A 54,995-nucleotide genomic window follows, 5' to 3' on the forward strand; every position below is an offset into this window, starting at 1 on the left:
ACTACGCCCCTTGTGGACTTTCACCACAGTCAGACGGCATGCCCGTCATACTTAAGAAGCGCCTGAGCAATGCCCAGTCTCTGTTTCATTCCCCTTGAGTAGGACCTGATCTTCTTCCTGTTTCCTTCAAGGCCTACAAGTTTAAGCAGTTCCTGGCTTCTTTCTCTGATTCTCGCCTTAGGCATATCGGTGATTTCACCGCATAAAGCCAGATACTCCTCTGCACTCATATATCCATAGAACTCAGGAACATCGGGCAGATACCCGGCATTCCTGTTTGTTTTTGTTTCTCCGAAATGCACTTTTTCTCCACAGACTTCGATTTCTCCCTGATCCGTTTTAAGCAGTCCCAGAATCATCTTCATGGTGGTGGTTTTACCTGCTCCATTCTGCCCGATGAAACCGAAGATGCATCCCTCTTTAACAGATAAGCTGATTCCTCTTAAGACTTCATGGGTTCCGAATTTCTTTGTCACATTGTCTAATTTCAGGACTTCCACTAATCCTCACCTCTTCCGAAGATAAAATACACAAGGGGTCCTATGGTCTGAATGAAGGAAACAAGAATCCACATGGGTCTGTTTCCGAATTTATAGTTGTCATGTCTCAGGATATGGATAATCGCAGCGATGGTCAGCGTGAGCTGCAGGATAACGATCGGGATGATGAAGGGCAGGTATTCTCTGATATTTTCAGGCATTTTAATTTCCTCCTATGAACTCATTCAGTTCACTGATTATATTTTTGTAGCCCACTTCATTTTGAAGTGGAGTAAATACGGGGTTCATGGTAACGGCCTGCAGCATACCTTCTTTCACGACTTTTTCGCTTCTTGGCGGTCCGCTGCCAAGATCAAGCTCTTTGAACCATTCACCGATCCGATTAAAGAATTCATCTCCATGAAGTTCGAAGGGATAGATGAGCTTCTTGCATGCTCTGACATATGCCTTGAGCATCACAAGACTTCTATCGTATTTCCCATGCATAGCCAGTCCGTTCGCTGCAGTGTAATAGACCTGGGCCATGACGTTGGGGTTAAGCTCTATGAGTTTCATGGATTCTGCTACAGGCAGCAGCCGCTCAAGCCCTCTACTGAAGGTTTCTTCATCCGCCGCTTCCAGCATAAGATAGGATGCGCCTGTAGAGATGAAACTGAGGACATGCTGATACATGCTGATCTGCAGAACCGATTTCGCTTTGTCCAATTCTCCGATACTCTGATATGCACCAGCAAGAGTCACCTCATCACCCACAACAGGTTTTATGGTACCTTCCAGAAGATCCAGCACTTCTATGGAATCACCAAGCACCATCTGAGTCATAGCTTCAAAGGAATTTGCCTGACCTGCAAGCCACACGTCATCACCTTCCGCTTTGACTCGTCTGCACAAGGTGATGATTTTCTCAAGCACCTCTTTCTTCTTCTCCTCACTTGTCGCAAGCATATGGTGATTGAGGAGAAGAAGCGCCATCTGTAACAGCAGCGGGAAACAGGAGTAGTACTTCTCAATGATAGCGTCGACTTTTTCCATCACCTCATCAAAGGGCTTCTCTCCGAAATCATCAGCCAGTTTATGATAGATTCTACCGATTTCTTCCTTATCCAGCTGCGGCAGATACCCTAAAAGCTCATCTATGGTGATGTTGAAATAAGTAGCAAGTTTTGGGAGAATGGTGATGTCCGGATAACTCTGTCCGGTTTCCCACTTTGAAACTGAAGCCTTCGTCACACCGATATAATCCGCTAAAGCATCCTGGGTGATTCTCTTCTCTTTTCTATTCATGACGATGATCTTTGCGATATTGATTTCCTTCATTCATGCACCTCTTATCCTTTCAGTTCTTCAGAACATTTTTTCTATCTATGTCTACATTATGGGATATGGTGAATCAATAAACAATGGATTCATACGCAATTCTGGTTAATTTAATCAACTAATGCGATACTTTCTGACGTGAATACGCTACAAGCAAAAAACCACTATGAAGGTAACGGGTACGGAAATCATGAATCCCTTGAACCTCTTCTCCTTCTAGATACAGCCATTCTAAAGAACAGCTGCTTCAGATGAAGCGGATCACATTCTATAACCAGATGATATATTGTTTGTTCAGATTGTGATATGCTTACATAGACATACCAAAACACAATCATCAACCCGCAAGTTGTCCACAGAATTGAAGAAAAAACGGGGAGGCAGAATTACAGTAAATTTACGCTTTAAGGAATTTATAGATGAAATTGATACCCTTATAGAATTTCTGACCTCAGATAGCTGGTCATTTTATGGAACCCCGAATCCGGATCCGGAAAGGATCCGATCAAGATATGAAAATCAGTTTTATACCGGGGGAAACTGCAGAACCTTCTGGATCCTCATCGATGAAGAAACAAATGCAGGCATCATCAGAATATATGATCTGGAAGACGGAGACCCGCTGTTTGACATCATGATTCTCAAAAAATTTAAGGGCATAGGCATCGGAACAGCTGCAGTCAGATGGCTTTCGGAGTTTATTTTTACCGAGTATCCCGAGAAGCTGAGAATTGAAGCCAATACCCGGCAGGATAACTATGCCATGAGATGCGTATTCCATAAATGCGGTTATGTTAAGGAATCCCATCACAGAAATGCCTGGGTCGGTCTGGACGGTGTCCCTTATGATTCAGTCGGTTACGGCATGACAAGTGAAGACTGGCAGAGCGGAAAGTCTTCACCGGTCAACTGGAATGATTTCAATTGCTAGGTCAAAAGGGCAACCGCCCTTTTTTATTGCTCTTATTTCATGAAACTGAAAGGACCGCCGAAATGGCGGTCCGCATAAACTGTACTCGGTTCTTCAAAACTCAGTCAGCACTCTACCCTCTTCTCTGATCGCATCAGCGATTTCTGCCATCATCTGATTTTTATAGACTTCATCCTTCATCATCTTCTTTACTGTACATTCCCAGATGATGATCACTTTGATGTTCTGTTTCTTGAGTGCCTCATAGACTCTGATATCACGCTCGGTATTTCTTACGAACTTCTGAGTCCAGAATTCTGTATTGGATTTTGGCATTGTGGCGTATCTGCATTCCTCATGCCTGTGCGATTCCATACGAAGAGAGTACCACAAAGCTTTCCACCGACCAAAAACAGTTATCAGAGATATATCATGAATTACGTTGACATACCCTTGAACTTGACACAATATAAAGATAATAGATTGAATAAAGAACAGTCATAATGATTAGGAGGAAAAAACATGATTTTAGGCGCAATAGAAGCAGGTGGCACAAAATTTGTCCTGGCTGTAGGCAATGAAAAAGGTGAGATTACCGAAAAAATTTCCATCCCCACAAGAAATCCGGAGGAAACCATGAAGGAGATCCATGACTTCTTTAAGGGAAAGAACATCGAAGCGCTAGGCATCGGCTGCTTCGGCCCGTTGGAGCTCAATAAAGATAAGGAAAAGTACGGCTTCATCACTTCAACACCGAAGCTTGCCTGGGCAGACTACGACATTTTAGGCAATCTCAGAAAGAATCTGGGTGTCCCCGTTGAAATTTCTACCGATGTCAGCGGAGCCGCCCTTGGAGAAATCACCTTCGGTGACTACAAAGACGAGCATACTCTCCTCTACATCACAATAGGCACCGGTATCGGTGGAGGTTATGTTATAGATGGAAAGATTCATAACGGCATGCTTCATCCTGAAATGGGTCATATCCTGATGAGCAGACATCCTGAAGACACCTTCGAAGGTTCATGCCCCTACCACGGAAACTGCTTTGAAGGAATGGCATCAGGTCCTGCCAATGAAAAAAGAACAGGAATGAAAGGAACAGAAATCCCCGATGATCATAAGTCCTTCGACTATATCGCATCCTACATTGCAGAAGCGCTCATGTCCTATATCCTTGTTCTTTCTCCAACGAAGATTGTTCTTGGCGGTGGCGTCATGGGCAGAACCCGTATGTTTCCGGAAATCAGGCGCATCCTTTCGGAAAAGCTGAATGGATACGTGAAGACTGACCAGCTCGGCGATCTTCTGCATTATATCACTGAACCGTCTCTGGGCACCGAATCCGGTATAAAAGGCGCACTGGCGCTTGCACTCATGGCAGAGTAGCATACAGTCACATCACCCCTAAAAAACAGTAGAGAAGACCGGAATCATCCCCTTTTATGAGGCGGAGGATTCCGGTCTTCACTGTCTTATGAGCATTTCGCATGGCACTCTGATTTTCCGTAAATCAGAGCAGCTTAATGTCCTTGATCAGCTTACTGAAATCCTGATCGATATTCTCCCTGAGGCTGTAGAAGAAGCAGAAGATTAGGCATATAATGAAGGCAATAAAGACGATTCAGACTTCTATCGGAGGTGATTCCATGTCAAAATACGAGACTGCGCCCTATAAAGTTATTCAGAAAGAAGGCCGTTTCGAAATCCGTCAGTATGATGCTTTCTATACTGCAGGTGTTCTTGAGCAGAGCCTTGAAAGTTCCAGCGGATTTCGTCAGATCTTCGACTATATCAGCGGGAATAATAAGGAAGAACAGAAAATCTCCATGACAACCCCTGTTTTCAATGAACTGGGAAAAGATAATGTCTCAACAGAATTTGTCATGCCGAAAAAATATACGGAGGAAAACCCTCCCGAGCCCTCCAACCCAAGGATTACCATCAGGAAGACCGAAAAGAAGAAGGCAGCTTCCGTGACCTTTTCCGGCAGTGCAGATCCAAGTAAAATCAGAGAATATGAAAGCCTGCTGCTCAAGTGGATAGAAAAGATCAATATGAAGCCCTCTGGAAACTTCAGGCTGGCCAGATATAATCCGCCGTTCATTCCGCCTTTTCTAAGAAGGAATGAGATTCTCATCGATGTTTCCTAAATAATCGGTACAACATAGACACTTAAAATATCGGAGGAGAGAGAGTATGTTCGAAGTTAAAGAGATTCCACCTGAGATGACCTATCCTATACGGCATAAAGTGCTGCGGCCTCATCAGGACCTTAATGAGTGCGTCTATGACACCGATTTTATGGATGGGACATTTCATGCAGGTGTATTTCATGATGAAGAGCTGATCTGTATCGCATCATTTAATCCTGAAAACCACCCTTCCTTCAGCAGCGGCAGACAGTATCATCTACGGGCAATGGCTACCTTACCCTCTTTCAGAAATATGGGCGTAGGTCGCACTTTGATCAGCTATGCTGAAGAGAGACTGAAATCGGACGGAACTGAAATCATCTGGTGTAATGGAAGAACAGAGGTGAAGGGCTATTACGAAAAGTCAGGATTCAAATCATACGGCGAAGTATTTGATTACCCGGGTCTTGGGCCACATATCGTCATGTATAAGGAATTGAAATGACACTTAAATCGCTCCATAAGACAGATTTCTTTGAAACATAGAATCGAAGACTTGTATTCGCTTTACGCATGTTTATCCCCTCATCTTAAGCAGCGATAATCCTCATGTTTCTCCACACCCTATTCCTTTTATTCTAAAAATGCAGAAAGCACTAAGCCGTCCGCATGAAATGATCATAGCGGGCATATCAGTGCTTTTACGTTCTTTTTCGTGTCTCTTCTTCGTTATAATTCAGAGGCTAAATTCTGAAGAAGCCTATTCTCTTCTCCATTTCCTCAGCACTTCTGCTGCTCTTCTCTGAAAGACTTACGATATCGGTTGTCTGAATGGCAATATCGGAGATTTTCTGGGCGATCTGAGATGAGCCTTCAGCGCCTTCTGATGCAGCTTTCGAGATGTCCATGATCGCACTTCTGATCTGCTCCATGGAGCCATATAACGTGTCTGACATCTCATCGATCTCACCCACAAGGCCTCTAACCTGATCTGCATCCTCATTGTACCGCTTACTGGTTGTCACCAGCATTTCGTAGTCGTGAATAACCTTGTCGTCCATGAAGCTTAGGAGCTTCTCCGCGTCCTTGACCACTCCATTAACCGCTTCGGAAACATTGACGGTAATGTCATTGATTTTCGATACCGCTTCTTTTGAGCTGTCCGCAAGGACTCTGATTTCTTCAGCCACAACAGCAAATCCTCTTCCTGCCTCTCCTGCTCTTGCCGCTTCTATGGAAGCGTTAAGCGCCAGAAGATTAGTCTGGGAAGTGATGGCAAGGATCGCCTGAGACAGTTCCTTGATGTCGTTTATCGCACTGGTCTTCTTTATGGACTCACGAAGGTTCATGTTGGTTTCTTCATAGATCACCTTCGCATCCTTTTCCGATTTCGCCGCATCATCCTTAAGATGCTCCGCACGGGTCTTGATGTCCTTGGACAGTGTGCTGCCATGATCTGTCTTGTCTTTGATGCTCTCCACAAGATTCATGACTTCATCTGCTGATGCGGTCATTTCCTCAGATGCTGCGGAGGTTTCCTGCATACTGGCAGACAGTTCCTCTGTGGTTGCAGAGATCTCCTGGATATGGTCATGAATCATTTCGATATTCTTTGCAGACTGTTCTCCGACATCTTTAAGAACCTTCGATTCTTCCTGTACATGCCTTATGATGTCCGCTATGGTTTCCCTCATATGGTTAGAGGATCTGGCGATATCCCCGATCTCGTCTTTTCTGTAGGCATGGGTATCATGCTCATCCGCGGTGAAGTTACCTTCTTCAAGCGCCTTAAGCTCCTGCCTGCTTCTATTGATTCCTTTGGCTATACTTCTTCCAAGGAAATAGGAAAGAAGAATACCCAGAATCAGGTTGAAGAATGCAAGACCTACGATGAATATCAGTATTTCTTTCATACCTGCATTTTTGACATCGGTATATACGCCGACAAACCACATGCCGACAACTTCACCTTCATCATTTCGAAGAGGAACATAAGAGGTCTGTGCTGACTTCCCTAGTATATCCGCTTTACCGGCAAAGGCTTCTCCTTCAGAAATAACCCTCTTCAAAACTTCATCTGAAGCCCTGGAGCCAACGATTCTCTTTCCGGTTTCATCCTTGATGCTTGAGGATATTCTTGTATCCCCGGCAAAAAGTGTTGCCAGGATTTCAGTGCCGCCAGTCAGGTCATCAACAAATTCAAAGTGCTCATTGAAGCTGTAGTCTCCCTTATAGAGAACACCATTTTCCACTGACCATTCTCCCGGATAATGTTTCTCCAGCTGAGTGAGACCGATGCTTGAATAGTGACTGAGCTCTTTCTGGGTTTCCCTGTAAAAAAGACCGCTTACACGGGTCTGCGTTGCCCATAAAATCGATGTGGTCAGAATGACGATGATGACCGTTGAGGTCAGTGCAATTTTCCATTTGATTTTCATTTCTACTTTCTCCTATCTTTTGTAACCTGGACTGACCATTTTCAGTCTTCATTTGTTATGGTGATAATATCCTATGTGTTAGTGATATCGTCAAATTCATGTGGATGTTAAGTCATGCAAATATAAAAATATAACGTACCAGACGCAGGTGCAGTCAGATCCTCAAATGTCACAAACTGCAATAAAAAAGGGATTATGACAATCCCTTAAAACTTATCTCTAATCTCTTATCTCTACAATGATCATCATAACAAAGAAGAATCAACTTACATCCTGCTCCCTATATAGGGAATCAGAAAGAAGTACCCGATGATCAGCATGGCAATAAGCCCTGCAAATCTCTGAAACATGAAGTAGCTTTTCGAAGGCACTTCGGTTGCTTTCCATTTCTGAAAAGTCCTCCACAGAAATCTTGGATTGATGAAATTGATCAGTCCAAGAAGAAAGGAAAATCCGAAAAATACCGTAACGGCAATTGTGATTCCATCATTCATCGCTTTTCTCTCCTTTTTTTGCTGCCAGGAGCAGCCTGCTGACATAAGCCCATTAAGATATCCGCTCTAATAGATCCGCCTTACTTATTCATCAGCCTTTAGAGGGAACATAGGGAATGATCTTAGACGCAAGAGTGCTGATCGGCATGGTCTGAAGCCTGACCATGCCAGGTCCTGTCAGTCTCACAAGAAACAGTCCCTCCCCACCAAAAACAACCTTTTTAAGACCTTTAACGGTTTCGATGCTGTAGGATACGCTCTCATCAAACATGAAGACATGTCCCTGATCCACAAGTATGGACTCTCCGCTCTTAAGGTCATATTCGATGAGCGAACCATCCGCTTCCAGAAACAGATCCCCAGTTCCGGAGAATTTCTGAAGGATGAACCCCTCCCCACCAAGAAGACCTGCCGTGAACCTCTTGGTAAAACACACTTCGAAGCTGACCTGATCTGTAGAGGCTAGATAGGCATTCTTCTGCACGATGATGCTCTGACCTTCCATTCTGACATGGAGGATTTCCCCCGGAAGTGAGGAGGCAAATGCAATTTCCTGATTGTCGCTCATAGCGGTATAGGTATTCTGAAACATGCTTTCACCTGAAAAAGATCTTCCCAGTCCTTTCAGAAAGCCTCCTCTTGTTGAGGTTTCAAGTTCCAGCCTGTCCGTCATCCAGGACATATTTCCTGAACTTGCAACGATGCTTTCTCCACGGTCAAGCATACATCGTAAAACCGGATATTCTCCCTGTATTTCAAATTTCATTCTTATCCGCTCCTTCTGCATCAAATTTATTATCTTTCGAAGAGTCAGGTCCGATCGTGAATATCATGAAAAGATAAGGTGCCAGCATGACGGGTATAGCCATAAGCCTTGAGTAATTCTCTGTGCCGATAGTCCTCAGCAGTGCATAGGTGATCCAGCTGAAGATTTCACCGGGCAGATAGAGATAATAAAGAAGAGGCATATATCCGCTTCTATAGAAGCTGCTCTGCTCCAGAAGATATACTCCAGCAAGAATCAGTGCAAACAGTGTAGATGCTTTCATCATCGTTCTTCTATCATAGGTTTTTTTCAGCATAAGACCGATTCCGATAAACAGAGCGAAACTCATGATCATACGCATAGCGAAGATGATGTTGTTTGATTTATCTGTCCATTCAGCTTCACCGCTCATCATGAAGCTCAGGATGAGCTGGGTGAAAAATCGCAGGACAATTCCACCAGCTGCTGCCCATAAGGTCAGTTTCCATACATTCTTACTCATTCCTACCCCTCCTAAAGTAAATTTCCGTCTTCTTATTCTGCTTGGTATTGAGATCATACGGTATAGCACATCTCTTTAACTTCTTGGAAATCTTATCTGTATCCTCTCAATTTCTCATCGATCACGCCGCTAAGTTCCTGAAGATCCAGCTTGAAGATATCAATAAGGAGATGTCCATCCATCTGCCTTTCCTGCCGGACTACCTGCCCATGAAGTTTATGATAGAAGGCATTACTCGGGGCCAGGTGATGATTATACACAACCATAGATTCTCTTCCCATGCTCATATACGCATCTGTAAGCTCTTTAAGAAGCAGAAGAGCAATTCCCTGTCCACGGAACGATTCTTCTATCCAGAGCCCGTTAAGCTCCATGGCGTTCACGCCATCATATTCTTCTGCAAAGCTTCCGAAGGCGGCTCCTTCAAGTTTATCTCCTGAGAAAGCCCAAGAAGAATTCTTCTATCCGCATTCTCTTTTTCGCTCCTTGCCCATGAAGTAAAGAAATTCAGTTCCTCATGAGAATCCAGTGTATTCTCGAAAACACCTGCAAACTCCTCCGTCCAGCACTTCACCTTGAGATCGATGGCATCCTTCAGTTCATTCATATTCAGCGGTCTTATTTCAATCATATTCCCTCACCTTCTTCTGCTTTCGCGTAGAGATTTCCTAGTCTAGGATCATCTTCCTGATGTACCCGGCAGATCGATAACAGTCTTTCCATCATGATCCAGAAGAGGCGTGATTCCTGTAGGATTGACCCCACCCACAGCAACATAGTTCACTCCTGTGACCGTATCGACGATGATCTGGATTGCACCGAATCCCAACCCTTCTTCTTCTTTGACCTTAAATCTCTTCTCTTTTTTCGCCATATCAATGCTCCTTTTTCATACATAATTATAGTGATTGCTATACTCATCATATCCTATTTATGTTCTGTGAACCAGTATCCGGAAGTAAATATAGAGGAGAGACCCTAGAAATGTGTAAAAACATCATTTCATTACACGCCGATCCGGATAATTGAAAACGGGTCTCTTACTAAAATGCAATCCCCTGCAATCCGTCTTTCAGCTTACCTACTGAAACCCTGTAACAATCGAGTTTTGGTTCCGGTTCCCGCATACCCTGTTACTCAAGGATTTTAGCGTACTCGTGAAAAAGAATTAAATATATTTTGTAAAATTAGTTGAAAAGTAGACTAAATTGTATTATGATGAATTCAAGTTAGTTGAAAAGTGGACTAATAAAAATAATAAAATAGATTTATGCGGAGGAAATATCATGAAAATAGGAATTATAGTAGGTAGCGTCAGACAAGGAAGAAACGGAGAAGCAGTGGGCAGATGGATCCATGACTTTGCCGTCAAGAGAAATGATGAAGGTGTGGAATATGAACTGGTGGATCTTAAAGACTACAACCTGCCCTTCTTAGGTGCAGAAGCCACAGAGGATCAGATGGCAGCCATCGGTGCATGGCTAGGTAAGATCGCGTCCTTTGACGGATATGTTTTTGTCACTCCTGAGTACAACCGATCAGTGGGAGGAGCATTCAAGAACGCACTGGACTATCTGGATGCTGAGATCAGAAACAAGGCAGTAGGATATGTAGGATACGGCGGACTGGGCGGAGCTTTCGCCATTCAGTCTCTTAGAGGTATAAACGCAGAGCGTTCACTCGCTTCTGTTAAAACCATGGTCTCTTTCTCTCTCATGACAGACTTTGAAAACTTCTCAGTGTTCACACCAGCGCCTTATCATGCAGTGAACGCAAACACCATGCTGGATGAAGTGATTCTCTGGACCAGAGCTTTTGAAACCATCAGGAAGGTGAGCTGATTGAAAACTGTACCCTATACCACAGGCAGCCCCAAGCTGTCACAAAAAACCCGTTTAGGCGTTGTTCATCTGAAAGTGAAGCATCTCAAAGAACAGATTGCTTTCTATCAGGAGGTTCTGAAGATGACGCTTCATGAAGAAAGCGAAGACCATGCCGTTCTCGGAGACACAAGTAAGCCTCTTCTTCATCTGAGAAAAGTGGACGATCTGAAACGATACAGCAATACCACAGGAATGTACCATTTCGCCCTTCTCTATCCCAGTGAAAAGGAGCTGGCAAAGGCCATATCCTGGCTCTATTCCCTCAGCTATCCGAACTACCCCACAGATCACGGTATGTCCAAAACCACCTACCTCAAAGATCTGGAAGGTAATGACATTGAGCTTTATATCCGTACAGGAGATCGTGGAAATTATGTATCCGAAGATGGAGAACTAAAATTTCTCTACAATGACGGCACACTGACAGAGGGAAGAGATCCCCTTGATCTTGAAGAGCTGTACAGGACACTTAAGGAGAATGAAAATCCCGGGACCCCACTGGAGAACATGGAAATGGGCCATATCCATCTTTACGCATCCAGTCTTTCAGGCATGCTTACCTTCTACAGAGATGTCATCGGTTTTTCCGAAGGACTCATGATGCCAGGTTTCAGAATGGGTGATGTGGGACTTGAAGAAGCAAAGTATCATGTCGTCGCATTCAACACCTGGAAAGGGACAGACCTTCCCGCTCCAAAGGATGCGGCAGGCCTTGACTACTATACCCTTATCCTTGACGGCAAAGAGGAATATCTTGCTCTTAAAGAGAGGCTGAAAGAGGCTGATGTTGAAACATTCATGGAAGATGATGGAGAATACCTGTATGACCCCGCACACATCAGAATCAGACTGAAAACGGATCATGAATAGTCCATAAGCCTTAACCTCTATAGATCAGAGCCTGAAGGTTTAGTTGAAAAGTAGACAGATTGACGATATAATGATCCTATAAACAGAAGCAGGCTTTGATACCTTCGGGTATTCAAAGCTTGTTTCTTAAGAATCCGGACTTTTCCGGATTTTCCTGCCCTACCTCATAAGCAAAGGAGGATGCATTCATGAATTTTGAAATTATGGACGCTCTATATACAAAGGTTCTGAAAATCAGCCATCTGATGAACTCAAGTCTTTCCGAAATCGCAAAAGAAGAAGACCTGAACCCTTCAGAACTGATGATCGTGCTCGACGTCAAGAACAATCCCCACACCGATCTTCAGAGTGTCTGCGACAGACTCGGCATGAAGAAAAGCGCTGCATCCAAAGCCATCCGGAAGCTCATTGAGGTCGGCTATATCGAACACCATATCTGCGAAAGCGATCAGAGAAAAGTATCCCTCATCGGAGTTGACTCTTCCTGCAATAAGCTGTGTAAAGAAAACACGCTGATGAGCACCTTCAAGGGCATCGACAATCCAAAGTATGACGTGGATGTCATCCTCAGATCACTGGATGATCTTCTGGAGATTCTATCTCAAGGAAGCAGGAAAGATCCTGAAACAGAATAGATACGATGCACTCTGATCTTATTACGAATTGAAATACAAAAAGCTGAAAAACGTTCATTTGAAGAACGTTTTTCAGCTTTTTCACTGTTATTGTCTGAATTTTTTATGGGTTTTCTTATTCTATGCAGTCAGGCTATCCATCTCTTCCATGCAGTTTCTATACGATGGTATTGATGACTTCAAGCATCTCATCCGCCGTGGTCACACTCTTGGCATTGACCTGATAGGCTCTCTGGGTGATGATCATATCGGTCATGCTCTGAACGATATCCGCATTGGATTTTTCAAGGGCTCTCTGCCTGACATTACCATAGGCTCTGCCCGGATCATCTGCGGAGTTATAGAGCGGAATGTTGTTTCCTGCCATATACTTTCCTTCACCAAGGCTTACAAGCTGATCCTGACTTTCCACCTGATAGAGCATGACTCTCCCCAGGTTCTGAACCTGCCCTTCAGCAGTTCTTCCTGAAATGAGACCCTCTGAGCTTATGGAGATGAACTGGCTGTCACCCCATTGGGTCTGAGGAATATAGGTCTCCATGCTGAGAAGATTTCCTTCCTCATCGGTTATGGACTGATCTCCATTTTTCTGGAAAGCGCCGTTTCTTGCGAGCATAAGGTTACCCTGGGGGTCAGTTACTCCGAAATATCCGTTTCCTTCAATGGCCATATGATAAACGCCTTCAGATTCCGTAATCATGCCCTGGTTGAAATTCGTCTTGGAGATAACCGCTCTTGAACCTGCTCCGATGGCTGCGTTTTCCGCATTCTGGGAGAGCTCCACCTGATTGGAGCCGATCTCGTTTCGAAGAAGCTCGCTGAAGTTCACTTCCTTCTTTTTGTATCCGTTTGTCTCTGAATTTGCGATCTGATCCGCGACATTATCCATGACCCTTTGGGCTGTCTTCATTCCTGTGGTTCCGATTCTTAAACCGTTAAACATCTATATCCCACTCCTAATTTCGTCCGATTTCGTTCACTGTCTTCTGCAGGGTCTCATTAAGGACCGAAAGCACTCTCTGATTGGACTGGAACTCCCTCGAGACTTCCATCATCTTGATCATCTCATCCATGATGTCGACGTTTGCGCTTTCAAGATACCCCTGGCTGATTTCGGCATCACTTAGTCCCAGGGTCTGTGTGCCTGTCATATAGATGTTCTCGCCTCTCATCTCAAAGGCGGTGTTCTCCGGAAAGGCTGTGACCATAAGTCTCACATCAGAGCCGTTTACATATCCCCTCTGATCCACACTGAAAGTGTCACCCATGACATAGATTTCTGTAGGATTTCCTGCACCGTTCATCCCAAGAACAGGATAGCCTTCCTGAGATACCAGTCGGTTATCCTCAGCAATTCTGAAGCTTCCGTTTCTTGTGAATCCCGTCTCTCCGTTTTCCGTTGCTAGAGTAAAGAATCCGGGACCGTTTATGGCGATGTCTGTGGCACTTCCCGTCTCCTTCAGAATACCTTGAGAAAAGTTCGTATAGGCACCGTCTATTTCCGTACCCAGATTGATTGTCCCAAGACTCTGTCTCATGTTGCTGTCTCTGCCTCCGGCATGGTTATAGACCTCATATTCCTGCATGGATCTCTGAATGAGGTCCTGCATCTTGTAACCCGGTGTATTCACATTGGCCGCATTAGCTGAGTTGTTCTCCTGCTTTTTCTGAAGGACATTCATCTGCCTTGTGACGTTATAAAGACTTCTTATAATCATCTTACTTGTTCTCCTCTTCCAGATTCACTCTGATTTCTTCAGGATAGACCATGCCAAGATCTCTTGCCTTCTCTTCGATCTTTCCGTTTACACTCATAATACCCGAAAGGTTCATGAGTACTGCTCCGATGAGGATTCCGCTGCCAAGGGCGATCAGCACCTCTGATTTTACTTTCTGTAGTGTTTCGATAAGTTTTTTAATAGTAAAACCTCCCCTTTCTTCATGCGGGTGATCTTCGCGATCTCCTCTACACTCAGTCCCTCGTCCTCATAGTCCATGACGGATCTGATGTTGTCCGGCACAGGTTTCTTCTCGAGGCTGACTTCTTCACTTGAAGTCGGCTCCACCAATAAGTCACTCTTTGTTTCCGGATCAGTCTTCTGAGGCTCGATCTGTTCTCTTTCATTTTCCTTCATATCTATCACAGGTATTATATCATCAGGAACGGAGGTGCTCATATCCTGTAGCGTCTCCGTATCCTGCACTTCCAGTTTCTGGATGAGTTCTTCCTTTTCCAGCTGCCATTTCATCAGCTGCTCGAAAAGGGTCTTTTCCAGTTCTTCCATCCGGTCATTAAGATCTGCTGCCAGTTCCGTATTTTCATAATCCATACCTCTTCTGGCATATACATCACTTAAGGCTTCGGTCAGTGCACGTTCTTCCGCGTCCACCGGCATCTGTCTTTTTCTTTGCTGCAGGCCAATAATAATGAGTCCTGAGCCGAGGATCAGTAAAAAATAAAACATATGATTCCTTCCCATGGCTTTATGCCATCAGTTCTCTTAATTTAAGGATGATCTTTCCATGAATCTGGGAGACTCTTGGAATGGAGATGTCCATGGCATAGGCGATTTCCTTGAGGGTGAGCTCCTGCACATAGTAAAGGTCAAGGATGATCTGTTCTCTCTCATTGAGATGCCTGACCGCCTCCCTCAGCTGACTTCTTCTTTCTTTTTTCAGAAATTCCTCTTCCGGTGTATCGGTCTCTTCATCCCTGATGAGATCCGACAGCTGAATTTCGTTTCCGTCCTTATGGAAAAGGGTGGTTTCAAAAGACACCTTGGAGAGATAGTGCACGGTCTCATGGAGCTTTGAGAGCTCTTTTTCGCTGATGCCCAGCTCCTCGCAGATCTGGTACTCTTCCGGACTTCTTTTCAGCTGCTGCTCGAGTTTCTCCTTTGCTCCGTAATATTCGTTGAGCTTGGAGATTCTGTCCCTTGACACTCTTCCGGTCTTTCTCATCTCATCGATGATGTTCCCCTTTATTCTCAGGGTGGCGTAGGCTTCAAAAGGCACCGCCTTGGACGGATCGAACTTCTTTATGGCATCGAGAAGTCCGATGATGCCTATGGAGAAAAGATCGTCCTTATCAAGGTCCCCTTCTCCTGTCTCTATTCGTCCTACGATCCTTTTGACCAGTGGAATATATTTTATGACCATATCGTTATTGTCTGATCGGGCACTTGGATAACCCATATAGGTCACCTCCCAACTTATTTCCTCTGTGTTTTTCTCATTAACTGAAAAACATGGTTCACGATCATCTCCTGCATCTTTTCCCCGATGTCATCAAACTGGATTCCGTAGAAATATCTTGTTCCCGAAGGATTGATGATAAGCTGGCGATGCATGACCGTGGCTCTTAGTATCAGCACATTCTTCTGAATTGTGAAGCGCATGATGATCTTCTGTCCTTCCTTGATGTCTTCCTCACAGGAGAACTTCATGCCTCCGGCACTGATGTCGGACATGACTCCCGGTTTCATGTATTTTGTGATTTCCCCTTCAACCCGGTTTAAATCGGGACTGAATGAAACAGAATCAATGATGAAACGGTTCGCTGTATAGGTGATCGGTTCGCTTGCCGGAACGCGGACATTGTCTCTTCTCTGGACGCTTTTCCATCCTGTGAGCTGAGAAATGGTATAGGTCGGCGCTTCAGCTGCGATTCTTCCGGCGATGACGCCTTCAAACCGTAGACCCTTATTTCGTTCAAATACGACCGCTTCAACCTTTTCTCCGGGATGAAAGAACTTGAATCTCTTATCATCTGCCGGAATCGAAAAGTTCAGCGAATCCTCGGTCTTGTCTGTGATCATGGCCTCAAGTATGCTGCCGTCCTCACTTGTGATCTGAATCTTGCCTCTGATATTAATCCATTCCATTTTTTTGCCACCCGCTATGTTCCAAATATTTTCATGAAACGATTCCCCAACTGTTTTATAGTGGAAATATTGTTTATGAATACTTTTTCTTCCAATATTATACCAGCTATAGTATGTATATTGCCACTAGATAAAGCATTAGGGTAAGAAAGAATCACAGGCTCCTGTTTCATAATGGCTTTTTCCACTCTGGAATCATCGAAAATGTATCCGCAGTTCTCAAGGGAGACATCCAGAAAAGCCTTGCAGGTGGTATCGAGTTTTTCATAGGTCTCTTTTGCGGAATCTACGCTCGCCACCTTGTTTACAATGAGCTTCACAGAGGATTTCAGTTCATAGTAGCTGATGGTCTTAAGGACCCGGTAGGCATCGGTGATGGAAGTGGGTTCAGGTGTCGTGACAAGAATCACTTCATGGGCGAAGGTGATGAAGCTTAAGGTCTCTTTCGTTATGCCCGCTCCGTTGTCGATGACCATGACATCGAATCCGCCCAGCGAAATGAGCTCGCGTATGAGCTTTTCCTGAGCATCCTTACTTAGGACATTCATCTCAAGAAGACCGGCTCCTCCCGAGACCACTTTGATGCCCATGGGACCTTCGTAAATGATCTCCTCGATGTCCACTCTTCCCTCGAGGTAGTCGAACAGGTCATTTTCATAATGGATGCCCATGATGATGTCCGCATTGGTCATGCCGATATCCGCATCCATGAGGAGCACTTTCTTGCCGAGCTTTGCCATGGCGATGGAAAGATTCACGGAGACGTTGGTTTTGCCCACGCCGCCTTTTCCGCTGACCACAGCATAGATCTTCACAAACCCGTTTTTCTCAAGGGGATCCTGGGCCTTCTTCTCCTCTCTTGGAGAGGCGATCTCCATGATGGAGGCGATGGCTGACTCGTGTTTTGTATATTTTGATTCCATCATCCGTTTACGTAGGGATTCGGCCTGATCAGTCATACTTTAAGCTCCTTCCAGAGAAAATCGAGAACGTTGTCCAGGCTTGATTCCATGATGTCTTCAGGAACAGTCTGCCCATGACAGAAGTACTGAACGGGCAGGACATTGTTTTCCATCATGTTCCAGAAATTGTTGTAGTTTTCCACTTCATCGAACTTGGTGAGGATTACGGCATTATAGCTCAGCTCTTTGTATTTCTTCATGATGCGGTTGTTGGTGTCGACGTCCGAGGACATGCTGATGGCAAGATAGGTGCGTCTGTCCTCAGGCAGCTCGTTAAGGTATGCTTTGATGTCTTCGATTCTGTCCGCATCCTTGGGACTTGCTCCGATGGTGTCCACGAGGATGAAATCGCAGTCCTTAAGGCTCGCAAGCTTTCTTCTGATCTCTTTAGGCTCGCTCACAGCCACGCATTTTATCCCCAGGATTTTGGCATATTTCTTCAGCTGCTCCACTGCCGCTATGCGGTAGGTGTCTATGGTGATGAGACCGACCTTTTTGTCGTCCTCAAGGAGCGCTTTGGATGCGATCTTCGCAATGGTCGTTGTCTTTCCTACACCCGTAGGTCCGACAAGGACATTGACTTTACCGAACTTCTGCTCTTTGGTGTAGGCGTTGTCCATATAGCTTCTGTCGATGAAGTCGCGGATGAGGGGAAGAGTGATTTCATCCGTTTCCAGATGGTTTCCGAGAAAATAGTTTTCCCATCTTTCTCTCACCTTTGTATTGGAACCGAAGATTCTGTCGATCTTCTCGTTCCTCTTCTTCGTCGCTTCAGGCAGAAAGGCGTCTCTTTTCGTCCGTTCCAGAAGGATGCTGTTGAAATCTTCCTTATCCTTCAGGTTCTTCTCGTGGATTCTGTCTTCCAGAGCGATGGTCACTTCCAGCATTCTCTTTCTGAAGAGGTTGTAACATTTCCCGGGTCTTACGGTTTTCTGGCTGATGATGATGGCGTCTTTGCCCAGTTCGTATTTTGCCCGGACAAGGGCTTCCTTCATGTCATTCACTATGTATTTCTTTATGATCAACGAAATTCCACCATCCCTACTACTTCGATTTGGATATCATTTGGGATCTCATTCAGCGACAGTACCACGAAACTCGGGAATGTCATTGTGATGAGATTCTTAAGGGCCGTTCTTACTTTTGGTGAGGCAAGGATGACCGTCTGGTAGCCTTTCATGAGCGCCTCGTCATAGGCGGACTTGATGTTGTTGAAGATTCTTGTGATCATTTCAGGCTCCAGGACCGGAATGGATCCTGACATGGATTTATGGATATTGGATCCGATGAGCTCTTCAAGCTGGGCATCGATGGTGATGACCTTAAGCTCTCCCTGATGGTCAAGGTAGTCCTTCACAATCGTTCTCTGGAGCACATGTCTTACGTGCTCTGTAAGGATTTCAGAATCCTTTATGGAAACGGCGTTGTCTGCCAGGGTTTCAAGGATGGTCACAAGATCTGTGATGGGCACATTTTCCTTAAGGAGATTCTGAAGAACCTTCTGCACCTCTCCAAGGGTCATGATGCTCGGGATAAGCTCTTCCACGATGACGCTGTATTTGCCTTTGATCTCATCGATGAGGGCTTTGGTTTCCTGTCTTCCGAGAAGCTCAAACGAATGCTTTCTGATGAGCTCCTTAAGATGGGTCACAAGAACCGTGACAGGCTCAACAATGGTGTAGCCCGAAAGGTCTGCCCTCTCCCTGTCCTTCTCTTCGATCCACAGTGCGGAAAGTCCGAAGGCAGGTTCTGTTGTAGGAATTCCTGTAAGATCGAAATCGGATGTGCCCGGATCGATGACCAGGAACTTATTCACATACACATCCCCTTTTGCGATCTGGTTTCCTTTGATCTTGATGACATACTGATGAGGCTCAAGCTGCAGATTGTCTCTGATTCTTATGGGACTGATGAGGATACCCATCTCGTTTGCACACTGCTTACGGATGGAGGTGATATGCCCGACAAGATTGCTGTCCGAACCTTCATCCACAAGAGGGATCAGGCCGTAGCCGATTTCAAGTGAAATGGGCTCTACATGATAGGAGGAGATGGACTCTTCCGTATCCTTGAACTGGGAGACCTTGGCTTTCTCCTCCATCTGGATGTTCTTCTTCGTTTCAGCCTTGTCGTTCTCATAGACAAGGTAGGCTGATACGCCAAGAAGTATACCCATCCCTACAAAAGGTACGGTCGGGAATGCCGGTATGAGGCCTATGGCGATGACGACAACAGATCCGATCATCATGACCTTCCAGGTGCTGAAAAGCTCATCTCTGAAGGTGGAACCGAAGCTCTTGTCGTTTCCTGATCTTGTGACGATCATACCTGAGGCGACGGAGATGAGAAGGGACGGAATCTGGCTCACAAGACCATCACCGATGGTGAGTTTTCCGAAGTGACCGATGGATTCCATGATGGTCATGTCCCCCTGCATGGAGAAAATGATGATTCCGCCCACAAGGTTTATGATGGTGATGATGATGCCGGCGATGGCATCACCTTTCACGAACTTTGATGCACCGTCCATGGAGCCGTAGAAGTCCGCTTCTCTTTGAAGATCCTGTCTTCTTTTTTTTGCTGTGGCTTCATCGATGAGACCGGAATTAAGGTCCGCATCAACGGCCATCTGCTTTCCGGGCATGGCATCAAGGGTGAATCTTGCGCCGACTTCCGATACTCTTCCGGCACCGTTTGTGACGACCACCATCTGAACGATGGTGATGATGATGAAGATGACAGCTCCGACCACATAGTTGTTTCCCGTAACGAAGGTGGCAAAGGCGTTGATGACCCCACCGGCGTCACCTTCGCTTAGGATGAGCCTTGTGGATGAGATGTTGAGGCCCAGCCTGAACATGGTCATGACAAGGAGCATACTCGGGAATATGGAGAATTCCAGAACGCTTTTCGTGAAAAGGGTCAGGACCAGAATCATGATGGAAATCGTAAGATTGACCACCAGGAGCATATCCAGAAGAAAACTCGGCATCGGCAGGATGATGATTCCGATGACACCCACCACGGCAAAAGCGATGATGACATCCATATATTTACTTAGCATGCTTAGAACTGAATTCTTTCCCTGTGGCATAAGCTCTCCTATCTGAGTCTTTTATTCTTGTTCATGGTGAAAACGAGGGCCAGGATCTCGGCAATAGCCTGATACATTTCCACAGGCACGGAGGATCCGGGTTCCACCTTATAGTACATACTTCTTGCAAGAGGTTTGTTCTCGATGATGGGTATGTCCATCTCTTTGGCTTTTTCTCTGATCTTCATGGCCATGTAGTCAAGGCCTTTAGCCATGACTACCGGCGCTTCATCCTTCCCCTGCTCGTAGCGAAGGGCAATGGCGATATGAGTAGGGTTTGTGATGATTACCGTGGAAGCTTCAACGCTCTGCATGGTTCTTGCCATGGACATTTCTCTCTGCCTCTGCTGACGCTTGGATTTGATCTTCGGGTCACCTTCCATCTGCTTGTACTCGTCCTTGATTTCCTGTTTGGTCATCATGAGATTTTTCTTGTAGTCTCTCTTCTGAAAGATGAAATCCACAACGCCCAGGATGATCATGAAGGTTGCGATGCTTACGGAAAGAGTGCTTACGGTATTCATGAAGAAGCCGAAGAGTTTCTCCACCCCGACGCCTCCAAGGTTCATGATGGGCTTCATGACTTTCTGAAGTCCCGTGTAGGTGAGATACGTAACGATGAGAAGCTTCATGATGCTCTTGAACATATTAAAGAGCGCTTTCTTCGAGAAGATGTTCTTCATCCCTTCTATGGGATTGAGCCTTTTGAAATCAGGTTTCAGAGGCTCTGCTGTGAAGAGAAATCCCACCTGGACAACATTAGTTGCAACGCCGATGAACACTGCAATGAGTCCGAAGGGCATGAATATCAGAAGAATCTTCATGACATTCTGCACAAGGATTGTGCCGACATTTGTCTCGGTCAGACCACTCCCCACATCCTGGGAAAGGGCAAGGGTGATGAACTCGATGGAGTTTGTAAGAAGATAGTCTCCAAGGGCTCCGAGAAGAAGAGCGAACACCAGAAAGGAAACTGCAGAGTTGAGGTCTCCGCTTTTTGAAACCTGACCTTTCTTTCGCGAGTCCCGGAGCCGTTTGGGGGTGGCGTCTTCAGTTTTAGCGTGCTTATCCTGCATTGTATCTCCCCTATCTGAACATCTCCAGCGCTTTATACATATAATCGTCCATCATGGCCAGGGTCTTTCCTGTGTGATTCATAATGGATGAGGCAAGGAAAAGGAATATGACCATTCCGAGAAGCGATTTCAGCGGCATACCCAGCATGAATACATTGATCTGAGGAACCGATCTTGAAATCAGACCCATGACGATATCTGTAACCAGTAACACAATGAGCATCGGAGCCGCAATGCTGAAGGCCATCTTGAAGGAGTAGGAAAAGAGATAGAGAATCCCTTCAAGCTTCAGTCCATCAAGGCCGATCTGTCCGGGAACGGCAACGCTGAAGGAATCCATGAGGCTTCTAAGCAGCGTATGATGGAGGTTCAGCATGAAGAATACCATGATGCTCATCCAGTAGAAGAGCTTTCCGTAGAAGGATGAAGTAGCGCCGCTCATGGGGTCATACACTGCGCCCATGGAGTAGCCCACCTGAAAATCGATGAGCTGTCCGGCCATCTCCACTGCACTGAAGATGAGCTTCGCCGAGTAGCCCATGGCAAGACCGATGATGATTTCTCTTGCTATCCCCAGGATAAAGAGAAGAATCTCCTCCTGCACGGCAACCGCAGGTATGCTCTGATAGACCATGAGACTAAGGATCAGTGACAGAAATATCTTTGCGGAGTTTGGCAGAGCCTTATGGGAAAACCCCGGCACCACAACGATGAAAGAGGTGATTCTAGCCAGGATGAACATGAAGAGCTGAACCTCGAGTATAAACATCAGATCACCTAGAGCCTTTGAATGACATCAAAGGACTGGCGCATGAAGGCCACAAGGGTGTTCATCATGAAGGATCCGAAGAGAATGAGAGAAAACAGCACGGCAATCATCTTCGGGACAAAGGTCAGGGTCTGTTCCTGAACCTGGGTTGTGGCCTGCAGGATACTGATGATGAGGCCCACGACCATTGCAATGATGAGGATAGGCATGGAGACTTTAATGGTGTTCATAAAGGCGGATCTCATAAGATCCAGTGCCATGGTCTGATTCATATCTTTACCTCCTAACTGAATCCGCGAAGCAGCGATTCCACAACCAGATACCATCCATCCACAAGGATGAACAGAAGAAGCTTGAACGGCAGCGAAATCATGGCCGGCGGAAGCATGAACATACCCATGGACATGAGGATGCTCGATACAACGATATCCATAACAAGGAACGGCAGGAACAGGATAAATCCGATGCTGAAGGCAAGCCTCAGCTCACTTATGGTAAATGCCGGAATGATCACTGTAAGGGGCAGTTCCATAGGGTCCTGTATGTTCTCAAGATTTCCCGCTCTCATAAAGAGTGCAAGATCCTTCTCCCTTGTCTGCTCAAGCATGAACCGTTTGATGGGAATTGCGCCTGCCTCAAGAGCCTGGGCCTGGGTCATCTCTTCCGCAAGGAAAGGGTTCACCGCCTGATCCATGACCTGGTTGTAGACCGGGGTCATGACAAAAAGAGTGATGAAAAGCGCAAGCCCCATGAGCACCTGATTCGGTGGTGTCTGCTGGGATCCCAGAGCATTTCTTAAAAAGGAGAGCACCACAACGACCCTTGTGAAGCAGGTGGTGAGGATGACAAAAGCCGGTACAATAGTCAGTACGGTCAGAAGGAGAAATATCTTTACCGTGTCCACCGTTCCCTGAGGATCGCCTGTCGGATTGTTGAAGTTTATGCCGAAATCGCCAAGACCTGCACCATAGGCGCTCACCTGTTTCTGGAAGAAAAGGGTGAATCCGAAGATCAGGGCGAAAAATATCCATATGCGTTTCTTATTCACTGTCTTTCCTCATTTTCATCATTTTTGCCAGAGGGTTCTCCTCAACCCGGAGTCTCTTTCTCTCAAGAGCCATCTCCACTTCCACTCTGTCCAGATCCTTAAGGATCTTCACATCCCCGGAAGTGACGCTTGCAAGGTGATAGTCGTCGCCCACTTTTATGACGGCAAGAAAGGACTGATTGGTCAGCATGGTCTTTTCAACGATACTGACATACCCTCTGCTGCCGTCTGTTACCTTTTTCCCGAAGCGAAGGACCACATAGGCCAGGGCAAGGACTGCCGCCAGAGCCAGAAAGGTCTGCATCAGGGAAAATATCATTTTAAAATCCATTTTATCTCCTTCTACTGGACAAGAAATTCCGTAAAGTAGATCTCTTTGATCATTTCCTTACCAAGAGCGGTATTGATGCTTGATCTCAGTTTCACCTTAGCTGTTGCAAGGCCTCCGTTTACAAGAAGATCATCCGGCTTATACTCCATGAGATCCTTGATGATGATGTCTCTGATCTGACTGGTCTTATTGGTCAGAACCGGACCGAAGTCCTCTTCCACATATAGAAGAGACAGCTGTGTCTTAAGATACGTGGTTCCTTTTCCTTCCGTTTCAAGATTGACCACAAAACTCTCAAGAGGCATCACATATTCTTCATGCTTCTGAAATTTTGCAAGGACATCGGAAACCGACATGTCTGTGGCCATGAATACCATAGTCACGGCTCCGATCATCATCACGAATCCCATAACGACAATAATGATGATGAGCTTATTCGGCCCCTTCTTCTCTTTCTCTGCTGCTGCCATATATTTATTCCTCGCCTTCTTCCATAATAATGAGCAGGTTCACTCTTCTGTTCAGGGCACGATTGCCTGCAGTTGAGTTGTCTGCAATGGGTCTGTGCTCTCCGTAGCCCACTGCGGAAAGTCTTTTTCCCGGTACACTCTTTGTTTCACTGAGATACCGGACAACTGCGGTTGCACGTCCTGATGACAGTTCCCAGTTTGTAGGGTATACAGAAGATCTCTGGGGGATATTGTCGGTATGACCTTCCACCACAATCTCATTCTCAAACTGCAGAAACAGCCCTTCAAGATTACTGAGGACGTCCTTTCCGCCTTCCTTAAGATCAGCTTCACCAGGTTCAAAGAGGATGACTTCCTTGATGTTGACAAAGACGCCGTTACGGTTGAGATTAACAGTTACATCCGCTTCCAGTCCTTCCTTGTCCACATATTCCTTGACCTGCTCGTACATTTTTACTGTACTTTCATTGATCTTCGGATCTTCCGCTTCTTCCTCGTCCTCATCCTGAGGTGTATCCACAGGTATCTGGGCATCTGGTCCTGAGCCTTCTATGATGCTTGAACTTGCCGATCCTGACAATACGGCCTGCAGGGATTCACTGATGTTCTTGAACTTCACGGCATCCACACTGGACATGGAATAAAGAAGGATAAAGAAGGTCAGAAGTAGCGTCATCATATCCGCAAAGGTGGCCATCCAGGCAGGAGCGCCTGAAGCTGCACTTTCTGTGGATTTTGATTTTCTCTGCCTACTCATAGGAAAGAGCCTCTGTCGATGTCGTTCTTTCTTCCTTCAACATCTTAAGTTCTTCCGGAGAGAGATAGGTCATGAGTTTTTCCTCAAGAATTCTCGGATTTGTTCCTGCCTGGATCTCGATGACTCCTTCAATGGCCATTTCCTTGGAGACCATTTCCTCATTGGTCTGAACACTCAGATTGCTCGCAATGGGAATGAAGATCAGATTGGCAAGGAGCGAGCCGTAGAAGGTCGTGATAAGAGCAACGGCCATACCTGAACCGATGGAGGATGCATCCTGAAGGTCAGCAAGCATGACGACAAGACCGACGAGGGTACCCAGCATACCAAATGCCGGTGCAAGTTCCGCCCACTTGGTGAAGATGCTCTGTCCCATTCTGTGTCTTCTTTCTGTGGTCTCCATCTTAAGGGTCAGAATTTCTCTGATGATGTCGGGCTCGATACCGTCGACAACCATCTGAAGGCCTGATACAAGGAACTCGTCTTCCATGTTGTTCAGATCATCTTCAAGGGCAAGAAGTCCATCACGTCTCGCTTTTCTTGCAAGCTCGGAGAACATGGTAATGAGCCTCACTCTGTCCTGCTCAGGTGTATTGACGAGCATTTTCAGGATTTTCGGTACTTTCATGAGGTCCTTCATCGGAAAACTGATGACAAGAGCCGCAAAGGATCCTCCTAAGGTAGTGGCCATGGAAGGTAGATGAACGAAGCTCATGATGTCTCCACTGGACATGATGGACCAGATAAGCAGAACAGTTCCGGAAGCCAGACCAATTACTGCTGAATAACTTTTTTTCATTTATTTCTAAACCTCCAGATTTCCTACAAATATTTTACGTCTGTAGCTAATGATTCTTTCTATGATTTCTTTTGGTGCTTCTTTCACCCTCATGGTCTTCCCGTCTGTCAGAGTAATGACGGTATCCGGGAGCGCTTCGAGTTTAACGATAAGATCGGCATTGAGATAGAATTCGGTTCCGCTTAGGGTAGTCAGTAAGATCATATCTTCACTCCTCGTAAAGAGACTCATTTTTTTCTGTTCATTCAGGTATCCGATCAGAGATCCTTCATGGAATCATGCCAAGAATCTTTAGCATACACTAAAGATCCTTAGCCCTATCCATGATGATTCATTGATGGGTATCAATTATATTATCTCTTCAGATTGATCAGTTCCTGAAGCATTTCATCTGATGTGGTGATGGTTCTTGAATTTGCCTGATAGGATCTGCTTGTTACGATGAGCTCTGTGAACTCATTGGCAAGATCCACGTTAGACATCTCAAGTACTCCCTGTCTTACAATTCCATAACCGTTGGTATTGGCGACCAGTGTCTGTGGCGCTCCTGAGTTGTTTGAAGCTCTGTAGTTGTTGTTTCCGACCTTTTCAAGACCTTCAGGGTTGTCAAACTTACTGAGTGCAAGCTGTCCAAGGGTATGGGATGATCCGTCGCTGTATACACCCTTGATGATTCCGCTTCCGTCTATGGCAAAAGTCTGAAGATCCACAATTCCTGCACCAAAATCCTTCTTGTTGGGAATACTGAGTGTGGTCAGATTGGCTTCACCAACTGTCACAGCACCGGCATTATCAGCCGCATACCCCATAACGCGATATCCACCTGCATTGACAAGATTACCTTCATAATCTCTATAGAAAGCACCGTCTCTTGTATAGAATCTCATATCATCTCCATCCTGAGAAACCATGAAGAATCCGTTTCCTTCTATGGCAAGATCAAGATCTCTGTTCGTCGGCTGCAGAGCACCATCGGTCATGATGGTATCAACTGCTCCGATTTTCACGCCAAGGCCTACCTGCTGAGCATTGACTCCACCTAGGCTTCCTGCTGTAGGTGACTGTGCACTTGAAAGAGTCTGGCTGAGCATATCCTGAAATCTTACTCTGCCTGATTTGTATCCTGTGGTATTTACGTTTGCGATATTATTTCCCAGTACGTCCATTTTGGTCTGATTGCTTCTCATACCACTTACGCCTGCATATAGTGATCTTAACATTGTTCATTTCCTCCTAGGATATTTATTATTTTTATGTTTTACCTTAGCCGCATCATTCGTTCAGCGGCATACTAATGGCTTCCTCAAGAGGTCCGGCCACTATTTTATCTTTACTGCACTGTCTATGTTCGTTATGGTTTCCAGTTCCTGTTCTCTCATGACGGTGATGATGGTCCGGTTTCTGATGCTTGCGATGAAAGCCGCATCTTTATATAAGAGAAGACTTTCCTTTGCCCCTTTTTTCTCAAGGGTGTCCACTGCATCATTGATCTTGACCATATCTTCTTCAGTCAGGGTGATGTCTCTTTTATCCATCCTGTCCATGGCATGGGCTGAAAGCTTTACTGTCTCCTTCTTTTTCTGAAGGGTTTCAAGATAGAGTTTTTCAAAGTCCGCGCCAGGTCTTTTAACCTGTCCATAGCTGCCCTGGGATGGAATGATCTGGCCGTTCTGAATCTTAAAGGCCATCTCTCTATTCACCTCCGACTTCATGGACCATGCCCATGGCGTATTCGGTTCCGCCTATGACGGGATAAGCCAGTCCTTCACGATATCTCACTTTCTCCACCACTCCGGTAAAGTTCTTCTCTCCGTCAAAGACGGTCACGGTTTTACCGACCAGCGAGAATGAAAGCTGCTGCTGGGATAAGGTGTTCATGCTCTCCATGCTCTTGGCTAAAGTGCTCATCTGCTCAAGCATGGTAAACTGTGCCATCTGGGAAATATATTCTCCTGTATCTGCACTGTTTCCGCCCATGGGGTCAAGGTTCTGAAGCTGCGCGGTCATGATCTTGAGAAAATCGTTGACGCCCATAAAATCATTGGATTTGGCTTCTTTATCCTGTGTGACTGCCGTATTTGGCATGCCGATTCCGTTAACTTTCATATTTTCTCCTTTCCTTCTCTAGGCGAGAAGATCGATGCCTTCAAGCGTTCTCTGCACTGTACTCAACTCATATGCGGTCTCGTCTTTTCTCTGACTGAGATATCCTTTGAAAGGGTTCTGAGCCTGCATGTGTCTTCCGCTCTCCTGTCTTGCCTGATTTCCGGCCTGCTTTTCACCGATGCCCACTTCAAATCTTGCCACCTGGACATTGTTTTTGCTTAGGGTTTCACTGAGTTCATCAATTTTCTGGTTGAAAAGCTGCTTTGCTTCATGATTATCCAGCAGGATCTTTCCGGAAAGTCTGCCTTCCGTAAGGGTCAGTGTGATCTCCATCTTCCCGAGTTCTTCAGGATGAAGCTTAAGCTTCATGGTGGTCCTGTCCCCGTCTTTCATGGTTTCCATGGATCTTAGGATCTCATCGGTCGCCTTTTCAAGATTCTGAGTGAAATCGGACTTCTGGGCACTTTCTCTTACCGGTGCAGCCTTCACTGCAGATGAGCTCTTCTCCACATGCATCTCTACGATGTTTTCATCAGAGCTAAGCGTTCCTTCTGTCTCGGGTTTAACCGGTTTTTTCTCGAGGCTTTCACTGCTTTCCTGAAGCTGCGGGATGATCATCTTCTCGGAAGAATTTGTTTCTTTTGCGGTCTTAGCCATCTCTTCGTTCATTTCGGAACCTGGATTTTTCTCCGAAAGTCTATCTTTTCCCTTTGATTCTGAAACAGTCTTTAGGGTCTCATCAACGATTTCATCGGTAAGGGCAGATCTATGTTCCCCGCTGACCTTTGATGGCTCAGCTTTTTCAGAAATCTTATTCAGCTTTGCGAGGAAATCTTCAGGAAGTGTTTCCCCATCCGCTTCTTCGATTGCCGCTTTGCCTTCTTTCATGTCAGGAGCTTCTGTTTCCGTGCTCAGGTTCATCAGATGACTGATCTTTCCTTCGGCTGTGGGCTCCGCTTCCTTCATTCCAGTTAACACTGCAGGGATTTCATGTCTCTTCTCTGTTTCCGTCCTTAACCCATCCACAGGAGTTTCAGTTTCCTCCACAGATAAGTTCTTTGGCACGGTTATTTCTGTCATCAGATTAAATGGGACTACCGTCATGACGTCTACACTACTTTCCGTGTCTGCCGATACTTTTTCTTCAGCATTCTCTTCTTCAGCTTCAATCTGATCCGCTGCAGGATTTTTCTCCAGCTTTTCTGATCCTTTTGCTTTTGGCTTCTCTTCGATGCTTTTTGCTTTCATCGAGGCGGAAAGTATTCCGGAAAAAGTCTCTCCGTCTTTCGGACCGATATCTTTTCTTTGGGGCTTAACCTCAATCTCGCTCTTCACATTCATCACATTCATCACATTCATTGTCATATATTCTCACCTCCTCTCAAAGTAAGGATCATAAACCCTTACCGCTATGATCTATCTATGAATAAAAGTCACTTGGCGAATCTCATGACTGAGAAATCGTCCAGTTCCTTCTGTTCCCTGGTGAGCAGTTCACGGTTGAATCTCTCCCTGTCCTTATCCTTCAGCATCTCCATGATCTTTCTGTCTTTCCTTGCTTCGATGAGGATGTCTCTGGCATCATCTGCCTTATGGGCGATTTCTTCCACTTTATTCTTCTGATGAATGAGCTCGGTCTTCAGCTTCTCCTTGTAGAGGAACTGCATCTTAAGGCCGCTTGCGTCCATCAGCCTTTCCTTCTTCTTGGCTTCAAACTGGACTTCCAGATCGCAGAGACGTTCCGATTCGATATCCAGTCTATGATTGATTCTCGCGTAGTCTTCAACCTTGTTCTTTTCCACTGTGCTCTTATATTCCAGGACCTTTTCCATTTTGAACTTGTAGTTCATTTATGCATCATCCTTTATCAATCATTGGGATCATTTTCTGAAAATCTTCTGCAGCTCATCCAGCGTCTCATCATAATGCTTAGAATCATCGATATCCTGCTTCAGGAACTGATCGATGGACATCTTAAGCTCCACCGCACGGTCAAGCTCAGGATTTCTTCCCTTGGCATATGCTCCGACGTTGATGAGGTCTTCCGATTCCTGATATCTCGCCATATTTTCCTTGAGCTTTCCTGCATAGTCGTAATGCTCTTTTGAGACGATTTCCTTCATGACACGGCTTACGCTCTGCTGAACATCGATGGATGGGAAGTGGTTCTTGCCTGCAAGTTTTCTTGAGAGAACAATATGTCCGTCAAGAATACCTCTTACAGCATCGGCTATGGGTTCGTTCATGTCGTCACCTTCCACAAGGACGGTGTAGAATGCCGTAATGGAGCCTGTTCTTGACATTCCGCTTCTTTCCAGAAGCTTCGGAAGGGTGGCAAACACCGATGGGGTATACCCTCTTGTCGTGGGCGGCTCCCCTATGGCAAGGCCGATTTCTCTCTGCGCCATGGCAAACCTTGTCACAGAGTCCATCATGAACATGACTTTCTTCCCCTGGTCTCTGAAATACTCGGCGATGGCTGTTGCAACGTATGCCCCTTTCAGCCTCACAAGAGGAGGCTGATCGGATGTTGCACAGATGACCACGGATTTCTTGTAACCTTCTTCGCCAAGGTCTCTTTCGATGAACTCAAGCACTTCTCGTCCTCTTTCTCCGATGAGACCGATGACATTGACATCCGCTTCCGAATATCTTGCAATCATACCAAGGAGTGTACTTTTTCCTACACCTGAGCCTGCAAAGATACCGATACGCTGGCCCTCACCGCAGGTGAGGATGCCGTCGATGGCTTTGACGCCTGTACTCATGACATTTTCGATCTTTCTTCTCTGGAAAGGATTAGGCGGCATATTATTGATGTCGCCGAATCCCGTGAGCTTTCTTCTGATTTCATCCATGGGATTTCCGAGGCCATCGACTGTTGTGCCAAGAAGAGCATCGCCCACCTTTACCTTCAGGGCGCTTCCTGTCGGAAGAACCAGGCAGCCAGGCCCTATCCCTTGGACATCTCCAAGAGGCATGAGCAGAACACTTTCATCCTGAAAGCCTACAACCTCAGCAGAGATTTTATGATTCTCTCCGATGAGAATGTCGCAGACCTCTCCGATAAACACTTTAAGACCTACAGCATGGATGATGAGACCGATGACCTTCTTGACTTTACCCATTTTGAGGGCGAGGGTCGTTTTGTCCATCATTTTTTCCAGCCGCTCAAATGTCACTTCCGTCATGGTGCATCACCTTCCTTCCTATTCTGTAGCCAGTTCGATGAATCTTGCAATCTGCTTCGAGATGGTGAGATCCGTGATCTGGTTCTCGTTCTCGATGACCATATCGTTCACATCAAGGTTTCTGTCCTGAAGGATGAGGATATGGGCATTGGGACACATCTTCTCGATTTCATGGGTATGTTCTTTCATGAACTCGACTTTTCCGGGATGACAGGTGATGATGACATTCTCTGTCTTGCCGTATTCCTGAAGAATCGGCCGGGCAAGGAGCATGACACTTTCATCGTTATGATCAAGGGTGACCTGGACGATTTTTTCTGCAATCCGGGAGGAGAGCCTGATGATCTTCTCTTCATTGGCCTCCAGATAGTCCTTTGCCGTTTTCTCGGCATCACTCAGCATCTCTATGGCATTCTGCCTGAAGGACAGCGTTTCTTCATACCCTTCCTCTTTTCCTTTAAGGAGTCCTTCTTCATAGCCTTTATGATAAGCAGCCTCTAAAGCGGCCGCTCTTTCTTTTTCGATCTCTTCTCGGGCACTTTCCATAAGCGCCTTGCGCTCATTTTCCATGTCTTCCTTGAGGCTGTTTCTGATTTCTCTTGTCATTTCTGAAAGACTGTCTTTTTCATCGTCTTCTCTAGGCGTTTCAAGGTATCGCTCTTCATTTTTCTGGACGAACATGGCCACATCAAGAGATTCAAGCTTTCTTTCCTGCTGGTCGACAGGTTTTGTATTTTTGATGATTCTATACGATAATGCTATCGGAATCACCCCTTCCAATGACGATCTCTCCTGCCTCTTCCAGTCTTCTGATTACGCCGACAATCTTATGCTGCGCTTCTTCCACTGTAGAAAGCCTGACAGGTCCCATGAACTCGATATCCTCACGCACAGTGTCTGCAGCTCTCTTGGAGAGGTTTGCGTACACAATGGTCGTGACTTCCTCTGAAGCGCCTTTGAGGGCGAGAACAAGCTGCTCGTTGTCCACTTCTCTGAGTACTCTCTGGATGGAGCTCTTGTCCAGCGTGACGATGTCTTCGAATACGAAGAGGTTCGCCTTGATGACTTCCGCAAGTTCAGGCTGAGTCTTCTCAAGATCACTGATGATGTTCTTCTCAGTGGTTCTGTCCACGGAATTCAGAATCTCAACCAGGGTCTTCACGCCGCCGATGTTTTCGGAGTCGCTTTCAATGATGCTCGAGAACTTGCTCTGGACGATGGCTTCAATTTTCTTGATGACTGCAGGAGAAGTACGGTTTATGACACCGATTCTTTCCGCCACTTCCGTCTGAAGCTCATGAGGGAAGAGGGCCAGGACATTTGCCGCTTTATCCGGCTGAATGTAGCACATGATGAGTGCAATGGTCTGAGGATGCTCATTTGCCAGCATGTTCGCCAGCTGATGGGTATCCGCCTTTCTTAAGATGGCAAATGGTTTTTCTCTCTGCTGGATCTGGGTGAGCACTTCAATGATTTCCTTAGCTCTTACCGAGCCCAGTGCCTTGTTCAGAAGGTTTCTGGCATAATCCAGTCCGCCATCCAGGATATATTCGCGGGCAGAGGCCATATCCATAAAATCGGATATGACCAGCTCCCTTTCATGCGGTTCAACATATTCAATATTTGCGATTTCGTAGGTGACCTTCTGGATCATCTCATCCGGCAGCATTTTCAGTATCTGAGACGAGATCTCCGGTCCAAGAGAGATCAAAAGAATAGCCGCCTTCTTTATGCCGTTTTCCTTACTCTGCATCCTTCTTCATCCTCATTCTTTCATCCAAGCCTTGATGAGATCAGCTGCAATCTCAGGATGCTCTTCAGCGTATTCCTTGATCTGCTTCTCTTTCTGATTCTCTCTGACTTCAAATTTCTGGTAGACTTCATCGATGATGTCTACAGTTTCTCCGATAGGCTCAACCGCCTGTGGAAGCATGGTGAATTCTTCCTCTTCCTTATCTCTCTTCTTTTTGCCGAAGAGGACCTTCATGATGGAAATGACTGCGATAAGACCGAGAAGTGCGAATACACCAAGGTAGATGTAATCTCCGTATTTTTCCATAAATGTTCTGTTCGCCTCATCAAGAAGTCTCTGTTGTTCAAGCTTCTTGTCAATTTCTTCCTGATAGCTCTTGTCAAATACCACACCCTCAACGCTGATGATGTCTCCACGATTAAGATCATATCCTGTCGCAGTGGAAACCAGGTTTCTGATGGCAAGGAGCTGTGCTTCTGTAAGATTCCCGTCAAAGAGTACCGATGTGGAAAGCTTTGTCACTTTTCCTGGCGCTCTGACCGTGTTTGTCTTTGTTTCGGTCAGCTCGTAGTTAACGGTTCCGTCATAGGAACCCGGGCTGTCCTCATTTCCATCAAGAACATTCTGCGCATTATCGCCCACAGGGGTTCCTGTGATGTCATCCACATTAAGCTCAGGACCGGTTACGCTGACCTGTTCCGACCTTACGACCGGGTTTTCGTAACTGATTACGGTCTGCTCCTGTGCATCAAAATCAAGATCCGCATAGACGGCGATTTTGATTTTCTCCGGCCCGAAGGCTGGACCCAGAAGGCTCAGAATATTGTTTTCAATTTCCACTTCAAAGTTCTTCTTGATTTCTCTCTGCTTGTCGAGAAGTCCGATACCTGAGGCTTCCGTTCCGGAAGCAAGTCCAAGGCTCAGAAGATTTCCCTGGGCATCGATGACCCTCACCTTCGCTTCAGGCAGGTTGTCCACTGCACCGGTGATCAGCGCAATGATTCCACGGACAGAATCGGTTGAAAGTTTCGCTCCGGTCTTCATATTAAGGATGACTGATGCTGAAGCTTCTCTTCTTTCTGTATCGAATATGCTGTCCTCGCTCATGACAAGGTGTACCCTCGCGCTGTCGATTTCTGTAAGCGACATGACGGAGCGCTGAAGTTCACCCTCAAGGGCTCTCTGGTACATGATCTTCCGGTCCTCATCTGTGACCATCATGCCCATATCATCAAATATTTCATAGCCTGTGGAGTTTTCCGGCATCATGCCGTTCATGGCAAGATCAAGTCTGTACTTGTCTACAAACTTTTCATCCACATAGATGTCGGTGCCCCCGTTTTCAAGCTTGTAGCGGATGTTTCCACGGGTATCAAGATCCGCTGTAATGGCTGCCGCATCCTGAAGCTCAAGTCCTGTAAACAGAGCTGCATAAGTCACCTGATTGCTGTATACGGAAAAAAGGATAACAAGAAGCGTTATGGCACTTATGGCCAGAACCAGTGCCTTTCTCTTTCCCTGATCGATTTTTTCCCAACCACCCTTTATTTTCTGGGTGATGTTTTTCGTCATTTCCATTGATCATTGCTCCTTACTGCAGGTGATTATTTTAAAACATGATGATTTCCGTATATTCCATATTGTTTACATCAAAAAACTGCCCGATAAAAATCGCTTCCGATATTCCGTCAAGATACCTTTAATGTTTGAGGAAGCGAGCTTTTCATACAAGCAGTTATATTTTCTTATTAAGCAGTTTATGTCTCCCTCTGGTGTCAGCTTAGAAAAAAGTACTGTGCCTTGTCTTAAACGCTCGATTAACTATTAGGCTTACAGCTGCATGCTGCTGAGTTCTTTATAAGCTTCAATGATTTTATTTCTGACCTGAACCGCAAGTTCCATACTGATTCTGGCTTCTTCTGCCGCAATCATCACCTGATGAAGATCTTCGGTGTTTCCTGATGCGAAATCCATAGCCAGCTCATCCGCTTTGATCTGCGTGGTATTCAGTCTGTCCATCTGACTGGCGAAGACATCACCGAAGCTCTGTCCAAGTCCAAGGCTTTCCATTTCTTTATCGCTGATCTGAAGTGCCGGGTTTTTCGTCTGACTGACCAGGTTTGAATACCTGTCCATGATATTGCTGTATGATGTGATCATCTGTGACATCTTCTATTTCCTCCTACCCTTTCGATATGTCGAGTGCTTTATTCAGCATGGCTTTACTTGCCTTAAGGGCAGTGGCATTCGCTTCATAGGATCTCTGAGCTTCAATGAGACTGACCATCTCGTCAAGAAGATTGACGTTCGGCATTGTAACATAGCCTGCTTCATCTGCATCCACATGTTCCGGATTATATACACTTCTTAAGTTTTCAGGATCTTCGAAGATCTCCATTACCTTGACTCCAGAAGATACTCTTTCGTTTCTTTCAGCGGCTTTATCGTAAGCCTTTTCGATCATTTCCTCAAAAACGACTTCCTTACGAAGGTAAGGTCCGCCTTCCTCTGTCCGTGTCGTATTCACATTGGCTATATTGGAAGATATGGTATCCAGCTTCATTCTTTCCAGTGTGAGTCCTGAAGCATTGATTTTCATGGAATTAAATACTGACATAGACGACCTCCAAAGTTTTTTTATGAATGAGTTCGGGCTGATGAAACCAGCCATAGGTATGTTTTCAATAAAATATGTAGTTTGCAACATATACATAGACTATGTGTTCAGTTGCATCGTAACTTGGGGGGGGTATGAGATTTTAGAATTTATCATTATTGATTATCTGTTTATGACGTAACTCATGCTGCTCAGTTTTCGATTGACCTGCTCGATGAGCGCAGAATAGTAGATTTCATTGGCGGCAAGATCCACCATTTCTCTGTCGATATCCACGTTGTTACCCGTTTCATCCATACTGACCGAATCGGATACCTTGAGTTCTCCTCTGACTTCCTGTGCTGTCGCACCGCCGAGGTGATTTTCGTGGGTCTTTACCATGCTGCTTCCGGATTTATCCAGAGCTTTTTCCAGTTCAGCTTCAAAATGAACCTTGCTGACTTTGTATCCCGGAGTATTGACGTTGGCAATATTAGAAGATATGGCTTTCTGTCTTGCACTGGACGCATCCAGTCCATTTTTCATAATGTTATAACTCAGATCCTTCAATGTGTCATCCTCCATAATATGTGAACAAAGATAGAAGTATAATGAATATTTATTTCATTTTGATATTACGATGTGAACTTTCTATTACAACTTAATTGTTCCTTTACATTTTACAGCCTGCCTGTTTAAAAATCAATATGATATCACCCGAAATATATGCTTTAGCACTATGCCTACTATTTAAGAACAAATGCATATTTTTAGAATATTCTATTTAATGTATCACACTCAAAATAATTTGGAAATCATGTAATTTATATCTGATATTTCGACATGCACGCATGTATAACTTGTCGCAAGACCCCATTATTAAACGAAGCATTATTTTCCGGTAATAGGATTTTAATTTCATTCATTTTAATTTGTAATAAATTTCTTTGAGCTGAATTTCTATATTTTCAGTCAGTTTTTACTATTATTAAGACTTCTATGTTTATATATATAGTTACTACCAAATATTGTTTCTCTATTTCGTAAAAATGAGGAAGACTCTCGTCTTCCTCACCATTATTCAGGGTTTGTACATTATTATTCAGCTCCTTCAAAATACAGCCAGCTGTTTACAGTTTGAACTTAGTTGTCTCCTCTTTGAGATTATCCGATTGCTCTTTTGTCCTGACCATTTCATCCATCACTATACTTGACTTTATGGTGGACTCTGAGATCTTCTCTGCGATATCCGATGTACCGCTTGCGCTGTCATTGGCCGCTGAGGCAACGCCGTCTATGGCCGCTACTACGCTTTCAATGGAAGCCAGGAGTTCTTCTGATGTTGCACTGAACTCTGTAACCAGGTCGTCGAAGTATCTTGCATCGTCATTATACTTGGCTGCAACTTCAAGCATGCTCTGATAATCGCTCTGCACGTCATTTTCTACATAGGAGAGGAGCTCATTTGAACTTCCTGACAGATTCTGTACGGATGTTGTAACCTTTGAAGTCACATCCTGAATCTGAGTTGCGGCATTCTTGCTCTGCTCAGCGAGCTTTCTGATTTCGTCGGCAACAACCGAGAAACCTCGTCCTGCTTCTCCTGCTCTTGCTGCTTCTATGGCAGCATTAAGCGCAAGAAGGTTAGTCTGTGCTGTAATTTGAAGAATCGCATCAGAGAGCACTCTAATCTGATCTACAACCTTTGAAGCTTCTATGGCTTTTTCCAGTTCACCCTTTGTCTGTGTGAAGATCTCCTTGGATTTCTTCTGGGATTCCTTTACCTTTTTCTCAGTTCTGTCTGCTCTCTCTGCAGTTTCTCTTGCAGTGATGGCACCCTGCTGGGAACGCTCTGCGATGGAATGGACCGCTTTTTCAATTTCGGATGTTGCTGCAGACATTTCCTCTGAAGATGCTGCTGTTTCCTGTGTGCTTGCGGCCAGCTCTTCAGTGGTTGCCGAAACACTTTCAAGGTTCGTATTCAGTTCCATGATGCTGTTCATGGAATTCTCCACCTGATGGTCGATATCTCTTGAGGAATCCTTGATCTGGCTGACCAGATGCCTCAGGGAATTCTTCATCTCTTCGATACCATTGGATATGGTTCCGATTTCATCTTTTCTTTTCAGAAGCTTCTCATTGACGTCAATGGTAAAATCTCCGTGAGCGATTTTATTAAGGTACTCAGATGATGTTCTAATCGGACCTGAAATACTCTTCGAGAAAATAGATACCAGTACCGCTGCGATAATCAGAGAGATTACTGCGATGATAATGCTGAAATAGATGGTGTTGTTGATAAACGCCATGGCATCCGCTTTGCTTTCCACCGTGATGACCGCCCATGGCTGTGATTCTCCTGGAAGCTCTATCGCCTTGTAGGCACTCACAACATCTGTTCCATCAGTGTCTTCATAGCTTACAAAACCACTTTCTCCTGCCAGAGCTTTCTTTGCAATGGCACTAATTTCTGCTGACGCATTAACAGGTACCACATTAAGTTTCTGGCTGCCGTTCTCCATTACAGGTTTCCCTGAAGCATCTTTCAGAAGTACAGTTTTAGTTAGCGCCACATAGTTGAACATCTCCGAAACCATATTGGTATTTTTATGGGCGATGACAACTCCCTCACCATCTATGATGAATGCATGTCTGCTACCTTCGCTGTACTCTTCTACTAGCTTCTGAAGAGCATTAAGCTTAATATCTGAACCAATGACACCGAGGAACTTCATGTTCTGGTTATACACAGGCATAGCTATAGTCGTTACCGGAACATTTCCGTTCACTGAGTAGTAAGACTGACTGACAAAAGCCTGTTTCTCCTCTTTCGTCTTCAGGAACCACCATCTCTCGGAACTGTCTCCAAGTTTACCTGCACTTCTTGCTGTCTGCATTCCAGTCTCATCTACCACATAAATCAGATCGAAATAGTCATGACTTCTTGCTGTACTTGCCAGAACACTTGACTGAGCAAGGCCCTGATATTCTCTGATGTCACTGTTAACAGAGAGCTGCTCAGTAACATTGAATCCTTTTTCAACAAAGGCATTTACCTGGTCTGCAATAGCATCCGCTAGCACGCCATTATTTTTTTCCATTTCCTGAACATAGTTAGTATTCATATAAGTAAGGCTCGCAATGTTTGAAACCAGAAGCGGTACGATGACCATGAGAAGAGTCATAACAACAAGCTTCTTGCCGATACTCTGCTTTGACTTTGTACCACTATCTTCTTTGGATCTGGTGAAGAGGCTCTTTCTTCCTTTTACCTTATCTCCTTCTACTTTAACTGGTCTGACTGTTTTCTTTAGTCCAGGCAACTTCAATTTAAATTTGTCCCTGATTTTCGATTTCTTCTTAAGTGATTCCCAAAAAGCTTCCAATATGTTTCCCCTTTTCATTATAAATTAGTGATTTATCATTAGGTACAGCATCAAAACTCCTGATCATACCTGACAATCAGTTACCCTGTTTCTGCTTATTATCTAAAAATCCTTGTCTACAAATACCGGACCTTGTTCTTTCTTGACATAGTTTGATGCTACCTGCTTAACGCTTGAAAAATCATTAAGAGCATTTGCAGTGATTTTCTTTTCTTCTTCTATTCTCCTCTGGATCTTAAATGTGTTGGCTTTGATTTTAACGAGTAGATCCAGGTTTTCTCGCTTGATGATTTCTTCTTCCTTGGATCCTTCATCTTTATGAAGTGAGAGTTTTACCTGAATCGCCTTCAGTTCATCAAACCGCCTGTTATTGACAGCGAGAACATTGATATACTCTTCAATATCATCACCTGAGATTTCTGTTTCCTGATAGGCTTCCTGAAGAATATTCTTCTTTTTCTCAAGTAAAGAAATATAAGTTGTCATATCTGACTCCAGGTATCTCTCAGATCTTCAAGAAGCGCGATCACTTCATCCACAATTTCAGGGTCCTTATTGATGTTCGCTCTTATTGTGCGATCATACATATACTGATAGAGGGTCATAAGACCTTTTGCGATTTCCCCACCATCATCAAAATTCAATGTGCTCATGAATTCAGCTAAGATATTCTGTGCTTTGATGATGGCATTGTTTGTCTTTTCAATATCTTTATCTGCCATGGCTATTTTTGAAAGCTTCAGGTTCTTTATGGCACCGTCATAAAGCATGATGACAAGCTTCTTCTTCGGCGCTGTCAGCACTTCATTGCTCTTATATGCATTTCCCACATTGGCATAGGCATTATTTGTCGCGTACATGAATTATCCCTCCTACTTCTTGGCTGGTGTCATGGATGAAATCTGGCTTGTCAGCCATCCCATCTGTGATTCAGACTGCATCATTGCAGTATCGAGCTTTGCAAACATATTGACATAGTATGCTTCTTTTTTCTCCATACGGAGATTGAAACTATCCAACTGCTTATTGATATCCTTGATGGAACGGTCAAAGCTGTCTGTCTTACCTTTAATGATTCCTGTCGATGAAGAAAAACTGTCGATATACGAATTAACCTTAAGAGCAAATCCGATATCATTTCCTTCAGCATTTTTGCTTGAAAAGAAATTCTGAACTGCGAGTGGATCTTCATTTAGCGCTTCTGTAAGTTTTGTTGCATTAAATGTAAGTTGGCCTGTCTTATCAGTTGTACTCACACCTAACTGGGAAATATCTCTGATTACAGTATTAGCATTTGCAATGCTTGACGTCACCATTGATCTTAAAGTGGACTGAAGTCTTGTGAGGGAGCTGTCTCCAGCAAGTGAACCTCTAGAGGATGCCTCTCCTGGTGTCCCAGCCTTCATCTTATCAGCGATAAAACTAAGAGTTGAGTTATATTGGTCAACAAAGGCTTTCACGGCTTCCTCGACTTTTGAAGTATCCTTTGAAACGACTATGGATTCATTCTGACCTGCTTCATGTACTTTCACTAAGTTTATCGTCGTATATTCAACAACGTCTTTTACGCTGTTTGTTGTTCTCTCCACATCAACACCATTCACACTTAACAATGCATTCTTACCAGCTATTGTTTTGGCATCAGTATTTATAGTTGTATCAAGTCCTATGTTTTCAAGTACTGCTCCACCATCAATATTCTCAAGCCTGATTGCAGTATTTCCAGTTTCAGCATTTGACAGTACCAGACGATTATCAATTATTGAAGCTCTTACTCCGTTTTCTGTACTCAATCCATTGATTTTATCTGCAATGGTCCTGATTGAATCAGTGGCTGTGATATCAATATAATTTTCAGGTTTTGCCGGATCACCATTAATTGCAAACTTACCTATTAGACCAAGCTCCTTGCTGGTGTCATTACCCGCTAATGATACTGTGCCACCAATTACTGATGCTCTTGATGCCAGCTGCTGTACATGAATTTCATATGTACCTTCAGGGGTATTCTTACTGGTTGTGATATTGACTGATTCACCAGCAGTTGCCTTCTTGGTTGTATATGTTTCTGAATTCTGAAGTGCTTTGATTTTATCGAAGAGGTTCGTCAGTCTCGTACGAACATCGTTCCATGCACTTTTCTGAGTTTCCATGTTAGTTTTCTTCGCAGAAAGCTGAATGAGCGGTCTTTTTTCAACAGCCATAAGCTGCTCGATTGTGCTTTGATCGATTCCTGAATAGGATCCTAAAAAATTTATCGCCATGTCTAACCCCTTTCGTCAACAATGATACCAATCCGTTCCCAGATGCTTGCAACAAGATCCAGAATTTTCTCTGGAGGTATCTCCTTGATCACTTCTTTTGTTTTAGTGTCTATGAGGTTCACCATTACTCTACCTGTACCCTCATGGACTTCAAACTTGTACTGTGTTCTATGTTCATCATTAAGCAGACGATTTGTACTTGATACAGCTCGCTCCACTTCGTCTATCGTGTAATCCTCTTCTTCTTTATCTGGAAATTTTTTAAACTCCATAGTTTTTTCCGGCTTTATATTCCGTTCAATCTTCTGAGGCTTTACCGGCTCCACCTTAGCTACGTGTTTTACATTTTCATTTGTTATTCCTGAAATCTGAATCAAAGTTATCACATCCTTAATCATTATCAGTAATTACCTTACTGATAACTACCCTTTCTATCTATGTCGGCTAAACTCGCTATTTGTTAAGTCTAAAGAAATCAATTAGATCATTGTTTGAATATAAAATATATTAGTATGACTACCAAAAACACAGAAATAAGCCGAAAGATCCATTTCCTGTCATTATCTGCAGATGGTTCATTGCTATTTCCATCTTTGGATAAAATAACACCTTTCAATAATCCAGATTTGGTTACGATCTCTATAATCTCATTGCCACTTAAGTCATTGGTTTGCGCTCTCTTCTTTGAATTGATGTTCTCATTTTCTCTCTGACTGATTACTTCTGCAGATATTCTTTGAAGATACATTTCAGGTGATTCTTTGAGACTTTTAGTAAATTGAACCTCTGCCTTTGCATTACTCCTATCATCTCTAATAATAAACTCATCTTTGCGTATGATAATTTCTTCGACTTTCTGAGTTATCTTCTCAGTATTGTCAGAAGTCTCCTGATTTTTCCCACCCTCATCAACTTTTATTTCAAGAAAGAGCTTTATAACTTCATCAGATCCATTTATCTTCATATCATCACCACCTTAACACTTCTATATATTATATCGGCCGAAACCTCATCATTATAACTATGGATATGAAAATAGGATCCGGAAAAAATCCGAATCCTATATTTTTACTATTTTGACTATTAACCAAGAAGCTGTAGAACTCCCTGTGGCATCTGATTAGCCTGAGCCAGCATAGCTGTTGAAGCCTGGTTAAGGATGTTATTCTTTGTGAATTCCATCATTTCCTTAGCCATATCTACATCCCTTATTCTTGACTCAGCTGCGGTCAGATTCTCAGATGTTGTTGTCAGATTATTAATTGTATGGTCAAGTCTATTTTGTGTAGCTCCTAACATTGACCTTTCTCCTGAAACATCCTTAATGGCTTTATCGATAATCTTTATAGCATTATTAGAATCTACATGTGTCATTACTCCACCTGAACTCGTTGATATCGGTGTACCAATTTTTAAATCATTAAGATCTTTTAAACCTGAACCATCTTGAGCTACTGATAGATCTACACTACCAATATTGGTCGACTGCATATCTTTGATTGTAAGTCTTATGCTCTGAGTTGCATTTGCTCCAATCTGTAAATCAAAATTCCCTACAGTTCCATCTAACAAACTTTTAGTATTGAACTCTGTATCAGAAGCGATTCTATCAACTTCATCAATTAACTCATTGAGTTCTTTCTGAATCTCTACTCTATCATCTGACGTATTTGTATCATTAGCACTCTGAACCGATAACTCTCTCATTCTATTCAGAATTGAATGAGTCTCGTTTAGTGCACCTTCCGCTGTTTGAATGAGCGAAATACCATCTTGTGCGTTTCTTACAGACTGATTTAATCCCCCAATCTGGCCTCTCATTTTCTCGGAGATAGCTAGCCCTGCAGCATCATCCCCAGCTCTGTTTATTCTGAGACCCGACGATAATTTCTCTAATGATTTAGATTGGGCACCTTGGGCTGAGGTCAATCTAGAATAAGTATTCATTGCTGAAATATTATTATTAATTCTCATTTTATCCTCCTTGAAATCTGATGCGAACTTCCTTTTTCGCCTACTTTGTTCTTAAAATAGTATTCTATCCAAGAAGTTGGAGAACTCCCTGAGGCATCTGATTAGCCTGGGCGAGCATCGCAGTTGAGGCTTGATTTAGTATATTATTTTTTGTGAAATTCATCATTTCTTTTGCCATATCAACATCTCTGATTCTTGATTCAGCAGCGGTTAAATTCTCAGAAGTCGTTGTCAGGTTATTGATTGTGTGATCTAGTCTATTCTGCATTGCTCCAAGTTTTGATCTTTCTCCTGAAACGGTTTTGATTGCCGTATCAATATTAGTTATAGCTGTATTTGAGAGTGTATGTGTTGAAACATCGATTCCAGCAGTTACAGTAGCAGGAGTTGATGCATTTGCTGCAGCTGTACCAGTTGCAACTCCTAGACTAGTGGCATCCATCTTACCAATAATAATATTAACTTTTTGATCAGCATTAGCACCTACTTGGAAATTGAATCCTGTAGTATTTACTCCATCTAAGAGGTTTTGAGTATTAAATTCTGTATCATTTGCAATTCTTGTTACTTCTTTAGCTAACTCATTTACTTCTTTTTGAATCTCAACTCTATCATCAGAAGTATTTGTGTCATTTGCTGACTGTACTGCAAGTTCTCTCATTCTATTAAGGATTGAATGCGTCTCATTTAGTGCGCCTTCTGCAGTTTGAATCAATGAAATACCATCTTGCGCATTTCTTACAGACTGGTTTAATCCACCTATTTGACCTCTCATTTTTTCAGATATTGCAAGCCCTGCAGCATCATCTCCAGCCCTATTAATTCTCAATCCTGATGATAACTTTTCAAGTGATTTTGCTTGAGCTCCTTGTGCGGATGTTAATCTGGAATATGTGTTCATTGCAGAAATATTATTATTAATTCTCATTGTTTTCCTCCTTGAAATCTATATTGGTTTCCTTACCTTTTGCAATTTGAGTTATCCTAATAGCTGTAATACACCTTGAGGCATCTGATTAGCTTGGGCTAGCATCGCTGTAGACGCTTGATTCAGGATATTGTTCTTTGTGAAATTCATCATTTCCTTTGCCATGTCAACATCTCTAATTCTTGACTCAGCTGCTGTAAGATTTTCTGAGGTAGTAGTTAAATTATTTATTGTGTGATCTAATCTGTTTTGTGTAGCACCTAACTTTGATCTTTCTGCAGACACATTTTTGATTGCATCATCAACAACAGTAATTGCATTTGTTGCTGCTGTATGAGTTAATATTCCTCCTGTTATGGCTGTTGCAACGTCTCCATCAGCTACCTGGAGTGTGCTGATTTTAGTACCAGCTGATCCAATATTTGCTGATTTCATGCTACTGATTTCCAGTTCTATGCTCTGTGTAGCATTCGCACCAATCTGTAGATTAATTCCATTGGTTGCTAAGTCACCATTCAGGAGCTTCTTTGTATTAAACTCTGTATTGTCTCCTACTCTGTCAATCTCTTTAATAAGTTCATTTACTTCTTTTTGAATTTCTCTTCTATCTTCAATTGTATTAGTATCATTTGCACTTTGCACGGTCAGTTCTCGCACTCTATTTAGAATAGAGTGAGTTTCATTTAGTGCACCTTCTGCAGTCTGTATTAGAGAAATACCATCTTGTGCATTGCGCACAGCTTGATTTAGTCCACCTACCTGTCCTCTCATCTTTTCTGAAATTGCAAGACCAGCAGCATCGTCTCCAGCTCTATTAATTCTTAACCCTGAAGATAGCTTTTCTAATGACTTTGCCTGTGCTCCCTGAGCTGAAGAAAGTCTGGAATAGGTGTTCATAGCTGCAATATTGTTGTTAATTCTCATTTGAATTCCTCCTTGAATTTTTTCTGGCATCCATGCCATTTTTATTATAAGGAAAGGAGTCCATCGGCCGTATGACTCTCCTGTTACCTATGATATTTATATCGGATTCCACCCATAATTATTAAGAGGTTTGAAAAAATAATTCATCATTTACATACATAATAGATTGTGGCGATTCCGGATTACAGACGATAGAAAGTAAAAGACCGCTATTACAGCGATCCTTTAAGCCTATTGAAGTTATCTAAAGAAACATCAGAAGCTTTCATGTTTTCATTTCTGATTTCATCATAAATTTCTTTTCTAAGAATAGTAACCTCCTTTGGAGCTACTATTCCGATCTTGATTTTACCGTCAATAATCTCAAGTACTTTTATTTCAATTCTATCGTCAATAAGGATGCTTTCACCCTGTTTCCTATTTAAAACCAGCAACTATATCATCCTCCTTTAAGAATAAAGGAAGTTTTGTTCTGTAACTTACATTATTTAATACATACTGTTTTCCTATTTTCTTTTCGGAGTTTATGATGATGGGTGCAAGGAGATTTATTGTGCTATTCTCGAAGATATCTGTAAGTGTAACAATGTTGATAGTGGCAATCTGCTCTTTCTTATTGATGTCTAAATTGTAAAGTTCTTCGTCAGGAATATCTATTTCATAATCACTTTTAAAATTCCATGGATTTGCAACAATGAATGAAACATACTCATGTTTTATATCCTGAAGTATCTTAAAGAACTCATTCTCAGGAATATCCAATAGAACAAAATTCCTGCTTTCTTCAAAACCCAAAATCCCATCAGGAAAATTGATGATGTCTTCTTCACTGATTTCAACTTCTCCTAGTAATTTAGTATTTATTATCATCTTAATCATCACTCTACCTTATATAGTCTAATAGACTAGGCTGAAGAATTTTAGCTCCTGTTGAAAGTGATGCCTGATATACAGTGGACATCATACTGAACTCCATCATCTTTTCTGCAAGATCTATGTCTTCACTCTTAGATAGCAGTTCACTCATACTCAGATTCTGAGATGTGTTTCTCTCACTTGCAGCTTCTAATCTGTTGTATATAGCACCCATCTTAGATCTGAATCGGATGACGTTATCGACATGAACATCCATATCAGCTAGTAATTCTCCCGATAGTGAGGGTGTATCTCCTTCGTCTAGTGCAATAATGATATTGTCTAAAAGTACACTCAGTTCTTTATTGGAACCATATATAGTTGATGCAGTCACAATCTGATTACCATTAGTTGGAATATCAACAGTTACTCCTTGTGCTATTTCACGTTTCATATTACCTTCAGAGCCCTTATAGGACATTACTTCACCATCTGTAGTAGAGAAAGGTGGTGTTGTGGTATTTTGTCCTCCGAATATGAATCTACCATCGTAGTTTGTATTAAGAACCTGCACCAGCTGCTCCTTCAGCATCTGAGCTTCATCTCGAAGCGCATGTCTGTCGGTATCAGATAATGTACCGTTAGCTCCATACACAAGAAGATCCCTTGCTCTTAAAAGAGTACCTGAAACAACACTCAGTGCTCCATCAGCCGTATCAGTCCATCCAAGTGAATCATCTATATTTTTACTGTACTGCTCATTCATTCGGATATTACTGTCCAATCCCATTACTCTTGAAACCAGCATAGGATTATCAGATGGTTTGCTGATCTCTTTACCAGTGGACAGCTGATTCTGATATTTCTGCATCTGTTTCAGATTTCTATTCAGATTTCTTAAATAATTCCCTGTAAGGGTATTATTGGTTATTCTCATAATCTACTCCTTATACGCCCGTTCTATTGATAAGAGTATCCAGCATCTCGTTAAGTGTATTAATCACTCTTGAATTTGCTTCATAGCTTCTCTGATACTTCAGGAGGTTCGTCACCTCTTCATCGATTGATACCCCGGAAACAGATTCACGTCTGTTTGAAAGCTGAGCAAGGACTGCATTCTGATTATCAACCATATTGGTAGCATGTTCTCCACGGATTCCGACTTTTATGACGATATCACTGTAAGCACCTTCCATAGTTGTACCAGCTGGACTAGGTTGCATTGTATTAAAATCAAACTTCTTGTTTCTGAGGTTTGCTATTTCAAGTGCACGACTTCCGTCACCTACTGGTGAGCTAAGTGTATTTCCAGTTGCAACCAGGCTCTCATCATTCAGCAGATTCTCATTTACTCGCATATTTAGAGCTGACTCCTGATCTTGATCGAAAGTGAAGAAATCAATTGTACCACCATCTTCATCATAATTATGAATCTCGTTAAACATCTGAGCCGAACCTTTGGCGAAAGTATCAAGTTCTTTGATCCTTGCATCCACTTCATCCATGGCTTTTAAGTTTCCACCTATCGTTCCAGACTGAATGTCTGCTTTGGTGATTGAACCAGAATCTGCACCATCAGGTTTAAAGAAAACAGGAGATCCTACTTTAAGATCACCGATATCGGACACAGAGATGTCTTTGAAGTTTTTCATATCGCCGCCTACATGAACACGGATTGAATATGTTTCATCCTCATTTTTCGTGATAGCGGAGATATTGCTGAGCTTAATATCATTACCTTTACCGGTAACTTCCTGTCCGTCTATAGTTATAGTAGCTCTTCCATAAGAATCATATGTTTCTTTGATTTCTGTAAGATCAGACAGCTTCTTAAGAAGCAGGTCTCTTGAGTCCATTAAATCATTAGGACTATGTCCCTTAACTGAAATATTAAAGATCTGATCATTCACCGTATTAAGCTGATCTATAATGGAGTTGGTATCGTAGATATTTTTTTCTACACTTGTGACCACATCGCCTTTAAGTTCCTGTGCTTGAGAAGACATATGATTCAGTGTATCGACAAAATTCTTCGATTTCTGAACGACCATACTCTTGGCATTCAGACTTTCCGGATTTTTTGAAAGCTCCTGCCAGGAATTGAACATTTCACCCATGGCAAAATTGACACCTGTTTTGGAAGGTTCATTGAAAATCATTTCAATTTGTCCCATGATGTCCTGCTGAGCTGTGTACTGAGAAAGCGTACTGCTTTCCTTTCGGATCTGATAGTCGACAAACTCATCAACCATACGTACTACAGACTGAAGCTTGACACCTGTTCCAAGCTGCCCAACTCCTGCCATATTGTATGGCACATCTGTCTTGAGTTCTACTCTTTGGCGACTGAATCCTTCTGTATTTGCATTGGATATATTATGTGATGTGGTGTGAAGAGCTGTCTGGTTCGCGTTTAGCCCCTTAACCGCAACATTGAATGTACCAAATAATCCTGACATATTTCACCCCTACACTGACTGATCGATCAGTCTGACTTCCTTCTCGTTGCTCATACTTCCCTTGGCTGAATAGGTATTGAACTTGGATGTATTGCTTTTAGCTAGCGCTTTAAGTATTTCTTCCTGATACGCCAAAGACTGCCTCGTCAGAAGAATATTGGTTTCCTGTAGTCTCTGGATTTCTAATCCAAGGATTCTTACCTCTTCATCAGCTGCTACACCTATTTTCTTCTCTTCATTGATTTTCGAAATGAGCTCATTTTTCTTTAAAACAATCTTCTCCAACGCAATTGCATCGCTTTTTATGAGCACATTCCTTTCTTCACCTAAGATGTTAACTATATCCTTAAGTGCAGCCACAAGCTTTCTTGTATCATTCATTAGTTTTTATCCTCTCTGCTCGTCTATCTTTTCCAGTATCTTATCTGCAATCCTATCTGTATCCACGCTGTAGCTTCCCTCTTGGATGGATCTTCTGATTTTCTCAACTTTTTCGGAAAAATTGCTGTCTTCAGATTCACTGATCCTCTTAACTAAAGCCTTAGCCTGAGTGGATATTTCAACAGTACTCTTACCTACTGTCTTTCCGTCTACATGTCCGTTCTTTCTTTCATCATTGGTTTTAAACGTATTCTGAACGTAATTGCTGTGAAATTGATCTATTTTCATGGATTTCACCTGCCCTTTTATTACTCTTATTGTATAGTATCGTATGTTAACCAGTTTTGTTAATAGTTTAATTAAAAACAGTTGGTTAACAACATCAAGTAGTCTACTTAGAAAACTCGTAACAAATCTATTATATATTTATAAAATAGTATTTAATTTTATAATGTTCATTTATAATTGAACTAATATATCGATTAGGAGGCAGCTTATGAGGGATAAAGTAGTACGTATTTTTTGGTATCCACCAATGGCAATTCATGAAGCAATTGCTTCGTCGCTCGCTTCTGGTAAAGGTCTGTACTATATCACCATATCCTTTAAAGGATATGAAAAAAGTTTATACCTAGGGCAATCAGGAGTTTCAATTAGGAATAGACTTCTTTCACATAGGTATTGGACCAAATTGTACAGTGGAAAAATACGTGTACGAATAGGCAAGGTAATATACCCTAGGTATCTAACGGCAGAGGTTATCGATCATGCTGAAAGTGCAATTATTTATAATCATGGCACTCTTTTCCGTGAAAACACCTCTAAGATCTACTCTTATTCTTACAGTGAATTATTTAGAATTGAGAACATCGGAGATATTTATAAGTTAAGTCCTGTTATTAGAATGCATAATCAATAACGAGATTTTTTTCAAGCGGGAGTAATTTGAATTATTACAGAAATAAAATCACAAAAACACTCCATTTCCAGTTTGTTGGAAATGGAGTGTTTAAAATCTTATTTATTCAGTCCCTTAACTCTGGCTTCCTTACTCATGATCTGAGTGATTCTGATCCCAAAGTTCTCATTGATGACGACAACTTCGCCGTGAGCGATAAGTTTACCATTGACGTAGACTTCCAGAGGTTCATCCGCGAGCTTGTTGAGCTCTACTACGCTTCCAGCACCAAGTGCAAGAACATCCTGGATGCTCTTCTTGGTCTTTCCAAGAACAACCGAAAACTCAAGAGGCACATCCATGATGAGATCAAGGTTTCTCTTCTGGGTGGGCTCTGAAGTATCCTTAAGTGGAGCAAAAACAGGTTTCTGAACTTCCACTTCTTCCTCATAGGCTGCAGGTCTTTGTCTCTGCTCTTCCCTTACTTCCATTCTAGGCTCTTCCCTTCTCACATAAACCTCTTCTTTCGGCTGAGGCGCTGCTTGAGGTTCCACTGGCTTTGCAGGCTCACCCATCATGATTGCTACAATCTCCTTGACTGTATCTAAGGTATAGAGCTGCATGATGTCGCTTTCGATCAGTCCTTCAACAGACAGATGGAAAGAGATCTTGCAGATGAATTCTTCCTTGATGAACTGCTTGAAGTCGATGGACTCCTTGTTGTCCCAGACTTCAACAATCGGAGGCTGAATGTCGATGCTCTTACCGAGCATCTGCGCCATTGAAGTTGAAGCCGAACCGATCATCTGGTTCATAGCCTCAGATACCGCGCTGAGCTCAAGCTCAGTAAGCTGCTGATTGGCATTTGAGCCGTCTCCGCCCATCATAAGATCCGCGATGATGGCAGAATCCTGTACATTCATCATAAGGAGATTGTTCCCCTTAAGACCTTCCTTGAATCCGATTCTCGAAACGATCTTCGGGATATCGCACTCTTCTATGATTTCCTGGAAATTTATATAACTCACTCTTGGCGTCGTGATGGAAACGCGTCTGTTTATTATGGAAGAAAGCGTCGTTGCCGCAGTAGACATGGTGATGTTTCCTACTTCACCGATGACATCCTTATCCGTTTCTCTTAGTCCCGTTTCTTCAGACGCATCTCTTTTCTTCAGAAGTGCGTCTACTTCTGCCTGTGATAAAAAGTTTTCTTTCATATCTCAACATCCTCTTCCACGTATTGTAAGACCTGTACCGCCATCTTGTCCTTATATAGACCTGGCTGCACCAGGTAGTGGACCTTATCTTCCACATACAACTTCATGGGCTGGTCTGTCCTCATGTCCAGCTGGACGATGTCTCCAGTTTCAAGATGGAGGAAATCGTCGACTGTAAGTATGGTCTTGCCCATCTCCACGGTCAGCCCCACATCTGTCACTTCAAGCCGTTCTGCGATCTGGTCCCTGTATTTATTGTCATCATAGCTCTTCCCCATATCAAACCAGCTTCTTATGCTGAGCTTGTCTGTGATGTTCTCGAAAGAGACATAAGGTATGCATATGTTGATGAAGCTCTTCACGTCGAAGATATCCACCATGAAACTGATGAGTACCACCGGCTCGTTCGGTGACATGGTCTGAACAAGCTGCGGATTGGTCTCGAGATTATCCAGTTTCGGATCGAGCTCCATGATGTCACTCCAGGATGACTTGAAGCCTTTAAGAAGGTTCACAAGGACATCTTCCACGATGCCAAGCTCGATATCTGTAAATTTCTCTTTCTTGGGTCCTTTCTTTTCCCTTGCCTGGGCACCGCCACATAAAAGCTCCACCACCTGTGTACCGAACTGCGGATTGATCTCGATGATCTGATTCCCGCTGAGCGGTGCGCTGTGGAAGACACCCATAATGGTCGGATTGGGAATAGAATGGACAAACTCATCAAAGCTGATCTGCTCTACTGCGCCAAGGGACATACTGACGTTTGTCCTCACCATGGTCGAAAGTAAATTAGATGAACTCTTTGCGAAGTTTTCGAAGATCATATGGAGCGTATTGATATACTCCTTGGAAAGCTTGATCGGCCTTCTGAAGTCATAAGCCCTGACCTTGTTCTTCTCCTCTTCCTCTTTGATCTCTTCCGGATTGATTTCTCCAGTATTCAGCGCATTGAGTAGTGAATCTATTTCCTGCTGTGATAGTACCTGTTTCAAGTTATCCCCTCATTTTACGAAATAATGCGGTCCAAATCGATGTAGTTCACCAGCTCTTCGTCAAGCTGAATGATACCCACTACACCGCTTTTCGTTTCCGTGGACACCTTTTCTATATCCTCTTCCTTAATCTTCAGAACTTCTTTCACCTCTGTGACAAGTATACCCACTTTTTCGTCCTGACGGTCAAGAATAACGATATTATTATAGCATTCTTCTTCCGTGAGGTGCAAAAGCTTTGACAGATTAACGAGAGAAATCACATTTCCTCTTAGATTGATCAGACCTTCAATATGCCTGGGTGCGTTAGGCACAAGGGTGGAATCGATCATCTTTGAGATCTCTTCAACCTGATCCGAGTTCACTGCATAATATTTTTCACCTAAAGTGAATACGATGATCTGCTTCTCCATAACTTACTTACACGCCTTGACGATGGAATCGATGACTCTGTCGGTCTCGAAAGGCTTCACGATAAAGTCCAGTGCACCTGCCTGAATCGCTTCCATGACCATTGCCTGCTGACCCATTGCGCTGCACATGATGACTCTTGCGCTTCCATCGATCTTCTTGATTCCCTTTAAAGCGTCTATTCCGTTCATCTCAGGCATGGTGATGTCCATGGTGACGATGTCCGGTCTTTCAGCCTTGTACTTCTCGATGGCATCAGCCCCGTTCTGGGCTTCCGCTACGACCTCGTATCCGTTCTTTTCCAGTATATCCTTCAGTTTCATTCTCATGAAGATCGCATCATCTACGATCATTATCCTCTTTGACATGGTTAATCTCCCTTCAATTACACTCCAATTTTTTGAAACAGACTGTCCAAGACCCCCGGTCTTGGGATAAAGTACAAGGCGGAATCCACCTTGTCTCCATCATAGACAAATTCATTCTTGATGATCATCACCTGATCATCGTACTGCTCATTCTCGATATAGGCATAGGACAGAATCGCCCCGAACATATCCACAGTCAGTGCTGGCACCGACGAGAAAAGCGAAATATCAAGAAGCCTTGATAAGGCATTGAGATATGACGTCACAACGATGTTAACAAGCTCCGACACTGCGGAATACTCGATTTCCTCGCTTAGGCGAAAATCAGGAGGCAGCATCATCTTCACCAGTTTCTCCGCATTTTCTTCCGTGCAGATAAAGAGAAAATTCCCTCCACCTTCACCGATCATCCTCATGGATACCGCGATGACCATCTGGTCCTCGCTCATGATCTTCGAAAACACCTCGTCATAACCGAGGATGTCTATGGTGGGCACGCTCATATTGATGAACTTCCCGACCATCTGAGAAATGGCTGTTGCGGCATTTCCTCCGCCGATATTCGCCAGCTCTTTGATCACATCCAGCTGGATATGTGAAAACTCTTCTCTATTCAAAGTCCTCCCCCTTTCCGCTGACGAGATTGCTCACGTCAAGTATGAGGGTAATGTCTCCGTTTCCTAGGATGGCTGCACCCAGATATTCGTCCATCTTGCCCACGCTTCCGCTGAGCTTCTTGATGACGATTTCCTGCTGACCGATGAGTTCGTCCACGATAAGACCGAACTGCTTTCCGCCGATGAGGACCATGATGATGTGCTGGTTTCTTCTTTCCTTTTCGATGGAGAGCTTCTCATCGATTCTTACTACAGGAATGACCTTGTCTCTGTAGATATAGACCTCTCCATTATGGGAATCCTTGATGTCTCCATCCTGAACCTTGATGACCTTCTCGATCAGCCCAAGAGGGAGCGCAAAGGTCTCAGAGCCCACATGCACCATAAGTGCCTGGATGATGGAGAGAGTAAGTGGCAGCTTGATGACAAAGTTTGTCCCCTTATCGATCTCGCTGGTCACTTCTATGCTTCCTCCAAGAGTGGTGATCTTGGAACGGACAACATCCATCCCCACACCTCTTCCGGAGATATTGGTGACTTCCGTATTGGTGGAGAATCCCTGATTGAAGATCAGCTGGATGAGCTCGCTCTTTCCAAGACCTTCCGTAGGAATACCCTTTCTCTTGGCACTTTCCCTGATTTTTTCAGGATCGATGCCCTTACCGTCGTCACTTACCTTGATGACGACCTTGTTTCCTTCCTGATAAGCTGTAAGCTCGATGGTTCCCTTAGGATTCTTTCCTTTGGCCTTTCTCTCCTCAGCGGACTCAATTCCGTGATCTGCAGCGTTTCGGATGAGGTGTACAAGTGGCTCTCCAAGTTCAGATACAACGGTTCTGTCAAGCTCCGTCTCTTCACCCTCAATGATGAGATCCATATCTTTACCCAACTCCTGAGTAAGATCTCTTACCATTCTCGGGAAACGGTTGAACACCACATTAACCGGCTGCATTCTGATCTTGAGAACAAGGTCTTGAAGATCAGAGGTGATTCTTGCCACCTGCTCAAGAGGTTCATTAAGCTCTGTCGCCTTATACCTAGTACTGAGCTCCTCAAGTCTTGTTCTGTAGATGACAAGCTCTGAAACGAGGTTCATGAAATTATCCAGTCTGCTTAAATCAACTCTTATGGACTGATTGCCGTGAACAGATACGCCATGCTTGTCATCGCTCTTCTGCTTCACCGCTTCCTTTGCCTTCTTCGCCTCATGAAGCTCCACAACATTTGTCTCTTCTTTTTCCTCTTTCTCAGGAATATTGTAGAAGTCGGGTAGTGTTTCTTCCGTGATTTCCACAACCATGACATCTTCAATTTCCGCCACATTCTCGACCGTCTCTGTTACGACTTCCTTTATGGACTGGGAAAGATAGAGCAGCTTGAAGATACGGTCAAAGCTTCCTTCTTCCAGGTCTTCAACACCGGGATTGGTCTGTATGATTTCTCCGCCCTGCTCAAGCTTGTTCACCACAAGGTAAGCTCTTGCACCCTTAAGCATGCAGGTTGCCGTGACCTTGACGATGATGCTGTAGGCTCTGAAGCCTTTCTCCATTGCCTGCCTGATGACTGAGGCATCGATGTCGCTGATTTCGTCATGAAGCTCGCTTTCCTTATTCACTTCGATCTCTTCAAAGACTTCCGCGTCTTCTTCAGAGATGCTCATCAGCTCAGAAAGAAGCTCTGAAATATCATAATCCGGATAGTGCTCTTCTCTTAAGTCTTCCACAATCTCCGAAAGCTTGTCGAGGCACTTGAAAATGACACTGACGACATCACGTGAAACGGAAAGTTTTCCGGTTCTGAAAAGCTCAAGGACATTCTCCATATTATGTGTCAGCTCCGTCATGGTGGTATAACCCATGGTTGCCGCCATACCCTTTAAAGTATGTGCCGATCTGAAAATCTCATCGATGATGCCGGGGCTTTCCGTATCCCGCTCAAGGATCAGAAGATTCTCATTCAGGCTCTGCAGGTATTCATCTGTCTCTTCAAAAAACAGATCCCTATATTTTTGTATATCGTCCATGAAAAATGT

General features: G+C 43.8%; 69 protein-coding genes and 1 pseudogene. 8 read left to right on the plus strand and 62 right to left on the minus strand.

Annotated elements, in window-relative coordinates; genetic code table 11:
• Positions 1–53 precede the first annotated feature (53 nt).
• The 3 genes and pseudogenes from RTX25_RS05230 to RTX25_RS05240 form a co-directional block, all read right to left on the minus strand.
• Positions 54–500: pseudogene (locus tag RTX25_RS05230) on the minus strand (ABC transporter ATP-binding protein); the annotation flags it as partial.
• Positions 500–700, minus strand: coding sequence for a PLD nuclease N-terminal domain-containing protein (locus tag RTX25_RS05235; RefSeq protein WP_312651378.1), 201 nt, complete (start codon positions 698–700; stop codon positions 500–502). The pseudogene RTX25_RS05230 and the gene RTX25_RS05235, both read right to left, overlap by 1 nt.
• Position 701: 1 nt before the next feature.
• Positions 702–1,817: a helix-turn-helix transcriptional regulator gene (locus RTX25_RS05240; protein ID WP_312651382.1), complete on the minus strand. Its 1,116-nt coding sequence runs from the start codon at positions 1,815–1,817 to the stop codon at positions 702–704.
• A 361-nt stretch (positions 1,818–2,178) separates the two neighbouring features.
• Here RTX25_RS05240 and RTX25_RS05245 point away from each other — a divergent pair, with 361 nt between their 5' ends.
• Positions 2,179–2,748: a GNAT family N-acetyltransferase gene (locus RTX25_RS05245; RefSeq protein ID WP_312651385.1), complete on the plus strand. Its 570-nt coding sequence runs from the start codon at positions 2,179–2,181 to the stop codon at positions 2,746–2,748.
• A gap of 93 nt (positions 2,749–2,841) precedes the next feature.
• Here RTX25_RS05245 and RTX25_RS05250 read toward each other — a convergent pair whose 3' ends face one another.
• Positions 2,842–3,063: a hypothetical protein gene (locus tag RTX25_RS05250; protein ID WP_312651388.1), complete on the minus strand. Its 222-nt coding sequence runs from the start codon at positions 3,061–3,063 to the stop codon at positions 2,842–2,844.
• Between the two features lie 186 nt (positions 3,064–3,249).
• Here RTX25_RS05250 and RTX25_RS05255 point away from each other — a divergent pair, with 186 nt between their 5' ends.
• From RTX25_RS05255 to RTX25_RS05265, 3 genes are all read left to right on the plus strand, one after another.
• Positions 3,250–4,116 carry an ROK family protein gene (locus RTX25_RS05255; RefSeq protein WP_312651391.1) on the plus strand — a complete coding sequence of 289 codons (867 nt, stop codon included), beginning with the start codon at positions 3,250–3,252 and terminating at the stop codon, positions 4,114–4,116.
• Positions 4,117–4,376: 260 nt separating this feature from the next.
• The gene (locus RTX25_RS05260; RefSeq protein WP_312651393.1) at positions 4,377–4,880 is read left to right on the plus strand and encodes a heme-binding protein; all 504 of its coding nucleotides are present in this window, start codon (positions 4,377–4,379) and stop codon (positions 4,878–4,880) included.
• A 46-nt stretch (positions 4,881–4,926) separates the two neighbouring features.
• Positions 4,927–5,367 (plus strand): GNAT family N-acetyltransferase, encoded by a 441-nt coding sequence (locus RTX25_RS05265; protein ID WP_312651396.1) that lies wholly within the window; start codon positions 4,927–4,929, stop codon positions 5,365–5,367.
• 238 nt (positions 5,368–5,605) lie between these two features.
• Here RTX25_RS05265 and RTX25_RS05270 read toward each other — a convergent pair whose 3' ends face one another.
• The 7 genes from RTX25_RS05270 to RTX25_RS05300 form a co-directional block, all read right to left on the minus strand.
• The gene (locus RTX25_RS05270) at positions 5,606–7,300 is read right to left on the minus strand and encodes a methyl-accepting chemotaxis protein (protein ID WP_312651399.1); all 1,695 of its coding nucleotides are present in this window, start codon (positions 7,298–7,300) and stop codon (positions 5,606–5,608) included.
• Positions 7,301–7,566: 266 nt separating this feature from the next.
• Positions 7,567–7,794, minus strand: coding sequence for a DUF6199 family natural product biosynthesis protein (locus tag RTX25_RS05275; RefSeq protein ID WP_312651402.1), 228 nt, complete (start codon positions 7,792–7,794; stop codon positions 7,567–7,569).
• Positions 7,795–7,885: 91 nt separating this feature from the next.
• Positions 7,886–8,560 carry a TIGR00266 family protein gene (locus RTX25_RS05280; RefSeq protein ID WP_312651405.1) on the minus strand — a complete coding sequence of 225 codons (675 nt, stop codon included), beginning with the start codon at positions 8,558–8,560 and terminating at the stop codon, positions 7,886–7,888.
• The gene (locus RTX25_RS05285; RefSeq protein ID WP_312651408.1) at positions 8,550–9,062 is read right to left on the minus strand and encodes a hypothetical protein; all 513 of its coding nucleotides are present in this window, start codon (positions 9,060–9,062) and stop codon (positions 8,550–8,552) included. Before RTX25_RS05285 ends, RTX25_RS05280 begins: the two co-directional genes overlap by 11 nt.
• A 92-nt stretch (positions 9,063–9,154) precedes the next feature.
• Positions 9,155–9,436, minus strand: coding sequence for a GNAT family N-acetyltransferase (locus RTX25_RS05290; protein ID WP_312651410.1), 282 nt, complete (start codon positions 9,434–9,436; stop codon positions 9,155–9,157).
• Between the two features lie 5 nt (positions 9,437–9,441).
• Entirely contained in the window at positions 9,442–9,693 is a 252-nt protein-coding gene (locus RTX25_RS05295) for a hypothetical protein (RefSeq protein ID WP_312651411.1), read from the minus strand.
• Between the two features lie 48 nt (positions 9,694–9,741).
• Positions 9,742–9,936: a DUF6440 family protein gene (locus RTX25_RS05300; protein ID WP_312651413.1), complete on the minus strand. Its 195-nt coding sequence runs from the start codon at positions 9,934–9,936 to the stop codon at positions 9,742–9,744.
• Between the two features lie 412 nt (positions 9,937–10,348).
• Here RTX25_RS05300 and RTX25_RS05305 point away from each other — a divergent pair, with 412 nt between their 5' ends.
• The 3 genes from RTX25_RS05305 (at position 10,349) to RTX25_RS05315 (ending at position 12,450) form a co-directional block, all read left to right on the plus strand.
• Positions 10,349–10,903, plus strand: coding sequence for an NAD(P)H-dependent oxidoreductase (locus tag RTX25_RS05305; protein WP_312651415.1), 555 nt, complete (start codon positions 10,349–10,351; stop codon positions 10,901–10,903).
• Positions 10,904–11,815 carry a VOC family protein gene (locus RTX25_RS05310; RefSeq protein ID WP_312651416.1) on the plus strand — a complete coding sequence of 304 codons (912 nt, stop codon included), beginning with the start codon at positions 10,904–10,906 and terminating at the stop codon, positions 11,813–11,815. It abuts the gene before it with no gap.
• A 188-nt stretch (positions 11,816–12,003) separates the two neighbouring features.
• Positions 12,004–12,450, plus strand: coding sequence for a helix-turn-helix domain-containing protein (locus RTX25_RS05315; RefSeq protein ID WP_312651418.1), 447 nt, complete (start codon positions 12,004–12,006; stop codon positions 12,448–12,450).
• Positions 12,451–12,607: 157 nt separating this feature from the next.
• Here RTX25_RS05315 and RTX25_RS05320 read toward each other — a convergent pair whose 3' ends face one another.
• The 45 genes from RTX25_RS05320 to flgM form a co-directional block, all read right to left on the minus strand.
• Positions 12,608–13,393 (minus strand): flagellar hook-basal body protein, encoded by a 786-nt coding sequence (locus RTX25_RS05320; RefSeq protein ID WP_312651421.1) that lies wholly within the window; start codon positions 13,391–13,393, stop codon positions 12,608–12,610.
• A 13-nt stretch (positions 13,394–13,406) separates the two neighbouring features.
• Complete coding sequence (locus tag RTX25_RS05325; protein WP_312651423.1) at positions 13,407–14,168, minus strand: flagellar hook-basal body complex protein; 762 nt, start codon at positions 14,166–14,168, stop codon at positions 13,407–13,409.
• 1 nt (position 14,169) lies between these two features.
• Positions 14,170–14,328, minus strand: a complete 159-nt coding sequence (locus tag RTX25_RS05330; protein ID WP_312651426.1) for a hypothetical protein — start codon at positions 14,326–14,328, stop codon at positions 14,170–14,172.
• A gap of 8 nt (positions 14,329–14,336) precedes the next feature.
• Positions 14,337–14,915, minus strand: coding sequence for a hypothetical protein (locus tag RTX25_RS05335; protein WP_312651429.1), 579 nt, complete (start codon positions 14,913–14,915; stop codon positions 14,337–14,339).
• Positions 14,916–14,934: 19 nt separating this feature from the next.
• Positions 14,935–15,645 carry a FliA/WhiG family RNA polymerase sigma factor gene (locus tag RTX25_RS05340; protein WP_312651431.1) on the minus strand — a complete coding sequence of 237 codons (711 nt, stop codon included), beginning with the start codon at positions 15,643–15,645 and terminating at the stop codon, positions 14,935–14,937.
• Positions 15,646–15,662: 17 nt separating this feature from the next.
• Entirely contained in the window at positions 15,663–16,334 is a 672-nt protein-coding gene (locus RTX25_RS05345; RefSeq protein ID WP_312651433.1) for a PilZ domain-containing protein, read from the minus strand.
• A gap of 14 nt (positions 16,335–16,348) precedes the next feature.
• A complete protein-coding gene (locus RTX25_RS05350) occupies positions 16,349–17,293 on the minus strand; it encodes a MinD/ParA family protein (protein ID WP_312651435.1) in 945 nt (314 codons plus the stop codon).
• Entirely contained in the window at positions 17,290–18,321 is a 1,032-nt protein-coding gene (locus RTX25_RS05355; RefSeq protein WP_312651438.1) for a hypothetical protein, read from the minus strand. Before RTX25_RS05355 ends, RTX25_RS05350 begins: the two co-directional genes overlap by 4 nt.
• Complete coding sequence (flhA, locus tag RTX25_RS05360) at positions 18,318–20,390, minus strand: flagellar biosynthesis protein FlhA (protein WP_312651441.1); 2,073 nt, start codon at positions 20,388–20,390, stop codon at positions 18,318–18,320. Before flhA ends, RTX25_RS05355 begins: the two co-directional genes overlap by 4 nt.
• Before the next feature lie 8 nt (positions 20,391–20,398).
• Positions 20,399–21,466, minus strand: a complete 1,068-nt coding sequence (flhB, locus tag RTX25_RS05365; protein WP_312651444.1) for a flagellar biosynthesis protein FlhB — start codon at positions 21,464–21,466, stop codon at positions 20,399–20,401.
• A gap of 10 nt (positions 21,467–21,476) precedes the next feature.
• Positions 21,477–22,235, minus strand: a complete 759-nt coding sequence (fliR, locus tag RTX25_RS05370; RefSeq protein WP_312651447.1) for a flagellar biosynthetic protein FliR — start codon at positions 22,233–22,235, stop codon at positions 21,477–21,479.
• 8 nt (positions 22,236–22,243) lie between these two features.
• The gene (gene fliQ, locus RTX25_RS05375; protein WP_312651450.1) at positions 22,244–22,507 is read right to left on the minus strand and encodes a flagellar biosynthesis protein FliQ; all 264 of its coding nucleotides are present in this window, start codon (positions 22,505–22,507) and stop codon (positions 22,244–22,246) included.
• 11 nt (positions 22,508–22,518) lie between these two features.
• Positions 22,519–23,283 (minus strand): flagellar type III secretion system pore protein FliP, encoded by a 765-nt coding sequence (gene fliP / locus RTX25_RS05380; RefSeq protein ID WP_312651453.1) that lies wholly within the window; start codon positions 23,281–23,283, stop codon positions 22,519–22,521.
• Positions 23,276–23,614 (minus strand): flagellar biosynthetic protein FliO, encoded by a 339-nt coding sequence (locus RTX25_RS05385; protein ID WP_312651456.1) that lies wholly within the window; start codon positions 23,612–23,614, stop codon positions 23,276–23,278. The genes fliP and RTX25_RS05385 overlap by 8 nt, the downstream gene beginning before the upstream one ends.
• 11 nt (positions 23,615–23,625) lie before the next feature.
• Complete coding sequence (gene fliL / locus RTX25_RS05390; RefSeq protein WP_312651458.1) at positions 23,626–24,084, minus strand: flagellar basal body-associated FliL family protein; 459 nt, start codon at positions 24,082–24,084, stop codon at positions 23,626–23,628.
• Between the two features lie 4 nt (positions 24,085–24,088).
• Complete coding sequence (locus RTX25_RS05395; RefSeq protein WP_312651460.1) at positions 24,089–24,841, minus strand: flagellar motor protein MotB; 753 nt, start codon at positions 24,839–24,841, stop codon at positions 24,089–24,091.
• Positions 24,834–25,640 carry a MotA/TolQ/ExbB proton channel family protein gene (locus RTX25_RS05400; protein WP_312651462.1) on the minus strand — a complete coding sequence of 269 codons (807 nt, stop codon included), beginning with the start codon at positions 25,638–25,640 and terminating at the stop codon, positions 24,834–24,836. The genes RTX25_RS05395 and RTX25_RS05400 overlap by 8 nt, the downstream gene beginning before the upstream one ends.
• Positions 25,641–25,646: 6 nt before the next feature.
• Positions 25,647–25,844, minus strand: coding sequence for a flagellar FlbD family protein (locus RTX25_RS05405; RefSeq protein WP_312651464.1), 198 nt, complete (start codon positions 25,842–25,844; stop codon positions 25,647–25,649).
• Between the two features lie 149 nt (positions 25,845–25,993).
• A complete protein-coding gene (locus RTX25_RS05410; RefSeq protein ID WP_312651466.1) occupies positions 25,994–26,860 on the minus strand; it encodes a flagellar hook-basal body complex protein in 867 nt (288 codons plus the stop codon).
• 99 nt (positions 26,861–26,959) lie between these two features.
• Complete coding sequence (locus tag RTX25_RS05415) at positions 26,960–27,328, minus strand: TIGR02530 family flagellar biosynthesis protein (RefSeq protein ID WP_312651469.1); 369 nt, start codon at positions 27,326–27,328, stop codon at positions 26,960–26,962.
• A gap of 4 nt (positions 27,329–27,332) precedes the next feature.
• Positions 27,333–27,746, minus strand: a complete 414-nt coding sequence (locus RTX25_RS05420) for a flagellar hook capping FlgD N-terminal domain-containing protein (protein WP_312651472.1) — start codon at positions 27,744–27,746, stop codon at positions 27,333–27,335.
• A gap of 18 nt (positions 27,747–27,764) precedes the next feature.
• Entirely contained in the window at positions 27,765–29,111 is a 1,347-nt protein-coding gene (locus tag RTX25_RS05425; RefSeq protein WP_312651474.1) for a flagellar hook-length control protein FliK, read from the minus strand.
• 68 nt (positions 29,112–29,179) lie between these two features.
• On the minus strand, positions 29,180–29,596 hold the full coding sequence (gene fliJ, locus RTX25_RS05430) for a flagellar export protein FliJ (protein ID WP_312651476.1): 417 nt from the start codon (positions 29,594–29,596) through the stop codon (positions 29,180–29,182).
• Between the two features lie 30 nt (positions 29,597–29,626).
• Positions 29,627–30,937, minus strand: a complete 1,311-nt coding sequence (gene fliI / locus RTX25_RS05435; RefSeq protein ID WP_312651478.1) for a flagellar protein export ATPase FliI — start codon at positions 30,935–30,937, stop codon at positions 29,627–29,629.
• Between the two features lie 18 nt (positions 30,938–30,955).
• Complete coding sequence (locus RTX25_RS05440; protein ID WP_312651734.1) at positions 30,956–31,708, minus strand: FliH/SctL family protein; 753 nt, start codon at positions 31,706–31,708, stop codon at positions 30,956–30,958.
• Entirely contained in the window at positions 31,683–32,690 is a 1,008-nt protein-coding gene (gene fliG, locus RTX25_RS05445) for a flagellar motor switch protein FliG (protein WP_312651480.1), read from the minus strand. Before fliG ends, RTX25_RS05440 begins: the two co-directional genes overlap by 26 nt.
• A gap of 12 nt (positions 32,691–32,702) precedes the next feature.
• Positions 32,703–34,268 carry a flagellar basal-body MS-ring/collar protein FliF gene (fliF, locus tag RTX25_RS05450; protein WP_312651482.1) on the minus strand — a complete coding sequence of 522 codons (1,566 nt, stop codon included), beginning with the start codon at positions 34,266–34,268 and terminating at the stop codon, positions 32,703–32,705.
• 252 nt (positions 34,269–34,520) lie between these two features.
• The gene (fliE, locus tag RTX25_RS05455) at positions 34,521–34,859 is read right to left on the minus strand and encodes a flagellar hook-basal body complex protein FliE (RefSeq protein WP_312651483.1); all 339 of its coding nucleotides are present in this window, start codon (positions 34,857–34,859) and stop codon (positions 34,521–34,523) included.
• Between the two features lie 13 nt (positions 34,860–34,872).
• Positions 34,873–35,307 carry a flagellar basal body rod protein FlgC gene (gene flgC, locus RTX25_RS05460; RefSeq protein WP_312651485.1) on the minus strand — a complete coding sequence of 145 codons (435 nt, stop codon included), beginning with the start codon at positions 35,305–35,307 and terminating at the stop codon, positions 34,873–34,875.
• 162 nt (positions 35,308–35,469) lie between these two features.
• The gene (gene flgB, locus RTX25_RS05465; RefSeq protein WP_312651487.1) at positions 35,470–35,856 is read right to left on the minus strand and encodes a flagellar basal body rod protein FlgB; all 387 of its coding nucleotides are present in this window, start codon (positions 35,854–35,856) and stop codon (positions 35,470–35,472) included.
• A gap of 560 nt (positions 35,857–36,416) precedes the next feature.
• Entirely contained in the window at positions 36,417–38,672 is a 2,256-nt protein-coding gene (locus RTX25_RS05470; RefSeq protein ID WP_312651490.1) for a methyl-accepting chemotaxis protein, read from the minus strand.
• A 102-nt stretch (positions 38,673–38,774) separates the two neighbouring features.
• Positions 38,775–39,158 carry a hypothetical protein gene (locus RTX25_RS05475; protein ID WP_312651492.1) on the minus strand — a complete coding sequence of 128 codons (384 nt, stop codon included), beginning with the start codon at positions 39,156–39,158 and terminating at the stop codon, positions 38,775–38,777.
• The gene (gene fliS / locus RTX25_RS05480) at positions 39,155–39,532 is read right to left on the minus strand and encodes a flagellar export chaperone FliS (RefSeq protein WP_312651495.1); all 378 of its coding nucleotides are present in this window, start codon (positions 39,530–39,532) and stop codon (positions 39,155–39,157) included. The genes RTX25_RS05475 and fliS overlap by 4 nt, the downstream gene beginning before the upstream one ends.
• A 12-nt stretch (positions 39,533–39,544) precedes the next feature.
• Positions 39,545–40,936: a flagellar filament capping protein FliD gene (fliD, locus tag RTX25_RS05485; protein WP_312651498.1), complete on the minus strand. Its 1,392-nt coding sequence runs from the start codon at positions 40,934–40,936 to the stop codon at positions 39,545–39,547.
• A 2-nt stretch (positions 40,937–40,938) separates the two neighbouring features.
• Positions 40,939–41,313 (minus strand): flagellar protein FlaG, encoded by a 375-nt coding sequence (locus RTX25_RS05490; RefSeq protein ID WP_312651501.1) that lies wholly within the window; start codon positions 41,311–41,313, stop codon positions 40,939–40,941.
• 107 nt (positions 41,314–41,420) lie between these two features.
• Positions 41,421–41,900 carry a hypothetical protein gene (locus RTX25_RS05495; protein WP_312651504.1) on the minus strand — a complete coding sequence of 160 codons (480 nt, stop codon included), beginning with the start codon at positions 41,898–41,900 and terminating at the stop codon, positions 41,421–41,423.
• 119 nt (positions 41,901–42,019) lie between these two features.
• The gene (gene hag, locus RTX25_RS05500; protein ID WP_312651507.1) at positions 42,020–42,910 is read right to left on the minus strand and encodes a flagellin Hag; all 891 of its coding nucleotides are present in this window, start codon (positions 42,908–42,910) and stop codon (positions 42,020–42,022) included.
• A gap of 64 nt (positions 42,911–42,974) precedes the next feature.
• A complete protein-coding gene (gene hag / locus RTX25_RS05505) occupies positions 42,975–43,838 on the minus strand; it encodes a flagellin Hag (RefSeq protein ID WP_312651510.1) in 864 nt (287 codons plus the stop codon).
• 51 nt (positions 43,839–43,889) lie between these two features.
• On the minus strand, positions 43,890–44,762 hold the full coding sequence (gene hag, locus RTX25_RS05510) for a flagellin Hag (RefSeq protein WP_312651513.1): 873 nt from the start codon (positions 44,760–44,762) through the stop codon (positions 43,890–43,892).
• A 212-nt stretch (positions 44,763–44,974) separates the two neighbouring features.
• A complete protein-coding gene (gene csrA / locus RTX25_RS05515; protein ID WP_312651516.1) occupies positions 44,975–45,196 on the minus strand; it encodes a carbon storage regulator CsrA in 222 nt (73 codons plus the stop codon).
• Entirely contained in the window at positions 45,180–45,641 is a 462-nt protein-coding gene (gene fliW / locus RTX25_RS05520) for a flagellar assembly protein FliW (protein WP_312651519.1), read from the minus strand. The genes csrA and fliW overlap by 17 nt, the downstream gene beginning before the upstream one ends.
• 4 nt (positions 45,642–45,645) lie before the next feature.
• Positions 45,646–46,554, minus strand: a complete 909-nt coding sequence (gene flgL, locus RTX25_RS05525; protein WP_312651522.1) for a flagellar hook-associated protein FlgL — start codon at positions 46,552–46,554, stop codon at positions 45,646–45,648.
• 10 nt (positions 46,555–46,564) lie between these two features.
• A complete protein-coding gene (gene flgK, locus RTX25_RS05530) occupies positions 46,565–48,076 on the minus strand; it encodes a flagellar hook-associated protein FlgK (RefSeq protein ID WP_312651525.1) in 1,512 nt (503 codons plus the stop codon).
• Positions 48,077–48,085: 9 nt separating this feature from the next.
• A complete protein-coding gene (locus tag RTX25_RS05535) occupies positions 48,086–48,457 on the minus strand; it encodes a hypothetical protein (protein WP_312651528.1) in 372 nt (123 codons plus the stop codon).
• A gap of 6 nt (positions 48,458–48,463) precedes the next feature.
• Positions 48,464–48,745: a flagellar biosynthesis anti-sigma factor FlgM gene (flgM, locus tag RTX25_RS05540; protein ID WP_312651530.1), complete on the minus strand. Its 282-nt coding sequence runs from the start codon at positions 48,743–48,745 to the stop codon at positions 48,464–48,466.
• A gap of 208 nt (positions 48,746–48,953) precedes the next feature.
• Here flgM and RTX25_RS05545 point away from each other — a divergent pair, with 208 nt between their 5' ends.
• Positions 48,954–49,376 (plus strand): hypothetical protein, encoded by a 423-nt coding sequence (locus RTX25_RS05545; RefSeq protein ID WP_312651532.1) that lies wholly within the window; start codon positions 48,954–48,956, stop codon positions 49,374–49,376.
• Between the two features lie 98 nt (positions 49,377–49,474).
• Here the strand turns inward: RTX25_RS05545 and fliY are convergent, their stop codons facing one another.
• From fliY to RTX25_RS05575, 6 genes are read right to left on the minus strand one after another with little or no spacing between them, the layout of a single operon-like run.
• Entirely contained in the window at positions 49,475–50,572 is a 1,098-nt protein-coding gene (fliY, locus tag RTX25_RS05550; protein WP_312651535.1) for a flagellar motor switch phosphatase FliY, read from the minus strand.
• Positions 50,569–51,567, minus strand: a complete 999-nt coding sequence (gene fliM, locus RTX25_RS05555) for a flagellar motor switch protein FliM (protein WP_312651538.1) — start codon at positions 51,565–51,567, stop codon at positions 50,569–50,571. Before fliM ends, fliY begins: the two co-directional genes overlap by 4 nt.
• Positions 51,568–51,581: 14 nt before the next feature.
• Complete coding sequence (locus RTX25_RS05560; RefSeq protein WP_312651541.1) at positions 51,582–51,980, minus strand: chemotaxis protein CheW; 399 nt, start codon at positions 51,978–51,980, stop codon at positions 51,582–51,584.
• Between the two features lie 3 nt (positions 51,981–51,983).
• Positions 51,984–52,346, minus strand: a complete 363-nt coding sequence (locus RTX25_RS05565) for a response regulator (RefSeq protein WP_312651544.1) — start codon at positions 52,344–52,346, stop codon at positions 51,984–51,986.
• Positions 52,347–52,363: 17 nt separating this feature from the next.
• Positions 52,364–52,963, minus strand: coding sequence for a chemotaxis protein CheC (locus RTX25_RS05570; protein WP_312651547.1), 600 nt, complete (start codon positions 52,961–52,963; stop codon positions 52,364–52,366).
• Entirely contained in the window at positions 52,956–54,986 is a 2,031-nt protein-coding gene (locus RTX25_RS05575; protein WP_312651550.1) for a chemotaxis protein CheA, read from the minus strand. The genes RTX25_RS05570 and RTX25_RS05575 overlap by 8 nt, the downstream gene beginning before the upstream one ends.
• Between the last annotated feature and the right edge of the window lie 9 nt (positions 54,987–54,995).

This window comes from Proteiniclasticum sp. (assembly GCF_032054185.1).
Taxonomy (GTDB): domain Bacteria; phylum Bacillota; class Clostridia; order Clostridiales; family Clostridiaceae; genus Proteiniclasticum.

Excerpts from the sequence above, each read along its gene's own strand:
- flhB (WP_312651444.1), bottom strand. The coding sequence starts at position 21,466 with ATGCAGGATAAGCACGCTAAAACTGAAGACGCCACCCCCAAACGGCTC.
- RTX25_RS05305 (WP_312651415.1), top strand. The coding sequence starts at position 10,349 with ATGAAAATAGGAATTATAGTAGGTAGCGTCAGACAAGGAAGAAACGGA.
- RTX25_RS05410 (WP_312651466.1), bottom strand. The coding sequence starts at position 26,860 with ATGTTAAGATCACTATATGCAGGCGTAAGTGGTATGAGAAGCAATCAG.
- hag (WP_312651507.1), bottom strand. The coding sequence starts at position 42,910 with ATGAGAATTAATAATAATATTTCAGCAATGAATACTTATTCTAGATTG.
- RTX25_RS05535 (WP_312651528.1), bottom strand. The coding sequence starts at position 48,457 with ATGAATGATACAAGAAAGCTTGTGGCTGCACTTAAGGATATAGTTAAC.
- RTX25_RS05280 (WP_312651405.1), bottom strand. The coding sequence starts at position 8,560 with ATGAAATTTGAAATACAGGGAGAATATCCGGTTTTACGATGTATGCTT.
- RTX25_RS05545 (WP_312651532.1), top strand. The coding sequence starts at position 48,954 with ATGAGGGATAAAGTAGTACGTATTTTTTGGTATCCACCAATGGCAATT.
- hag (WP_312651510.1), bottom strand. The coding sequence starts at position 43,838 with ATGAGAATTAATAATAATATTTCTGCAATGAACACATATTCCAGATTA.
- RTX25_RS05560 (WP_312651541.1), bottom strand. The coding sequence starts at position 51,980 with ATGGAGAAGCAGATCATCGTATTCACTTTAGGTGAAAAATATTATGCA.
- fliI (WP_312651478.1), bottom strand. The coding sequence starts at position 30,937 with ATGACGGAAGTGACATTTGAGCGGCTGGAAAAAATGATGGACAAAACG.
- RTX25_RS05385 (WP_312651456.1), bottom strand. The coding sequence starts at position 23,614 with ATGGATTTTAAAATGATATTTTCCCTGATGCAGACCTTTCTGGCTCTG.
- RTX25_RS05320 (WP_312651421.1), bottom strand. The coding sequence starts at position 13,393 with ATGTTTAACGGTTTAAGAATCGGAACCACAGGAATGAAGACAGCCCAA.
- RTX25_RS05275 (WP_312651402.1), bottom strand. The coding sequence starts at position 7,794 with ATGAATGATGGAATCACAATTGCCGTTACGGTATTTTTCGGATTTTCC.
- fliR (WP_312651447.1), bottom strand. The coding sequence starts at position 22,235 with ATGTTTATACTCGAGGTTCAGCTCTTCATGTTCATCCTGGCTAGAATC.
- RTX25_RS05290 (WP_312651410.1), bottom strand. The coding sequence starts at position 9,436 with ATGGAGCTTAACGGGCTCTGGATAGAAGAATCGTTCCGTGGACAGGGA.
- fliE (WP_312651483.1), bottom strand. The coding sequence starts at position 34,859 with ATGTCACAGATGATCACATCATACAGCAATATCATGGACAGGTATTCA.
- fliQ (WP_312651450.1), bottom strand. The coding sequence starts at position 22,507 with ATGAATCAGACCATGGCACTGGATCTTATGAGATCCGCCTTTATGAAC.
- RTX25_RS05425 (WP_312651474.1), bottom strand. The coding sequence starts at position 29,111 with ATGACAATGAATGTGATGAATGTGATGAATGTGAAGAGCGAGATTGAG.
- flgL (WP_312651522.1), bottom strand. The coding sequence starts at position 46,554 with ATGAGAATAACCAATAATACCCTTACAGGGAATTATTTAAGAAATCTG.
- fliL (WP_312651458.1), bottom strand. The coding sequence starts at position 24,084 with ATGGCAGCAGCAGAGAAAGAGAAGAAGGGGCCGAATAAGCTCATCATC.
- RTX25_RS05345 (WP_312651433.1), bottom strand. The coding sequence starts at position 16,334 with ATGGAATGGATTAATATCAGAGGCAAGATTCAGATCACAAGTGAGGAC.
- fliF (WP_312651482.1), bottom strand. The coding sequence starts at position 34,268 with ATGGAAATGACGAAAAACATCACCCAGAAAATAAAGGGTGGTTGGGAA.
- RTX25_RS05400 (WP_312651462.1), bottom strand. The coding sequence starts at position 25,640 with ATGAAAAAAAGTTATTCAGCAGTAATTGGTCTGGCTTCCGGAACTGTT.
- RTX25_RS05405 (WP_312651464.1), bottom strand. The coding sequence starts at position 25,844 with ATGATCTTACTGACTACCCTAAGCGGAACCGAATTCTATCTCAATGCC.
- RTX25_RS05265 (WP_312651396.1), top strand. The coding sequence starts at position 4,927 with ATGTTCGAAGTTAAAGAGATTCCACCTGAGATGACCTATCCTATACGG.
- RTX25_RS05240 (WP_312651382.1), bottom strand. The coding sequence starts at position 1,817 with ATGAAGGAAATCAATATCGCAAAGATCATCGTCATGAATAGAAAAGAG.
- fliY (WP_312651535.1), bottom strand. The coding sequence starts at position 50,572 with ATGAAAGAAAACTTTTTATCACAGGCAGAAGTAGACGCACTTCTGAAG.
- flhA (WP_312651441.1), bottom strand. The coding sequence starts at position 20,390 with ATGCCACAGGGAAAGAATTCAGTTCTAAGCATGCTAAGTAAATATATG.
- RTX25_RS05475 (WP_312651492.1), bottom strand. The coding sequence starts at position 39,158 with ATGACAACTTATATTTCTTTACTTGAGAAAAAGAAGAATATTCTTCAG.
- RTX25_RS05285 (WP_312651408.1), bottom strand. The coding sequence starts at position 9,062 with ATGAGTAAGAATGTATGGAAACTGACCTTATGGGCAGCAGCTGGTGGA.
- fliD (WP_312651498.1), bottom strand. The coding sequence starts at position 40,936 with ATGGCGATAAATTTTTTAGGATCCTATTCAGGAATCGATCAAAGCACA.
- fliW (WP_312651519.1), bottom strand. The coding sequence starts at position 45,641 with ATGATTAAGATGATAATAAATACTAAATTACTAGGAGAAGTTGAAATC.
- RTX25_RS05335 (WP_312651429.1), bottom strand. The coding sequence starts at position 14,915 with ATGTTTTATTTTTTACTGATCCTCGGCTCAGGACTCATTATTATTGGC.
- RTX25_RS05415 (WP_312651469.1), bottom strand. The coding sequence starts at position 27,328 with ATGGCCTTTAAGATTCAGAACGGCCAGATCATTCCATCCCAGGGCAGC.
- hag (WP_312651513.1), bottom strand. The coding sequence starts at position 44,762 with ATGAGAATTAACAACAATATTGCAGCTATGAACACCTATTCCAGACTT.
- RTX25_RS05250 (WP_312651388.1), bottom strand. The coding sequence starts at position 3,063 with ATGCCAAAATCCAATACAGAATTCTGGACTCAGAAGTTCGTAAGAAAT.
- RTX25_RS05255 (WP_312651391.1), top strand. The coding sequence starts at position 3,250 with ATGATTTTAGGCGCAATAGAAGCAGGTGGCACAAAATTTGTCCTGGCT.
- RTX25_RS05495 (WP_312651504.1), bottom strand. The coding sequence starts at position 41,900 with ATGAAGATAAATGGATCTGATGAAGTTATAAAGCTCTTTCTTGAAATA.
- RTX25_RS05235 (WP_312651378.1), bottom strand. The coding sequence starts at position 700 with ATGCCTGAAAATATCAGAGAATACCTGCCCTTCATCATCCCGATCGTT.
- RTX25_RS05315 (WP_312651418.1), top strand. The coding sequence starts at position 12,004 with ATGAATTTTGAAATTATGGACGCTCTATATACAAAGGTTCTGAAAATC.
- RTX25_RS05300 (WP_312651413.1), bottom strand. The coding sequence starts at position 9,936 with ATGGCGAAAAAAGAGAAGAGATTTAAGGTCAAAGAAGAAGAAGGGTTG.
- fliJ (WP_312651476.1), bottom strand. The coding sequence starts at position 29,596 with ATGAACTACAAGTTCAAAATGGAAAAGGTCCTGGAATATAAGAGCACA.
- RTX25_RS05270 (WP_312651399.1), bottom strand. The coding sequence starts at position 7,300 with ATGAAAATCAAATGGAAAATTGCACTGACCTCAACGGTCATCATCGTC.
- RTX25_RS05340 (WP_312651431.1), bottom strand. The coding sequence starts at position 15,645 with ATGGGTTATCCAAGTGCCCGATCAGACAATAACGATATGGTCATAAAA.
- flgC (WP_312651485.1), bottom strand. The coding sequence starts at position 35,307 with ATGTCAGTATTTAATTCCATGAAAATCAATGCTTCAGGACTCACACTG.
- RTX25_RS05565 (WP_312651544.1), bottom strand. The coding sequence starts at position 52,346 with ATGTCAAAGAGGATAATGATCGTAGATGATGCGATCTTCATGAGAATG.
- fliS (WP_312651495.1), bottom strand. The coding sequence starts at position 39,532 with ATGTACGCGACAAATAATGCCTATGCCAATGTGGGAAATGCATATAAG.
- RTX25_RS05260 (WP_312651393.1), top strand. The coding sequence starts at position 4,377 with ATGTCAAAATACGAGACTGCGCCCTATAAAGTTATTCAGAAAGAAGGC.
- RTX25_RS05395 (WP_312651460.1), bottom strand. The coding sequence starts at position 24,841 with ATGAGTAGGCAGAGAAAATCAAAATCCACAGAAAGTGCAGCTTCAGGC.
- RTX25_RS05575 (WP_312651550.1), bottom strand. The coding sequence starts at position 54,986 with ATGGACGATATACAAAAATATAGGGATCTGTTTTTTGAAGAGACAGAT.
- RTX25_RS05295 (WP_312651411.1), bottom strand. The coding sequence starts at position 9,693 with ATGATTGAAATAAGACCGCTGAATATGAATGAACTGAAGGATGCCATC.
- fliG (WP_312651480.1), bottom strand. The coding sequence starts at position 32,690 with ATGCAGAGTAAGGAAAACGGCATAAAGAAGGCGGCTATTCTTTTGATC.
- RTX25_RS05325 (WP_312651423.1), bottom strand. The coding sequence starts at position 14,168 with ATGATTATAAGAAGTCTTTATAACGTCACAAGGCAGATGAATGTCCTT.
- flgK (WP_312651525.1), bottom strand. The coding sequence starts at position 48,076 with ATGTCAGGATTATTTGGTACATTCAATGTTGCGGTTAAGGGGCTAAAC.
- flgM (WP_312651530.1), bottom strand. The coding sequence starts at position 48,745 with ATGAAAATAGATCAATTTCACAGCAATTACGTTCAGAATACGTTTAAA.
- RTX25_RS05420 (WP_312651472.1), bottom strand. The coding sequence starts at position 27,746 with ATGAAAGTTAACGGAATCGGCATGCCAAATACGGCAGTCACACAGGAT.
- RTX25_RS05350 (WP_312651435.1), bottom strand. The coding sequence starts at position 17,293 with ATGACTGATCAGGCCGAATCCCTACGTAAACGGATGATGGAATCAAAA.